We start from the raw sequence: 54724 nt of genomic DNA on the forward strand, positions 1-54724 counted from the left end.
CAAGGACCAGGTGGACATGATCGAGATGCCCACGGGCAACCGGATCATCCTTCTGTCGGAGGGCCGCCTGCTGAACCTCGGCAACGCCACGGGCCACCCCAGCTTCGTGATGTCGGCGAGCTTCACCAACCAGATGCTGGCGCAGATCGAACTGTGGACGAAGGGCGAGCAATACGGCAACGAGGTCTACATCCTGCCCAAGCACCTCGACGAGAAGGTCGCCAAGCTCCACCTCGAGAAGATCGGCGTGCGCCTCACCGAGATGAGCCCCGAGCAGGCCGACTACATCGGCGTCAAGCCAGAAGGCCCCTACAAACCCGAACACTACAGGTATTGAGGCGGACGACAGCCACTCCGCCGGACGCTCCCGGAGGCCATCGGCACAAGTCGGTGCGCCAGGCGAAGACGGCAGGGGCGCGACGCCGATACGCGCGTTTTGAACCGAATCCAGCGTATTCCGCGCTTTGACCAAGCGGGCGCTTGCGGTAGGGTGAATGCAACTGGCCAGGACGGCCGGAACCGAGTTGGAACACGTGTGGTGAGTTGGGAGCACGTGGGGTAACGGAGGGTTTCGGCCGGGTGCCGGCCCTCCGTTCATCGGTTGCAGCTGTGTCCGTGCCCGAGCGGTGATGCCGTGGGCACGCAGTATCTGTGTCGCACCAGGTCATGGGCCGTCGTCGCCACAGGGGGTGTCTCCGATTGGCGATCGGGGCGCTTCAGGGCGTGACGCCGCCCAGTTCGCAGATGATGCGCCATTCCTCTTCGGTGACCGGCTGGACGGACAGGCGCGGGTTCCTGACCAGCACCATGTCGTCAAGCCGTCCGTCCGCCTTGATCGCTTCGAGCGAAACCGGTTCCCGCAGCGAGTCAAGCGCCTTGACGTCCACGCATTCCCATCGTGCGTCGTCGGTGGTGGAATCGGGGTGTGCCTCGGCGATGACCTCGACGCGCCCCACGACGGCCTTCTCGGACTGGCTGTGATAAAAAAATCCGCGGTCACCCACCGCCATCTCGCGCATGAAGTTGCGGGCCTGGTAATTGCGCACGCCGTCCCATTCCTCCCCGACCTCACCCTTTGCCACCTGGTCTTGCCAGCTCCAGGTGGACGGTTCGGACTTGAACAGCCAATATCTCATCACGCAGCGGCCCCGCCGGACATCCCTTCCCCCATTCCTAGCACGCGCCGCCTGCGCTTGCCTAGGCAAGGCTTGCAGGACAAGTGGCGGGGCGCTTGTCATTCCTCCCGCAGCGGGCGCGACAGAAGCATTTCCATGGCCTCGCCGACGCCGAGGCGGCGGTCGATCAGCCCGGAGACCGCCTGGGTGATGGGCATCTCGAGCCCGAGGGCGGCCGCGCGGGTTTCCACGGCGCGCGCCGTTGCCGACCCTTCCACGGTGATGCCCGCATCGAAGGCCTCCTCTCGGCCCAATGCCATGCCGAACCGGGTGTTGCGCGATTGTTCCGACGTGCAGGTCAGGACAAGATCACCGAACCCCGACAGGCCGGCGAGCGTGTCGGCCCGGGCGCCGAGAGCGACCGCCATCCGGTTCATCTCGGCAAAGCCGCGCGTCATCAGGGCCGCGCGTGCGCTTTCGCCCAGCCCGGCCCCCATTGCCGCGCCGCAGGCGATGGCGATGACGTTCTTCAACGCGCCGCCGAGCTCCGCTCCGATCGTATCCGTCGTGCGGTAGACGCGGATATTGGGTGTCGTCAGTTCCTGTTGAAGCTCCCGTCCGAGTTCCGGCTCGGCGCAGGCCAGAGTCAGCGCCGTCGGAAGTCCCCGCGCGATGTCGCCGGCGAAGCTCGGCCCGGTCAGGATCGCGGGCTGCGCGCCGGGCACGAGTTCCTCGATGATGCGGCAGGGGCCAAGGCCGGTCTCGAGTTCCATGCCCTTGCAACAGGCCACCGGCCTGCTGTTTCCCAGCGCCGCGCCGAATTCCTTGAGAAGTCCGCGCAACTGCTGCATCGGCACCGCGAGCAAGACGGGCGATCCCGGCGCGAGTGACCCGAGATCCGGTGTCACGGTGATGGTTTCCGGCAGCGTGACGCCGGGCAAACGCCGCGCGTTGTCCCGCGTCAAGGCCATTTCGGAAGCGTGATCCCCGTCCCTGGCCCATAGCGTGACCGGACCGCTGCGGGAAAGCGAGATGGCAAGCGCCGTCCCGAAGGCGCCGGCGCCGAGCACCGTGATCATGCCTTGGCCCCTTTCTTTCCGTGTCCCAGCATGGCCGCCTGCGCCGTGTCGAGTGGCCACCGCGGGCGGGCGGCGAGGCTCATGTCGTCGCGGTGGCCCGCGCGGAACAACTCGATCCCAGCATAGGCGATCATGGCCGCGTTGTCCGTGCACAGCGGCAATGGTGGCGCGACGAAACGGGTATCCAGGCCCTCGGTCAATGTCTTGAGCGCCTCGCGAAGGGGTGTGTTGGCGGCCACGCCACCGGCGACCGCCAGAGCCGGCTGCGGGGGATGTTCCGCGAAATAGGCATCGAGCGCCCGTCGCGTCTTTTCCCTCATAACCTCGCGGACCGCCGCCTGGAAGCCGGCGCACAGATCGGCACGGTCGCGCGTGCCTAGGCCGCCCCGCCGCCGCATCACCTCGTCGCGCGCACGCAGGAGCGCGGTCTTCAGTCCGGAGAACGACATGTCGCAACCCGGCCGGTCCAACAGGGGCCGCGGAAAGCTGAAACGCTCCGGGTCGCCGCGCGCTGCCTCGGCCTCCACCGCCGGGCCGCCCGGCTGCGGCAGGCCGAGCAGGCGCGCGACCTTGTCGAAGGCCTCGCCGGGGGCATCGTCGATGGTGCCGCCGAGGCGCTTGAACTCATTGCAGCCCCGCACGATCAGGAACTGGCAATGCCCGCCGGACACCAGAAGCATGAGATAGGGATAGTCGAGCCCGTCTGTCAGCCGCGGCGTCAGGGCGTGCCCGGCAAGGTGGTTGACGCCAACGAGCGGCAGGCCTGCCCCGGCGGCAAGGCCCTTGGCACACATGACACCGGAGATCACGCCACCGATCAGGCCCGGCCCGGCCGTGACGGCGATGGCATCGGCGGCGCCCAACCGCATGTCGGCCCGTTTCAGGGCCTCGGCAGCACAGACATCAAGCTTTTCGGCATGGGCACGGGCCGCGATCTCGGGGACGACACCGCCGAATGCATCGTGCAACTCCGCCTGACCGAAAACGACCGAGGACAGGATTTCGGGGGATTGTCCTTCTGCGTGATGCACCACGGCCGCCGCCGTGTCGTCACAACTGCTCTCCAATCCCAGGACGGTAAGACCTTCGCCCATCCGCGTGTCCATTGCATGAAACCCTGATGGCAGGTAACACCGGCCGGGCATGCAAACAACGCCTCATCCCACATGGTGCCCACCGTCCTGATCACCCGGCCGGCGCCGGCGGCGACGGACTTCGCCGAGCGGGTCCGGGCGCGGGTCGGGCAGGGCGCCGTCGTGCTGACCTCGCCCGTCATGGAAATAGTGGTCCGTGGGCCGTTGCCGGAGATCCCGGGGGATTGCCGCCTTGTCTTCACCTCGCGCAACGGGGTTGCGGCCTATGCCGAGTTGGGCGGTCGCGCCGGGTTGGCATGCTATACCGTTGGCGATGCGACGGCACGCGCGGCACAGGCGATCGGGTTGAGGCCCGTGTCGGCCGGGGCGGATGCCCGGGCCCTTGCCGACCGGATAATCGAGGACGGCGTGCGCGCGTCCTGCCTGCACATGCGCGGCGAACACGTGGCCGGAAATCTCGCCGAGTGGCTGCGCAATGGCGGCGTTTCGGTGCGTGAACACGTCGTCTACCAGCAGACGGCCTGCCGCCTTGCGCCCGAAGCAAGGGCGGTCTTGAACGCCATGACACCGGTGGTTCTGCCCCTTTTCTCGCCGCGAACGGGAACCATCCTTTGCGACCAGGGACCGTTTCGGGCGCCTTTGTTGGTCGCAGCGATCAGCCGGAACGCGGCCGCCGCAGTGGCCGCGTGTCAGCCGCATCGCGTGGATGTGGCACGGCGCCCGGACGCCGAGGCCGTGCTGGACCTGACCGAGGAACTCGTGCGAAGGGCCAAGCGGCTTGAGGGCGATACCGGGGCCAAGTAAGGTCGATCGCGAAGGTGATCGGTGCAGGATTCGAAAGGGCAGCGACGTGGCGCAAAAACGGAAATCTTCGAAAACGTCCGACCGCGACGAACGGAACGGCCCCACCGAGGATACCGCGCCCGAGTCCCCGGCCGAGGAGACAGACCCGGCGACCGGGGAAAAAAAGACGGAAAAGACCGACACGGAAGAAATGAGGTCGGGGGCGGCAGGGCAAGGCGAAGCTTCTTCCGCAGCCGAGGAGACCCCGGAAACGTCGGCGGATGCGGTGGACCGTTCGGCGCAACCGAGTGGCGAAACGGACGACGCTGCCGCGCTTCATGAAACCCCGGAAGAGACGCCGGCGAATGGCGGTGAGGCTGAAACGGGTACCCCGCCGGACGCGGGAGATACTGGGGAAGCTCCGGGCGAGCATGCCGCCGGGGAACCGTCAGCGACGCCAACGATGGCTTCAGTGGGCGCGGGGGACCGCGAGGCCGCTGCGCCCGCGTCAGACGCAGCCGGTACAGGCCACAGTCGCCCCGGGGTTTTGCCGCTTCTGGCTGGCGGCGTTGTCGCGGCCGCCCTCGGTTTCGCGGCGGCACGGCTCGCTGAGCCGGGCGGGTGGCTTTTCCCCGACGAGGGTGTCGCAGATTTGCGCACCGAGGTATCCGAACGGCTTGATCAACAGGCGGAATCCCTGAACGACGTGCAAGACAGGCTCGACACAGTGGAATCCGCGGCCGACGCCGGTGACGCGAACGAGGCGGTGCAGGCCCTTCGGGAGTCGTTGAACGAGGCAGCGCAACGGCTGGACTCGCTCGGGCAAACCCAGGAAGAGCTGACGGACCGCGTGGCGTCGCTGGAAAGCGCGAACGGCACCTCGCCCTCACCCGGTGTGCCGCGGGAATTGCGTGACAGGATCGCCGCGTTGGAGGACAAGCTTGCGCAACATGGGGAAACGCTCGACAGGCTGACATCGGAGGCCGCCGAGCAAGAGGAATCGGCAAGACAGTCGGCCCGGGCCGCGTTGCGCCGGGCCGCGCTGACCCGCGTGCAAACGGCGCTGGAGTCCGGTGCGCCCTTCGCCTCTGCCCTGAAAGACCTCGAGGACACGGGGGTCGAGATCCCCGAGGCGCTATCACGGGCGGCCCGGGAAGGTGTCGTGCCGCAGAACGTCCTTCAGGAGCGCTTTCCCTCCGCCGCGCGCGAGGCGCTCTCGGCCTCGCGGCGCGCGATGGCAGAAGCGGGCGAGACCGGCGGGCTGATCGGCCTTCTGCGGGCACAGCTGGGGATGCGGAGCCTTGAGCCGCGCGAAGGGGATGACCCGGATGCAATCCTGTCGCGTGCCGAAGCGGCCGTGCGCGACGGCCGGCTCAACGATGCGCTGGCCGAGATCGAGGCCCTGCCGGAACCCGGGCGCGCGGCCCTTTCCGAGTGGGCCGGACAGGCCACGCGCCGGCTGGAGGCCGTCAACGCGGCCGAGAAGCTCGGTGGCAGGATAAACGGATAACGCGGGGGCGCATCGGATGCTGTGGTCATTGCTCAAGATACTGGTTTTCATCGTCCTCGTCGCCGGCGCGACCGTGGGTGCATGGTATCTGATGGAACTGGAAGGCGGGGTGCGCATCGCCGCGGCCGGCCAGGAGCTGAACCTGACCCCGCTGACCGCCGTGATCCTCCTGGTCCTTCTCGTTCTGGCGGTCTGGCTGTTCATAAAGCTGGCCGGCCTCGTTGTTGCGCTGCTACGGTTCATCAACGGGGATGAAACGGCGCTGTCGCGCTATTTCGACCGCAGCCGGCAGGACAAGGGCTACCGCGCGCTGTCGGAAGGCATGATGGCGCTGGCGTCGGGCGAGGGCGAGACGGCGATCGCCAAGGCCAACCGCGCCGAGCGGTACCTGAAGAAACCCGAGCTGACGAACCTGATCACGGCGCAGGCCGCCGAGATGTCGGGGGACCGCCGCAAGGCCGAGGCCGTCTACAAGCGCCTGCTGCGCGACGAGCGCACGCGGTTCGTGGGCGTGCGCGGCATCCTGAAGCAGAAACTCTCGGACGGCGACACGGACACGGCCCTGAAACTGGCCAAGACGGCCTTCGGGCTGAAGCCCGGCCACGAGGAGACACAGGACACCCTGCTGCGCCTTCAGGCCGAGCACGAGGACTGGTCCGGTGCCCGCGAGACCCTTGATGCCAAGCTGCGCCACGGCACGCTGCCGCGTGACGTGCACCGGCGCCGGGACGCCGTGCTTGCCCTGTCGCAGGCCCGCGAGGTGGCCGAGGAGGGCCAGGACATCGAGGCGCGCGAGGCCGCGATCGAGGCCAACCGCCTGTCGCCCGACCTCGTCCCGGCCGCGTGCATGGCCGCGCGAGGATATATCGACCAGAACAAGAAACGCTATGCCACCCGCGTGATCCTGAAGGCATGGGAGGTCCAGCCGCACCCCGATCTGGCGGCGGCCTTCGCCGAGATCGAACCCGACGAGACGCCCGAGAAGCGGCTGAAGCGGTTCGAGAAACTGCTGAAGGTGCATCCCGATCACAGGGAATCGCGGATGCTGCGCGCCGAACTCCACATCGCCAACGAGGATTTCCCGGCCGCGCGCCGCGCGCTGGGCGACTTGGCCGAGGTGGATCCGGACGCCCGCGCGCTGACCCTGATGGCGGCCATCGAACGCGGCGAGGGCTCCCCGGATTCGGTGGTCAAGGGCTGGCTGGCGCGGGCGCTGTCGGCGCCGCGCGGGCCGCAGTGGGTCTGCACCAAGTGTCACCACATCCATGCGGATTGGGCGCCGACCTGCGAGAACTGCGGTGCCTTCGACACGCTGGCGTGGCAGACGCCCCCGGCCTCCGGGGTGACCATGCCGACGGGGGTGGAGATGCTGCCGCTGATCGTCGGCTCGCTCGAGGACAAGAGCGCCGAGGAAACCGCGCCCGGCGGCGGCGAGGCGACCGCGCCCGACAAGGACGAGTCCGAGATCGTCGAGGCCGAGATCGTCGACGACACCGCCGAGCCGTCGGACAGGTCCGGCACCTGAAAATAGGGCTTTCGCCGGGCATGGGCCGGTGCTATACGCCCGCTCCACGAGGCCGCAATAGCTCAGCAGGTAGAGCACGACATTCGTAATGTTGGGGTCGGGGGTTCGAATCCCTCTTGCGGCACCACAGCCCCTTGATCGGATCCGATGCCGTTGCACCGTGGCCTTGTGGGGGTGTTTCGTCACAGCTTCCCTTGTCGCCACCCGATCCGGCTGCTATCTGTCGCCTATCCGTTGGGGTGCCCCGCAGGGCTGAGATGCGCAAGCGAACCCATCGAACCTGATCCGGCCAGAACCGGCGTAGGGAACGGAGACAGATCGCGCGCCACGGTTGGCCCGTCTTTTCCTCCGCAGTACTGATGCCGGCGAGGGGAAGCGCGATGAGATACCTCACCTGTCGCTCGTTCACAGGCACCGCGCCGGTGCCGCGTGGTCGGCTCATCGCCGGCGGCGCAACGACGTCCTCAGCCCGGATCCCGTTGACAATGCCGGGGCGGCACGCCGTCCCGAATCGACCCGCCAAGGAGGCATCGAGATGAGAGTATTCGCATTTCTGGCCGGGCTGCTGTGCGCGGCGCCGGCCCTTGCCCAGGACGAGCTGACCCTGATGCTCGACTGGTTCGTGAACCCTGACCACGGCCCGATCGTCATCGCGCAGGAAAACGGGTATTTCGCCGACGAGGGGCTTGATGTTGAGGTGGTTGCGCCGGCCGACCCGGCCGATCCGCCCAAGATGGTCGCCGCCGGCAAGGCCGATCTCGCGATTTCCTACCAGCCGCAACTGCATCTTCAGGTGGCAGAGGAGATGCCGCTGATACGCGTGGGCACGCTGATTGCCACGCCCCTCAACTGTCTTCTGGTGCTGGATGACGGTCCGGTCCAGGAGATATCGGACCTGGAGGGGCGCAAGATCGGCTTCTCGGTTGCCGGCGTGGAGGAAGCGCTGCTGTCGGCCATCCTCGAACGCGGCGGGCTGACCCTGGACGACGTCGAGCTGGTCAACGTCAACTGGTCGCTGGCCCCGTCGCTGATGTCCGAACAGGTCGACGCGGTTATTGGCGCCTACCGCAACTTCGAACTGAACCAGATGGAGATAGACGGCGTGCCCGGCCGCTGCTTCTACCTCGAGGAAGAGGGATTGCCGCCTTATGACGAGTTGATTTACGTGGCGAACCCCGAGCGCATGAACGAAGACACGCTGCGCCGGTTCATGGCAGCGACCGAGAAGGCCACCCAGTTCATCGTCAACCACCCGCAGGAAAGCTGGGAGATCTTCTCGGCCACTTCGAAGGAACTGCAGGACGAACTGAACGAAAAGGCCTGGGCCGACACGATTCCGCGCTTCGCCCTGCGGCCCGAGGCGCTGGACGAAGGCCGTTATGCCCGGTTTGATACGTTCCTGAAAAACGCCGGGCTGCTTGAAAAGACCCGTCCGGTTTCGGAACTGGCCGTGGACCTGGGCGCGCATGACTGACTACGGCCATACTTTCCCGCTTTGGCGCGCCGCGGCCGGGGACAGCTGGACGGCTTACACCCGGCACGCCTTCGTGGCGGGGCTGGCGGACGGCACCCTGCCGCGCGAGGCTTTCCTGGGGTATCTGGTGCAGGATTACATCTTCCTGCTGCATTTCTCGCGCGCCTGGGCACTGGCCGTGACCAAGACCGAGCACCCTGACGAGATGCGCTGGTGCAGCGGTGTCCTGCGCGGGCTGCTGGAGGACGAGATCGCGCTGCATATCGAGACCTGCGCGCGCGAGGGTCTGGATGAGGCGACGCTTCGGGAGGCGCCAGAGAGGCCGGAAAACATCGCCTACACCCGCTACGTGCTCGATGCCGGGCATTCCGGCGATTTTCTTGACCTTCTGGCGGCGCTGGCGCCCTGCGTCCTGGGGTATGGCGAGATCGGTGCGCGCCTTGCGGCCGCGGGCGGCGGTGGTCCCTACGCCGATTGGATCGGCGTCTACGGTGGCGACAACTACCAGGCACTTTGCGGGGAGACCGGCGCACTGCTGGACCGCGCGGTGGCCCGCCGGCTTGGCGACGCCCCCGCGCAGAGCCCGCGTTGGCCGGCCCTGTGCCACAGGTTCGAGACGGCAACCCGCCTCGAGATCGGCTTCTGGGACATGGGATTGCACTCGTGAGCATCCCGCCCGCCCTGCGGTTTTCCGGGATTGTCTGCGTCGATGGTGGGCACTTGTTCGGTCCCGTGGAAGTCGAGGCCCAAGCCGGCCGCTGGACCTGTCTTCTGGGGCCGTCCGGTGTCGGGAAATCGACGATCCTGCGTCTCATCGCGGGGCTTGGCGCCGAGTTCGAATTCGACGGCGAGATCACGGCCTCGGACGGGCACCCGCTGCCGCCGCGGGTCATGATGATGGCCCAGGACGATCTGGTCATGCCGTGGCTGGATGTCATCGGCAACGTGACATTGGGCGCGCGGCTGCGCGGCGAAAGACCGGACCACGCCCGCGCGCGCGAGGTTTTGCGGCGCGTGGGCCTCAAGGACTTCGAGCGGCGCCGGCCCGAGACACTGTCGGGCGGGCAGCGGCAGCGCGTGGCGCTGGCGCGCACGCTGATGGAAGACAGGCCGGTGGTACTGCTGGACGAGCCGTTTTCGGCGCTCGATGCCCGGACACGGGCGCGCATGCAGGACATGACGTTCGACGTGCTCGAAGGCCGCACGGTGCTTCTGGTAACGCATGACGTCGCAGAGGCCGCGCGCCTGGGGCACAAGATCCTCCTGATGACGCAGGCAGGCATGACGGCCGTCTCGCCGCCCGAAGCGGACCCTCCGAGGCCCTTGGACGCCCCCGAGACACTTTCCACGCAAGGTGCCCTGTTGCGGCAACTCATGGAGGCGGCATGAGGCGTATCGTCCGTATCGCCGCTGTCACGCTGCTGGCCGTGGGGCTGTGGCAACTCCTGGTCACGGCAACCGGGCTGCCGAAGTTCATACTGCCGGGGCCGATGCTTGTTGCCCGGACCCTTTGGGAAAGCCGCGCCGTTCTCGCCGAACACACGATCGTCACGGCCGCGGAGGTTCTTATCGGTCTCGGCCTCGGTGCGGTTCTGGGTGGCGTATCGGCGGTGGGGCTGGCTGCGTCGCCCGTCGCGCGGGCATTGGTGCGCCCGATGCTGGTCTTCAGCCAGGCGATCCCGGTCTTCGCGCTTGCGCCCGTGCTCACGCTCTGGTTGGGCTACGGGCTTTGGTCCAAGATCGCGATGGCCTTGCTGATCATATATTTCCCCGTCACATCCGCCTTCTTCGACGCACTGATGCGCACGCCGCAGGCGTGGCTGGACATGGCGCAGGTCATGCGCGCGCGTCCGGCGCGGGTGATGTGGCACATCCGCATTCCCGCGGCCCTGCCGGGCTTTGCATCGGGTCTGCGGCTCGCGGCGGTTTACGCGCCGATCGGCGCGATCATCGGCGAATGGGTCGGGGCATCCAGGGGACTGGGCTATCTTATGCTGCTGGCCAACGGGCGCGCGAAGATCGACCTGATGTTCGCGGCGCTGATCGTTCTGGCGGTCTTCACGCTGGCCCTGCACGCCGCGGTGGATCGTGGCTGCCGCACGGCACTGGACAGATACGGCGCGCCTCGCGCGCCGGCCTGACCGGTTGCGAGGGCCGTGCACATCGCGCGACCGACGTTAAGCCACCGGTAATGCCCGTCTGCTAGCGCTGTATGCGGGTGAGTGAACAGGTGGTGAGATGGGTGCGCACGGAAATGTTGCGCCGGTCATCATCAAGAAGAAGAAGGTTGTCGCCGCAGACGGGCATCACGGTGGCGCCTGGAAAGTCGCATACGCCGATTTCGTCACGGCGATGATGGCATTCTTTCTCTTGATGTGGCTGCTCAACGCGACGACGGAAAAGCAACGCAAGGGGATCGCGGACTATTTCAGCCCGACGATTCCCATACACCGTGTATCTGGCGGCGGCGACGGCGACTTCTCGGGCGAGAGCGTGTTTTCGGAGGACGTTCTTGCGCGAAACGGCACCGGTGCGACCAGCCATCAGCCCACGGAAGACGAAAAGGCGCGCGGCCCCAGCGGAACCCGCGACCACGCCGAGAAGGGACCGGACGGACGGGCGCTTGCCGACAAGATTCGCCGCGTCGAGGAACGGTTGATGGCGCAATCGGGCGAAAGCCTTGTTTCCCGGGAGTTGCAAAGGCACATCCTCACGCGCGTCACCGACGAGGGGCTGGTGATCGAACTCTTCGATCTGGCCGACGCGCGCCTGTTCAATGAAGGCACGGAGCGACCGACGAAGCTTCTGCGACAACTCTCCGCGATCGTCGTCGACGCCGCCGGGCTGGTGACCAATCGCGTATCGGTCGAGGCCCATACACGGGCACGGCCTATCGTCATCGCGAACAACCCTGTCTGGCCTTTGTCGATGAAGCGCGCCGGCACGATGCGCGATCTTCTGCGCGCAGGCGGACTGGAGCCGGAAAGAATCCGGCGCGTTACCGGCCACGCCGACCGGGAGCCCGCGGCAAAGAACCGGATGGCCATCCGCAACAACCGCCTGGAGATCGTGCTCTTGCGAAGTGACGCCCGGTGAAAAAGGCGGATGTTTGCGGTTAGGTCCGCGTTAAAGGAACGCCTGTAAACCTGTGTCCCGAACCGCGGAGATACAGCAGAAAGGCGTGCCCAATGTCGATTTCCTCTTCCCTGAATGCCGGCGTGGCCGGGTTGAACGCCAATTCGTCCCGCCTTGCGGCGATTTCAGACAACATCGCGAATTCTGGTACATACGGCTACAAACGGGTCAAGACGGATTTCCAGTCGATGGTCCTTTCAGGTAGCGGCGGCAGCTACTCGGCCGGCGGGGTCCGCTCGACGTCCGAGCGTCTGGTCGATGAGCGCGGCTCGCTCGTCACGTCCTCCAGCCCCACCGATCTGGCCGTGCGTGGCCGCGGCATGCTGCCCGTCACGCAAAGCAGCCAGGTCGAGGCCGGCAATGGCGCCAGCCAGATGTATCTGACGACAACCGGGTCGTTCCGGACCGATGCCGACGGCTTCCTGAAAACCGAATCCGGGCTCGTCTTGATGGGGTGGCCCGCCAACCCCGACGGCGCGATCCCGGAATTTCCGCGCGACACCGCGGCGGGGCTGGAGCCGGTGCAGATCAATGTCAACCAGCTGACCGGCGAACCCACGACCGAGGTCAATCTCGGCGTGAACCTCCCGGCGACGGAGACAAGTGCCGGATCCGCCGCGGCGACCCAGCCGCTTTCCGTGGAATATTTCGACAACCTTGGCAAGTCCGAGACCCTGAGTATCGAGTTCACGCCGACAGTGCCGGCAAGTGGTTCGTCGAACGAATGGACCATGGTCATCCGGGATTCCGCGCAAGGCGGGGCCGTCATTGGTGAATACACCTTGACGTTCAATGACTCCCGAAGCGACGGTGGCACCCTGGCATCCGTCACGCCTGTGAGCGGCGGGGCCTATGATGCCGCCACCGGCGAGATCGTCGTGAATGTCGCAGGCGGGCCGATGGAGCTGAAGATCGGCCAACTGGGGACGTCCGAGGGGTTGACCCAGCTATCGGACAGCTTCGCGCCACTCTCGATTTCGAAGGACGGATCGCCGGTGGGCAACATGACGTCGGTGGAGGTGGACGAGAATGGTTTCGTTCATGCCACCTTCGACACGGGGATCACGCGCGTGATCTACCAGGTTCCGCTTGTCGACCTGCCCAATCCGAACGGCATGGTCGCACTGGACCAGCAGACCTATCAACCGTCGCCCGAAAGCGGCTCGTTTTTCCTGTGGGACGCGGGTGACGGACCCACCGGCGACGTCGTTTCCTTCGCGCGCGAGGAATCCGCGACCGATGTGGCGCGTGAACTGACCGACATGATCCAGACCCAGCGGGCCTATTCCTCGAACGCCAAGGTGATCCAGACCGTGGACGAGATGTTGCAGGAAACCACGAACATCAAGCGATGACGCGCGCTTGAGGAGCCCGAAGATGCGGCCAACATTCATGAAGGTGAACCCATGTCCCTGACAGGTGCAATGCAAAACGCCCTGAGCGGGCTGAAAAGCAACGGCCGCGCGGCTGACGTTGTCTCGGCCAACCTCGCGAACATGCGAACGGAAGGATACGGGCGCAGGCAACTGGAACTCACGACGATGCGTGAGGGAACAAGTGGCGGCGTGCGGGTTCTGGGCGTGCGGCGTCACGTGGACGCGGCCCTTATCGGTGACCGGCGGCTCGCCGACAGTACCTTGGCCGCGGCCGAGACACGGTCAGGCCTGTTCAGGGACCTGGACAGGGTCATTGGTTCGCCCGACGAACCGGCATCGCTGAGTGCACGGGTCGCCGCCCTGGAAGACAGCCTTGTATCCGCCGGCAGCCGGCCGGACCTCGCGGAAAGGCTGGACAGGGTGCGCCTTCGCGCGGTCGAACTGGCGGGAAAGATTCGCGAGATCTCGGACAAGGTCCAGGCGGCACGCATGGACGCCGACAGGGCGATCGGTACGGCCGTCGAATCGATCAACCGGGACCTGCAGCAGGTCGAGGACCTCAACGCGACGATCATGTCGGCCAAGCGCAACGGACGGGAAGCCGCCTCCCTGATGGATCAGCGGCAAAAGGTAATCGACCGAATCGCCGTCCATGTGCCGGTACACACGATCCAGCGCGACGCGGGCGCCGTCGCGCTCATGACGCCGGGCGGCACGCAGTTGGTCGATGGCCCGGCGGCGAGGCTCGGGTTCTCGCCGACCGGGGTCATCACGGCGCACATGACCCAGGCTGGCGGACATCTATCCCGGCTGACGGTCAACGGTGTCGCGGCCGGGACAGAGGGTGAGCGCAGCGCGATGGGCGGTGGCAAGCTTGGCGCGCTCTTCGAACGCCGGGACGTGTCGGCCGTCCAGGCCCAGGAACACGTCGATGCCGTTGCCCGCGATCTGATCGAGCGTTTCCAGTCGGCCGGCCTTGACCCGTCGCGCGCAGCTGGTGCACCGGGGCTGTTCACGGACCGGGGGGCGGCATTCGACCCTGCGGATGAAACCGGGATCGCGGGGCGGATCGAAGTCAATTCGGCGATCGACCCGGCACGGGGCGGAGCGCTGTGGAAGATTCGCGACGGGCTCGGGGCCGCCGCGCCCGGTTCGCCGGGTGATGCCGCCCTGTTGCACGGTTACAGCGATGCCCTTTCGGCGGACCGGCCACTCGGTATCGCCGGCCTCGGCGCCGAGCCGCGCACCGCCTCCGGACATGCCGGCGCGCTGGCGTCATGGGCCGGACAACGGGTGGTGCATTCCGAGCAGGCGTTGAGCCATGCGCGGGGCACGCAATCCGGACTGGCCGAGGCCGAACTTCAAGACGGGGTCGATACCGACGCCGAGATGCAGCGCCTCATGCTCATCGAACGTGCCTACGGCGCGAACGCGCGCATGGTGCAGACGATCGACGAAATGATGCAAACTCTTCTTAGGATTTGACCCGTGACAATGGTTTCGCTCGGCGATCTCGCCCAGGTTTTCGCGTTGCGCCGCCAGAACGCGCAGCTTTCCGACCAGCTTGCGGTGCTTTCAAAGGAAATGGCAAGTGGGCGTGTCTCGGATGTGGCGGTGTCCCTCGGCGGTGACTACAGCCACCTCGCGGCCGTCGAGCACGACATCAAGTTGGCCACGGCGCGCGAAACGGCGGCTTCGGAGGCCCGCGTCCTTGCCGGTGCGATGCAATTGGCCGTGGGCAACGTCCAGTCGGGGCTTGGCGCACTTGCCACCGCCGCCGTGACGGCGGGCAATCCCGCCGGCGGCGCGGCGTTGGAGGCAGCCTCTGCCGAAGCGCGCGGGAAACTGGACGCGTTTGTTGCGGCCCTGAACGGCGACATCGCGGGCCGTTCGCTCTTCGCGGGCGACGATGTTGCAACGACCCCGCTGCCACAGCCGGAAGACATAATGAACGCCGCGCGTGGCGCCGTGGCTGGGCTGACCTCCGTTCCGGCCATCCAGTCGGCACTGTCGGATTTCTTCCACGCGCCTGGCGGCGGGTTCGAGACCCAGGTTTACCAAGGGGCCAGCGACCCTGTATCGCCCATCCGGCTGGGACACGGAGAGTCGGTCACGCTTGACGTCCGCGCCGACGACCCGGCCATACGATCTGCGCTCGAAGCCTCCGTCACCGCCGCGCTGGCCAGCGACAGCAGCCTGACCCTGACGACGGCCCAGCGTCAGACACTGATGCAGGGCGCCGGCGAAGCGCTCATCGGCGCCGAAGGCGCAATGACCGGTCTGCGTGCCGATATCGGCGTCACCGAAAGCCGCATAGAGCAATCGCTCAGCCGCATCGCATCCGAGAAATCAAGTCTTGTCCTGGCGCGCAACGAGTTGTTGGCGGTCGATCCCTTCCAAACGGCGACGGAGCTTGAATCGGTGCGCCTGCAGCTGGAAACGCTCTATTCGGTCACCGCGCGGACATCGCACCTCAACCTGGCGAGTTTCCTGACATGATGGTGGTGCGGATTGTCGCTTGCCTTGGGGCTCTGGCCGGTCTGTTCCTGCAGCCCGCCGAGGCCAGCCGGATCCGGATCAAGGATCTCGTGGAATTCGAAGGTGTCCGCGGCAACGACCTGGTCGGCTACGGGCTTGTTGTCGGCCTCAACGGAACGGGCGACGGTATCCGGAACGCGCCGTTCACCGAGGAGATCCTGTCAAACATCCTCGAACGGCTGGGCGTCAACGTCACCGGCGAGGAATTCCGCCCCAAGAACGTGGCAGCGGTTGTCGTCACCGGGAGTTTGCCCGCCTTCGCCCGCGCCGGCAGCCGCGTGGATGTCACCGTTTCCGCGATCGGCGATGCCGAGAGCCTGCTTGGCGGTACCCTCGTGATGACCCCGCTGAATGCGGCCGATGGCGACATCTACGCGGTGGCCCAGGGGACGATCATCGCCGGTGGAGCGTCCGCTGAAGGTGACGCCGAGTCGGTCGTGCAGGGCGTTCCGACTTCCGGCGTCATTCCCGCGGGCGCGAGGGTCGAGCGCGAGATCGATTTCGACTTCGGTTCGCTCAAGACGCTCCGGATGGCGTTGCGCGAGCCCGATTTCACCACCGCTCAGCGCATCGAGACGGCGATCAATCGGGATTTCGGCGCGCCGGTCGCGCGGATGCTGGATGCCGGAACGGTTAGGCTGGACATTCCCGCGACGAAGGCGGCCTCACCCGCACATGCCCTGGGCCGGGTTGAGAACATCCGTGTGACACCGGAACGGAAGGCCCGGGTCGTCGTCGACCAGAGATCCGGCACCATTGTCATGGGGGCGGACGTGCGGATATCGCGTGTCGCGGTATCGCAGGGTAACCTGACCTTGCGGGTTCGCGAGGCGCCCGTGGTGGTGCAGCCAAACCCGTTTTCGGAGGGGGAAACGGTGATCGTGCCACGCACCGAGGCAGAGATCGAGGAAGATGAAGGCATTGGTCTGGCCGAGGTTCCGGCGGGCACGTCACTCTCGGAGGTCATCGCCGGGCTGAACGCGCTGGGCGTCGCGCCACGCGACATGATCGACATCCTCAAGAGCATCAAGGCCGCAGGCGCACTCCACGCCGAATTCGTGGTGCGCTGACCGGGAAATCCGTTCCCCCACTTCCCGCGGGAAGTTCGCGCCATTGCTTTGCCGTGTCATTCGGAGTTCCGGCGTCCATTTTTCAACAGGCGAGAACCGGGGCGTGGCCATTGCACTTCGCCCGTGGCATCCGAGACAAGGGTGTCATGCTGCGTCCGCCGTTCCGGGTTCGGGCGGAAGCGGGCTTCGCGCACTGACCCGGGCGCGTTCAGAAATACCCGCGCACGAGGCTGTCGGCGATGAGACGCCACCCGTCGGCGACCACGAAGAAGGCCAGCTTGAAGGGAAGCGACACGATGGCCGGGGGCACCATCATCATGCCCATGGACATGAGGATCGCAGCGACGACGAGGTCTATGATCAGGAAGGGAAGGAATACGAGGAATCCGATCTGGAATGCCCGTGCGATCTCGGAGAGCAGGAAGCTGGGAAGAAGAAGCGACAAGGGAGCGTCGGGTGACAGCGCGACGTCCTCCTGCCCCGGGCGCAGCGCAGCCATCGACACGAAGGTTTCGGTATCGATGCGCGTGGCCATGAATGCGCGGAACGGTGCCAGCGACCGTTGGACGGCCGTCTCGACATCGATCGTTTCGTTGATCAACGGATCGATTCCGTCGCGCCACGCCGCGCTGAAGGCGGGCTCCATGACGAAATAGGTAAGGAACAGTGCAAGGCTGATGATCAGCATATTTGGCGGTGATTGCTGCAGCCCGATGCCCTGCCGCAGGATTGCCAGCACGGTCACGATGAAGGGGAAGCACGTGATCATGATGGCAAGCCCGGGTGCGAGGCTCAGCACGGTGATCAGCAGGATCAACTGGATGCTGCGCGCGGTAAGGGACTCACCCTCGCCCAGCGACAGCGATATCTCCTGTGCGGCGGCGGGATCGGCTGAAACGACCAGGACGATCGCGGCGACCCATGCAGCAGCGGGGCAACGCAACCTCATTCCAGGCCGTTTCTCAGATCCGCGACCTCGGTCAGGCGCACGGCGAGCTGGCCTTTCTGCTCTTCGCCGAGTTCCTCGAGTTCACCGCGTGCGATGAGCCGCTCGCCGACATAGAGTTCAACCGGGTCTTCGACGCCGCTGTCGAGCGGCAGGACAGTGTCCTTGCCCATCTGGATAAGGTCCCGGATGAGGGGCCGGGCCTTTCCGACCGAGATGGTGATCTCGATCGGCACGTTGGAGAAGGCGTTGCCGGTTCCGGTGCCAGACTGAACCGTGCTGCCGTTTGCATCGTCGGTCATGCTGTTTGCTCCTGCTGCTCCGAGAAAAAGTCGGAGACGGCGTGCTGGATTCCGGCCAGCACCGCGTCAAGGTCGATCTCGAGTTCGGAATTTCCAAGATTCAGGCCGACTTGGCCGGACGGTAGATCCGGGTCCTCCCGGATCGAAACCGGGAACCCGGGATCATCGGGCAAGGCCTTTTCGAGCGCGGCCCGATCGGTGTCGGATATGACGATCACGACCGGCGCGCCCGGCGTCTCGCGTATCGCCGACTGGGCGATTTCGACGATCCGCGCCCCGAGCGTTTCATGCGCGAGACGTGGCAGGACCGTTTCTGCCATTTCCGTCATCAAGGGGCCGATCGATTCCAGGATGTGTGCGTGCGCCTCATGATAGGTGAAGGAAAGCCGTTGCAGGTTTGCTGCAAGGTCGGCCGCCACGTGGTCTTCCCTTTGTGCCTGGGCGGCCGCGGAGTCATCCCAGCCGGCGCGGTACCCTTCCTCGAAGGCCTCGAGCCGGTATTCCTCCAAATCGGTTTCGTTCCCGGACGCGGCCGTGCTCGCCGGCACGGCTCCGAAATCCTCGAGTAGCCGGGCCAGGGTCATCGGGCGCCCTCCTCTCCGCCTTCCAGCCAGGTGCGCAGGATCTCGACGGTTTCCTCCTGGCGTTCACCGATCAGTTCGCGAAGGCGCGCGACCGCATCGTCGGCCCCGGAAGCAACCTCGGCCGGCGTTCCTTGGCCGGCGGGGGTTGCGTCATCATCGGGGCCCGCGATGACCTGCATGGGTGTTTCCGGGAATTCGCCGGATTCGACCTCGCCCGTCAGGGCCTCCGGCGTGTTGAATTCACCGGTTTCGGCCGTGTCAGAGCCCTGGCGCGTCACCGATCCCGGCGGAGCGAGCCGGGAGACATCCTGCGCTGGCCGTGAAAGCAACGGGCGGAGCACGAAGACACCGAGCAGCAGGGCCACAAGTGCGAGGACGGCCGTCTGGACGAGGGACATGACGTCGACTCCGGCACGTTGCACGAGAGAGGGTTCAGCCGCGGTGCCGGCGGGTTCCGCGGGTTCGAATGCCATGGTCTTCAACGTGATGACATCGCCACGCGACTCGTCGTATCCAACCGCCGAGGCGACGAGCTCGCGCAAAGCCGCGAGTTCCTCTTCGGTGCGCGGCTCGAAAACCTCATCCCCCGCATCCGTCACCCGGGTGGTTCCGTTGACAAGAACGGCGACGGTCAGCCTTTTCAACGCACCCGGCTGTCGTGTCACTTCGCGCTCGACCTCGGACACCTCGTAATTCACCCGTTCACGGGTTTCGCTGCCTTCGGTCGTGGATGTCTCGCCTGCCTCGGCGTCGCCATCCGGCAGGTTGGAGGCCACAGTCACCTGGCCACCGCCCTGATCGGACGCGGAATTGGTCCGCTCCTCGGTATCGGTGCTGATGGCGACCCGGCTGTCCGGGTCGATACGCCGCTCGCGAATCGTCTCGGCCTGCTTGACGACATCGAGGCTGACCTCGACCACGGCGTTGCCGCGCCCGACCCGGGCCTCGAGCAGCCGCAGCACCCTTTCGCGAATCGCGTCGGAGCGGTCCGTCCCGGAGTTCGCGGGCACGTCCTGGCCGGTGCCGACGAGACCACCGACACCGTCGATCACGGAGACATCCACGGGCGCAAGACCGGCGACCGCGGAAGCGACCAGGTATTTCAGGGCGCGCGCCTGGGCATGGGAAATGCCGCCGGGCGCGGTCGTGATGGCCACCGAGGCGCTTGGTTCCACGTCGCGCTGGAAGGGGTTGGACCCGGTCGTCGCGATGTGCACCCGCGCCGATTCAACCGACGGGGTCGACAGGATCGTGCGGGCGAGCTCGCCCTCCTTGGCACGCCAGTACGCGGCATCGAACATCTGCGACGTGGTTCCGAAGCCTGACAGCCCATCGAGCAATTCGTAGCCCTTGGTGGAATTCCGGGGCAGCCCCTCTCCCGCAAGCGTCATGCGCAGCTTGTCGCGCCGTGCGGCATCCACGAAGATCGAGTTGCCCCTGATCTCGTAGGCGACGCCACGCTTTTCGAGGGCAGCCACGACTTCACCGGCCGCGCCCCCTTGCAGACCGGAATACAGCAAGTTCATGCTCGGCGATGCCGCCATGCGAGCCAGCAAGAGAACCGCCACGAAAGCGGCCACCGTTGCGGCGATGACGATGCCGCGGCGACGCATGTCCAGCGTCCTCCACACGGTCGTGATCTGCTGCACCTTCTGCCCTCCTGCGCTGCGGTTTTCTACCGGGCGGTGCGGTGATGTTTCGGCGATTCCGCTTAACAATCGGTTAGCCAATGCCGGCCTATAGTGTCCCGGTACGCAACGGAGGGGCCAAAGCATGGCGGATGCTGCCGATGCCGAAGATGCAGGGGCGACCAAGGGCTCGAAACGGCTTTTGTTCGTGTCGCTTTTCCTTGCTCTGTCGGGTGCGATTTCTGGATTCTACATAGCCTTTTCCGGCATGCTTCCCTTCGACGCCGCGGTGAAGGATGCAACGGGCAGCGACAAGGCCGAGAAGCCGGAAAAGGCAGTGGTCGAACTGGGGGACGTGGCCTTCGTTCCCCTCCGGCCGCTGGTGATTTCCCCAAGCGGCTCCGACGCGGGCCAGCACCTGCGGTTTCAGGCACAACTCGAAGTGCCGAGCGCGTACAAGGCCGAGGTCACACGCCTGATGCCGCGCGTCGTCGATGTGCTCAACAGTTACCTGCGCGCCCTCGAGGTGCAGGATCTGGAGGACAACTCGGCCCTGGTGCGCCTGCGCGCCCAGATGTTGCGGCGCGTCCAGATCGTGACGGGGCCGGAGCGTGTTCGCGACCTCCTGATCATGGAATTCGTTCTGAACTGAGGACAGAAAATGGAACTGATTGCCGACATCCTTCTTGTTGCCGGGGCGCTCGGCGCCGGTGTGTACTGCTATGTGCTGGCGCGACGGTTGAGCCGGTTCAACGATCTCGAGAACGGCGTTGGCGGTGCGGTCGCCGTGCTATCGGCCCAGGTCGATGATCTGACGAAGACACTCGAGGCCGCGCAGACCACAGCAAATGAATCCACGCGGTCGCTGGACGGTCTGACGGACCGCGCCGAGAACGTCGCCAAGCGGCTGGAGCTGCTGGTGGCCTCCATGCATGACCTGCCGGAAGAGCCCGGTCAAACCGCGGCGGATGATGCCGGGGATCAAGGGGGCGCTGTGTTCCAGCACGCGCGCGGTGCTGACCGGGCGGCTGTTCGATGATACGGCGGCGGGCAACATCGGGGCGGCCGGGTCCACCCGGTCGTGGCACGCTCGTCACGGTGGGCCTGTTGCTGGTCGGCTCGGCCGTGCTGCGGATCGGGCACGATGCCGGGCAGGCATTTGCGCAGGAGACCGCGACAGGCCCGCAGACTGGCGAGACCCGCGCGAACGGCCCCGAAGCCTGTGAGACGCCCGACGACATGCGAGCCTTGCTCGAGGCGTTCGAGGCACGGGAAACCCGTCTCGAAACGCGCGAGGCGGAGCTGCGCGACCGGATGCAGGCCCTGCGTGTCGCTGACAGGGAGGTTTCCCGAAAACTCGCGGCCCTCGAGGCGGCCGAGGCGGAGCTGCGCGACACCATTGCGCTCGCCGAATCGGCATCGGCCGACGATCTCGACCGCCTCACGAAAGTCTACGAGAACATGAAGCCCAAGCAGGCCGCCGCGCTCTTCGAGGAAATGGACCCGGCCTTCGCCGCCGGATTCCTCGGGCGCATGCGCCCGGATGCCGCGGCCGAGATCATGGCCGGCCTGAGCCCTGCGGCCGCGCACAGCTTCAGCGTGGTTCTCGCCGGACGCAACGCCAACGTGCCCAGGGAATGAAGCACGAAGGCTCAGCGTTTCTTAACGCACCGGTGCCAGACTTCCGCTCGAAAAAGGGGATGAAACGCAGATGCTCGGATTTATCGGTATCCTGGTTATCTTCGCCATGGTCTTCGGCGGCTATCTCGCGGCCGGCGGCAAGTTCGGAATCATACTGCAGGCCCTCCCCTTCGAGATGATGATCATCGGCGGCGCGGCTGTCGGGGCGTTTCTCATCAGCAATGACATTCCCGCCGTCAAGCAGACGGCGAAGGACATCGGAAAGGTCTTCAGGGGGCCGAAGTGGAAGCCCGGGGATTACCGCGACCTGCTGTGCCTTCTTTTCGCACTCATCCGGCTCGCACGTCAGAACCCGGTGGCGATCGAGGAACATGTCGAGGCGCCGCATCAGTCCCCGATCTTCGGTCGCTATCCCAAGATACAAGCCGACGACGAGGCCGTGTCGCTGATCTGCGACACGCTGCGGTCCGCATCCATGAATTATGACGATCCGATGCAGGTGGAGGAAGTGCTTGAAAAGCGCATGGAGGGAAACCTCGCGCACGCGCTGCATTCCAGTCACGCCTTGCAGACCATGGCGGACGGATTGCCCGCCCTCGGAATCGTGGCGGCGGTCCTCGGGGTCATCAAGACGATGGCGTCCATCGACCAGCCGCCCGAGATCCTCGGCAAGATGATCGGCGGCGCGCTCGTCGGAACCTTTCTCGGGGTGTTCCTGGCCTACGGCCTGGTCGGACCTTTCGCCGGTAAGCTCAAGGCCGTGGTCGAGGAGGACGGGCATTTCTACCAGCTGATCCGCGAGGTCCTGGTTGCGAACCTGCACAATCACTCGACCAACCTGTGTATCGAGGTCGGCCGCCAGAACACGCCGTCGCACTACCGTCCCGCGTTCTCCGAACTCGAGGATGCGTTGAAAAGCGTCAAGCAGGAGGCTGCATGACCTCTTGGGTTTTCCGGCTGCTGGCGCTGTCCATCCTCGCCTGCGGGTCTCCTGCCCTGGCTCAGACCGTGACCGTGCGCTCCGGAGAGCACGAGCGGTTCTCGCGTCTGGTGTTCGATCTGCCCTCTCGGATGGACTGGCAGCTTTCTCCCACAGGCGATGGCAGGGAACTCAGCCTTGCCCGGCAGGATCTTGTTTTCGACACCAGCGAGGTGTTTTCCCGCATCCCCAGAACCCGCCTTTCGGGGTTGTCGGTGGATGCCGAAACCGGGACCATCCAGCTGTCCCTTGCCTGTGATTGCACCGTGAACGGGTTCTGGTACGGGGAGTCGTTTCTGGTCATAGACATCGAGTCACCCGAGGAGGGCGAGGCGGAGCGGGCGGAACGCCCGGCGCGGCCTTCCCGGGACGCTTTCGAGAGCCCGTCACCCGTTGATCAAGGCAGCGAGCGTGCAGATGGCAAGGGGAATGATCCGACCGGAGCGCAATCGACCAGTTCCGGTGGGCCGACCGAACTGGCGCTCGAACGCCTGGTCCCGCCAGGGGAGCCTGACGCGACCGGCAATGCGCCTGCAACCGCTGGTCGCCTTTCGGTGGCGCGCGACCGCCTGTTGCGCAATCTGGCGCGCGCGGCGTCTCAGGGGCTGCTGACGCCGCTCGACCGGACGCAGGCGAAAGAAAAGCCCGCAGTCGATGACCAGGTGCCGGAGCGGTCACCCCAGGGCCGCGCTCCCGACGCGTCGGCAAAGGAGATGAAGCCCTCCGTTCCCGAGCCGCCGGATCGGCGCACGCCGGCGGGGCTTGCGAATCTCAAGGCCCAAAGCACCGTGGACCGGGATTTCCGCGCACGCTACCCGGAAACGGAACAGACCCGTGACGGCGAGTTCTGTCTCGACGCGGAAGAACTTGCCATCGGGGAATGGGCCGATGACGGCGGGTTCGGCAATCAGCTGGGCCGCCTGCGCGCGCAGTTGACCGGGGAACTCGGGGAGACCTCGCCGGACACCGCGCTCGCGCTCGCGCGATTCTACCTGCATTTCGGTTTCGGGGCGGAGGCCGGGCAGGCCTTGCGTTTCGTGGAGTTGCCTGCGCGAACGCATTCCGTGCTGACCGCCCTCGCGCGGATCATGGAGGACGGGCACGCCGGGGCGGAAAACATCCTGGCCGACCAGCTGTCGTGCGACTCGCCGGCCGCGTTCTGGTCGGTTCTGTCACACGAACGTCTGCCGCGTGGCCGGGCGATCGATACGGACGCGGTGTTGCGCACCCTCAGCGGGCTGCCGCAGCACCTTCGCCCGTATCTTGGCGGCATGCTGGCGGACCGCTTCATGAACGCCGATCGCAAGGCCAGTGCGCGCGACGTGTTGCGAATACTGGATCGCGCGCCCGCCGAAGCGCATGCACGAGCGAGACTGGTTCACGCCGAGATCGCCCTGGCGGACAACGAGCACGAAGTCGCCGAGTCGCAACTTGACGATGTTGCAAGGGCGGGCAAGCCAGCGTCGGCGCGTGCCGTTCTGCGCAGGATCGAGAGCCGACTTGCGCGAGATGCAGCCATCTCATACGAAACCGCGCAACTCGCCGCCGCGCTCGCCACAGAGCATCGGGGCACGCCGCTTGGACGAGACCTCGAACGCGCCCAGATCCTTGCCGCTGCGGCGTCGGGGGCTTTCGAAGAAGCCTACGCGCATCTGGACCGGATCGAAACGCGTCGGGGTGCGCTTGCTTCCGACGGCGTGCCGTCGGAGTTGCTGGCACTTATGGCCGAAACCGCTGACGACGTGACTTTCCTGCGGTTTGCAGCAGCTCGTCATCCCGAAGGCGGTGAGATGCCGGCGCCGCAAGCGGCCAATGCCGCGGCCCGTCGTCTGCTGGAACTCGGCTTCACGAAACCCGCGGCGCGCTACCTGGAAACAGAGGCGGAGGGGGCCGCGCGACGTGAGCAACGGCTTTTGCGCGCGGAGCGGTTCCTGCAGTTGCGGTTGCCGCGCCAGGCGGAGGCGGCTTTGTTGGGTCTCTCCGGAGATGCCGCAAACAAGCTGCGGGCCCGGGCCAGAAGCATGGCGGGGGAGCATGGCGCCGCGCATGCCTATTACCAAGCGCTGGGAGAACCACGGAAAGCCGAGCGCGAAGCGTGGCTCGGCGGCGATTGGTCCGCCCTGCGCGATAGCGAGAACGAAGTGCTCGCTCGCATTGCACGGTTGGCAACAGGGGATCCCGGCGCCGACGACGTTTCTGCCGGAGCAACACAGAACGGCGCTCTGGCGCGGAAACGTCACCTGATCGAGGATGCGGGTGCCACGCGGGCCAGCATGGAGGCGCTGTTGCGCACGCGCATTTCGCCCGAAGCCTCCACCGAATGACGCGTCAGGCTCCGACCCGGCCGACACTTACCGAATCGCAAGAAATACGGCCTATCGATTGGGCCAGCGACAGAATGCGCTTTCGCGAGTAAGACCCAATGCAGGCCCTGCAGAATGCAAAACAGGCTCTTTTCGCGGGCACACGTGTCCCGCTCGCTCGTGCAATCGACAAGGCAACGGGCGCGCGGCCGGGGATGCTTTCCCTGTTGCTCCTGACGGGACTGCTTGCCGCGCCGGTGGCGCACGCGAAACAGCCGGCCCTTTGCGACCGCGCCGCGGAAAACGCATCCGCGGAGTCCGGTGTTCCGATCGACGTCATGCACGCAATCACGCGCACCGAGACCGGGCGCAGGCGCGGCGATGAACTCATGCCCTGGCCGTGGGCCGTGAATATGCGCGGTCAGGGCCGGTGGTTCGAGACGCGCGACGCCGCGAGTGCCTACCTCCGCGCGCACCGCAAGAACGGCGCACGGAACTTCGACGTGGGATGTTTCCAGATCAACTACCGCTGGCACGGCCACGCCTTCACGTCGGTCGATCAGATGCTCGAACCGGCAGCCAACGCGCGGTACGCGGCGGCGTTTCTGGCGCGTCTCTACCGGGAAACCGGAAGCTGGCCTGCCGCGGCGGGGGCCTATCACTCCAGAACCCCCGAACACGCCCGCCGCTACAAGGCGCGTTTCCAGTCGATCAGGCGGGCGCTGGCGGAAAGACCGGCCGCGCCGGAAGTCGGTTCTCCTGCGGTGACACCCTCTTCCGGGCTCTCAGCGTCGGCGAACCGGTTCCCCCTGTTACAAGACGGCAACGGCGCATCGGCCCCGGGCTCGCTGGTTTCCCTGACCGATACCCCGGCCCGGGCGCTGATCAAGCTGGACCAACGCGGCGAGGGATTCTGAAACATGCTCAAGCTCTCCGCGCGCGCCGTGTTCCAGCCGACCGTCCTGCTGGCTCTGGCCCTGATGGCCGTGATCGTGATGATGATCCTGCCGATGCCGCCATGGGTGCTCGATGTCGGGCTTGCCGGGTCGTTCGCACTTGCGATCCTCATCTTCACGGTGACGCTTTTCATCGAGCGGCCCCTGGACTTCTCGGCTTTCCCCACGGTGCTCCTGGCCTCGTTGATGTTGCGGCTGTCGCTCAACGTGTCGTCAACCAAGCTGATCATCGGCGAAGGGCACACGGGAACGAATGCGGCGGGCGATGTCATCCAGGGATTCGCGCAGTTCGTGATGGGCGGCAGCGTCTTCCTCGGCCTCGTTGTCTTCGGGGTCCTTTTGATCGTGAATTTCATGGTCATCACCAAGGGCGCGGCGCGTATGGCCGAAGTCGGTGCGCGTTTCGCGCTCGACGGCATGCCGGGCAAGCAGCTGGCGATCGACAGCGACATGTCCGCCGGCGCCATTGACCATGCCGAGGCCAAGGCCCGGCGCGAGACAGAGCAACAGGAGACCACCTTTTTCGGCTCGCTCGACGGGGCCTCCAAATTCGTGAAGGGCGATGCGATCGCGGGCCTGCTGATCACGCTTCTGAACCTCGTCATGGGGCTCATCATGGGCACGGTCGTGCACGGCATGGCACTGTCGACCGCCTTTGAGACATACGCGATCCTGACCGTCGGAGACGGGTTGGTGACGCAGATCCCGGCGGTGGTCATCTCCATCGCCTCGGCACTGCTCCTGGCGCGCGGTGGCACGACGGGGGCCACCGACCTGGCGATCGCCGGGCAGCTGGGCCGGCACCCGGCCGCGATGGCGACGGTCGCCGTGCTGATGGTGCTTTTCGGCCTTGTGCCGGGGCTTCCGTTCCTTCCCTTCACGCTCGGAGGGGTGGGGCTCGGTGCCGCGGCACTGATGATCTACCGGCGTGATCACACCGGTGCGGAGAACCAAGCGGGAGACACCCCCGAGCAACCTTCGGATGCGGCGCGGCCGTCCATGGGCGACATTCTGGAGTTGGACGACATCCACGTCGAGTTCGCGCCGGACCTGGTCAACATGGTGCTCGATCCGGGTACGGGGCTCGATGCACGGATTTCGAACATGCGCAATCACGTGGCCACCACCTTCGGGCTGGTCCTGCCGGAAATCAGGTTGACGGACGATCCGTCGCTGGCCTCGGGCACCTACGTGATCCGCATCCAGGGCGTGGAGCAGGCCCGCGCCGTCCTGCGCCCTGAACAGGTTCTGATGCTCGAGTCGGAGGCAAATGACGATCCGCCGCCCGGTGAGGCCGTCGAGGAGCCCGTCTACGGTGCACCGGCGCGCTGGATCGCCGAAAACTCGCGGGACGCGGCGGCGCTCTCGGGGGCGACGACGATCAGCCCGGGAGAGGTGCTGGCCACGCATCTGCTGGAAACGATCAAGAAGAACCTCGGCCGGTTGCTGACAATGAAGGTGATGCGGCGGTTGCTCGACGAGTTGGTCAACCTGTCCGACCCCACGCGCGCCGAGGCGAACCGCAAGCTGCTCGATGAAATGATCCCGGACCGGCTCCCGCCGGACCTGTTGCATGCCGTTCTGCGGATGCTGCTCGACGAACAGGTCTCGATCCGCAACCTGCCGCTCATCATGGAGGCCGCCGCGGAGGCAAGGCAAAGCCATTCCCAGCCCGAAGCGATCTGCGAACACGTTCGCCAACGCCTGGGGTTCCAGCTGGTCGCGCAGTTGCAGCGCGAGGACGGAACCCTGCCGCTGATCCAGCTCGCGCCCGAATGGGAGGATACCTTTTCCACCTACCAGGTCGGCGGTGACCGGGCAAACCCCGACGTGGCGCTTCCGCCCGAGGTCTTCGGCACGCTGACGTCCGGGGTTTCCGAACAGATCGAGAAGGCCGCCGAACAGGGGATATATCCTGCGCTCGTGACCTCCACGCCGCGGCGCCGCTTCCTGCGGACGGTCCTGTTCGCGCGCCGGATTTCGAACCCGGTGCTTTCTTTCGAGGAGATCGGCCTCGATGCGAAACCGGCGCTTGTCGGGACCGTGGCAGCATGACCGGGTCTGCCGCCCTGCTCGCGCCGGTGCAAGAGGTCCTGTGGCTGTATTTCGTCGTCTTCCTGCGGGTGGGGCCCGTCATGTCACTCTTCCCCGGTTTCGGCGGACGTTCGGTGCCCGTGCGCATCAAGCTGGCGTTGGCACTGGCTTTCACGGCGCGGTCGCGGCGGATGCCGGCTGGGCCTGGCTCGTCCTGACCGAGACCGCGGCGGGCCTGATCCTCGGGATCGGGCTTCGGCTGTTTCTTCTCGCGCTTCAGACGGCAGGGTCGATCGCGGCGCAGGCCACGTCGCTTGCGCAGATCCTCGGCGCGGCCGGGGCCGCGCCCCTGCCGGCGATCGGGCATCTCCTGACGGTTGCGGGGCTGTCGCTGGCGATGATCCTGGGCCTGCACGTTCATGTCGCCGAGACCCTGATCCGAACCTATGACGCGCTGCCCGTGGGCGCGATGCCAGATCCGGCGGACGTGGCCGACTGGGGCGTGCAGCAGGTCGCGGCGGCCTTCGCCCTGGCCTTCACGCTGGCGGCTCCCTTCGTCATCGTCTCGGTTCTCTACAATCTGGCGCTGGGCATCATTAACCGTGCCATGCCCCAGTTGATGGTTGTCTTCGTGGGTGCCCCGGCCATAACCGCCGCAGGTCTTGTCCTGCTGCTCCTTCTGGCGCCGGCGATGCTGACCCTGTGGTTCGAGGCGATGCGCGGCTTTCTGGCGGATCCGTTCGGCGGCGGACCATGACCGGTGGCGAGGACGAAACCGACAAGTCGCATGAGCCCACGCGCCACAAGCTGGAAGAGGCGCGCAGGAAGGGCGAGGTCGCGCGCTCGGCCGATCTGAACACGGCGGCCGCCTACGCCGGGTTCCTGCTGGCGGCACTGGCGATCGGACCCGCCTCGGTGGAACACCTGGGCATCCGGCTCATGGCCCTGATCGACCGATCCGATGCGCTGTCCGACAGGTTGTTCCATGACCCGGGCACCGCGTTGCTCGGTGGCTTGGTCGGCGCAGTATCGGTGGCGCTGGCCGGCTGGTTCCTGATCCCTGCCGGTCTCGCCCTGGCGTCCGTTCTGGCGCAACGGAGTTTCGTGGTGGCGCCCACGAAGCTTGCACCCAAGCTGTCACGCATCAGCCCGGTCAGCAACGCGAAGAACAAGTACGGGCCGTCGGGTCTTTTCGAATTCGCCAAGAGTGCCGCGAAACTGATGCTGTACTCGGTGCTGCTCTTCGCGTTCCTCGTCTACCGGTTCTCGGACATGGCCGGCGCGTTGCACGCCGGGCCGGCGCCGGCCGCGGCACTGATGGGGCGCATGATGATCGAGTTCATGGGGGTCGTCGTCGTGATCGCCATCGGCATCGGGGCGATCGACTATATCTGGCAATACCACGACCACATGCGGCGCAACCGGATGTCGCACCGCGAAGTGAAGGAAGAGCACAAGCAGCACGAGGGTGATCCGCACATGAAGCAGGAGCGGCGACAGCGCGGGCAGGAGGTCGCGGCGTCGCGCATGATGGCCGAGGTGCCCGAAGCCGATGTGGTCATCGTCAACCCGACCCACTATGCCGTCGCCCTGCGCTGGAGCCGTGAGCCGGGCACCGCGCCTGTCTGCGTGGCCAAGGGCGTCGATCACATTGCCCGCGCGATTCGCGAACTTGCCGAGGAAAGTGGCGTGCCGCTGCGCCGCGACCCGCCGACAGCGCGCGCGCTGCATGACACCACGCGGATCGGTGAGGAAATCGACCCCGCTCACTACCGCGCGGTGGCCGCGGCGATCCGCTTCGCCGAGGCCATGCGCCGCGGGAGCACCGCAGGCCGGAGACGCGCGCCGTGAGCGATATCGTCCGTCTCGCTGGCGCGCTGTACGAGATGGAGCAGGCGCGGATGCATGAAACCCTGCGCGAGGAGGCCGCGCTGAGGGAGGACCTCGGCCAGCTTGATGCTCACTGGCACGATACCACGGCCACCGCCGCGCGCGCGATCGGTGCCGATGTGCTCTGGCAAGGATGGGTGGCGCGCCGGCGCGCCGAACTCAACTCCAGGCTGGCCGCGGTGCTCGCGCAAAAGGAGAAGCACATTGCCGCGCTGCGCGCCGCGAACGGCCGCAAGGTCGCGGCGGAGCGACTCGCGGAGCAAATGGAACGTGACGCCGCCCGTGACATCCGGCGGCGCCGGGCGGAGGAACAGCAACGTCTTGCCGTGATACGAAGTTGGTCCGACCGGTGAACGCCTGCGCGTGCAGTCAGACGTCCTGTCTCGCGATATCGAGAATCAGCACATCCGTGACCGACTCGCCGATCACCGCGAGCGCAGCGTCGTTGAGCGCGCCGCGCAGGATGTCGAGCTTGTTGTTGTCGGTGAAGGCGCCGCGGAAACCGCCCATGTTGGCATGGTCGAACAGCACGCGCAGGAAGGCATCGCGCAGCTTGGGTTCGCGTTTGTAGACGGTCTCGGTGAGCCCGGCGGCAACCTCGACGCTCAGCGACAGGACGACAAGCCCCGTCACCATGTCGTCTTCCATGAGGGGGACGACGAACTGGTTGTTCAACTTGACGTATTCGCGGTCGGCCTTGCGGCCAGAGGTCTCGGGCGCGGCCTTTCGGCCTGTGTCTGCCCGGGTATCGACCTGCCCGGCACAAGCACAGGCGTCTGCGTTCGTTGCCGTCTCGGGCGCCGGGCGCAGCGCGAAGCCAGCGGATACGCCGCCGCCGATGCCGGCCAGCACGAGAAGAACTGGAAGTAGTCTTCGGATCATGGGCGCCTCTCAGAATGGCAGGATCATGTCGAGCACCTGCTGGCCGGGGCGGGGCTGCTGCACGTCGCTGATATGGCCGCGCCCGCCGTAGGAGATCCGGGCCGAGGCGATCTTGTCGTAGGTGATCTCGTTCTGGCGCGAGATATCCTCGGGCCGAACGTACCCGGACACGAGGAGTTCGCGGATCTCGAAGTTCACCCGCACCTCCTGCAATCCCTCTATGGCCAGCACCCCGTTTGGCAGAACCCGCGTGATCGTGGCGGCGATCCGCAGGGTCAGCTTTTCGTTGCGCTTCACCGACCCGTCGCCGTCCGAGGCGCTGGAGGATTCCACCGAAACTGCGTTGCCGAGTGTCGCACCGTCGGGCAGGTCAGGGTCGATGCGCTGCGGCAGACCGAATAGCTGCGGGATGCCGAGGCTTTCCGAGCCGGAGCGCGAACGCGATGTCGAATTCGAGATCTCGGCTTGCTCGTCGATTTCTATGACGACTGTAAGGATATCGCCGCGGCGCCTCGCGCGCCGATCGCCGAGAAGCGAATCGCGCCCGCGCCGCCAAAGAGACGCGTGATCGGCAGCCTCACGGCGGTCGACCGTTCTGGGCATCCCCGGATGGAACATTGCCGTCTGCTCGGCCGAGCCTGTCGTGGGCGTGAAGCCGGGGGGGCGGCCCAGGTGATCCACGCGCGCACAGGCGGCCAGCACGAAGGCAAGCGTGATAAAGAGCACAAGCTTATGCAATGTCATCTCCCCAGGCCCTGTCGAGACACCCGTACCGTGCCATCCGGCTCGACGGTGCCGAACAGTGTGGTGCGGGAGGAAAGGTTCATCACGCGCACCCTTTCGCCCGGACCGGCCCGCGACAGCGACCGGCCCTCTGCCGAGATGTGCAGACCCTCGCTCTCGAAGACGATGGGGACGATCTGGTTACGCTCGATGATGGCGGGCGGCCCGATGTCACGCGGGCGAACCGGACGCCCGGCGTAAAGCGCGACGCGGGCTTCCTTGCCGACGACCTGGTCGACCGACGTGGCCGCGCCCGCGATTTCGATGTTCTTGACCACGACATCGGCGGGCGAGATCACCGCCTGCGCGCGGATCGTGCGGGCCGCGAGCACGGTGTCGGCCGCGGCGGTACACGCCACCAGCAGGCAAAGCGCCGTCAAGCCGAGCAAACGCGATGTCATCAACGGACCTGCGTCGTCGCGCCGAGCATCTGGTCGGCCGCCGAGATGACCTTGGAGTTGAGCTCGTAGCCGCGCTGCGCCTCGACCAGTTCGGTGACCTCGCGGACGGGGTCGACCGAGCTGTCCTCGAGGTACCCCTGGCGCAACGTGCCGAGACCGTCCTCGCCCGCCGTGCCGACAAGTGGGGGGCCGGAGGCTTCGGTTTCGGCGAACAGGTTGCTGCCCAATGCTTCGAGGCCCTTGGGGTTGGTGAAACCGGTCAGGCCGATCTGGCCGATCAGCTGGGCCTCGGCCGCGTCCCGGAAATAGACATAGACCTCGCCGTCGGCATTGATCGACAGGCGCCGCGCGTCGTCGGGTATGACGATCTCGTCGGAGAGCGCGTGGCCGTCGGAGGTCACGATCACGCCCTCGGCGGAACGCTTGAGTGACCCGTCGCGGGTATAGGCGAGCTGACCGGAGGGCAGTTCGACCTCGAGATAACCCGCACCGTCGATCGCGACGTCGAGGTCCCCGTTGGTCTGGGTGAGCGAGCCCTGCGAGAGCTGAACCGAGACGGCGGCAGGCCGCACGCCCAGGCCAAGCTGAACGCCGGTCGGCAGGACGGCCCCGTTCGAGGCGCTTACGGTCCCGGCCCGGGCATATTGCTGGTAGTGCAGGTCCGAAAACTCGGCCCGGCGCGCGTTGTAGCCCGTTGTCGACATGTTGGCGAGGTTGTTGGAAATCGTTTCGACCCGCATCTGTTGCGCGGCCATTCCTGTGGCGGCGATTTTCAGGGCGCGCATCGGCTGCTCCTTTCGTTAACGGAAGAATGTCTTGAGGGCACCGCGCAGCCGTTCGTTCTCGGCGTCGAGGAAGCTCTGCCCCATCTCGTAGGCGCGCTGCACCTCGATCATCCGGGCCATCTGCCCGACCGGATCGACGTTGGAGGCCTCCAGGAACCCCTGGACAACCCGGGCGTCGTCGGCCGGGGCGATACCTGCCTCGGAGCGGAACATGACGCCGTCTTCGCGCACCAGCCCAACCGGGTCGACCGGCCGGACGAGCGCGATCTGTGCCAATGGCCGGCCCTGCGCGCTCAGCGTGCCATCCGCTGCCAACCCGAGGTCGGTGGCGCCGGGTGGCACGAAGACCGGCGCGCCGCCGGCGTCCAGCAAGCGGTGCCCGTCATTGTTGACGATATCGCCCGCCGCGGTCAGTGCGAAACTGCCGGCCCGTGTGAGCCGCTCACCCGCCGGGGTTTCGACGAGAAAGAAGGCTTCGCCCTCGATCGCGAAATCGAGGGAGCCGCCGGTCTTGGTGAGGGTCCCCTGCGCCATGGACGTGCTGCGCGCATTGGCCGTCGCCATCGACAGGGAGGGCGCGTTGTCGAGCCGCTGCACGTGTTCGGCGAAAACGAGCCCTTCCTGGCGGTAGCCGGTCGTCGCGGCGTTCGCGATGTTGTTGGCCACCACCTGCATCTCGCGCAGTAGCCCGGCTTGCCGGGTCAGCGTGGCATAGCCTGCGATTTCCATTTCAGCCTCCTGTGATCAAGGGGATCAGCCGGTCCTGGAAGAAGGCGACCAGCGTCTGGGTCATGAAGCCCATGGAGACCCAGAACACGAGCACGATGGCCCCGAGCTTGGGCACGAAGGTCAGCGTGAGTTCCTGGATCGAGGTCAATGCCTGGAACAGCCCGACGAGGAGGCCCGCCAGGAGCGCCACCATCAGGATGGGAAACGAGACCAGAACGGCGGTCCAGAGTCCCTGGCGGAGGGTGTCGAAGAAGACGACCTCGTCCATCATTGCTCACACGGGCATCCGCAGGATGTCCTGGTAGGCCTTCACGACCTTGTCGCGCACGGTCACGGCGGTTTCCACGGCCAGTTCCGTCTGTGCAAGCGCCTGCACCAGTGCGTGGGGGTCGACGCTGCCGGTCATCGCCGCCTGGGCCGTTTCCTCGCCGTTCCGCAGGGTCGCGGCGAAGTCCTTGGCAAGGCCCGACAGACCTTCCTGGCCTTTTCCGGCATCGGGTTCGGTCGTCGGCCGTGCGGCGGCGTAAGCCTTGGCGGCATTGACGGATGCGATGGTCATGTCGTGTCTCCTGTTACCGGCGGAGGAGGTCGAGCAGGCCCGACGACATCTTTCGGGTCTGTTCGAACATCTTCAGGTTGGCCTCGTAGCTGCGCTGGGCTTCGCGGGCGTCGGCGATCTCGATCATCAGGTTGACGTTGGACCCGAGGTAATGGCCGCTTGCGTCGGCCATCGGGTGGCCGGGATCGTAAATCCGGGTGAGTTCGCTCCGGTCGAGGGTGACCGGGCCGGTGCGCACGCGTCCCGGAGTGTCCCCCGTGCCGACCTGGGATTCGAACGAAACGGTCTTGCGGCGATAGCCGGGCGTGTCGGCGTTGGCGATGTTCTCCGACAGGTGACGCAGGCGTTGCGCCTGTGCGCCGAGGCCGCTGGCGGAGACCGAAAGGGCGTTCTTGAATTCGCTCATCGAGAGCCTCCTATCGGTGTCCGACGGCGGTGCGCAGAATATTGAGTGAAGACTTGTAGATCGCGATCGCGCGGTCGTGCTGGCGCTTGACCGCGACGGCCTTGAGCATCTCGTCCTCGAGCGTGACGCCATTGCCGTTCGGGTTCGTCGGCTGATCGTCGCGCCGTATGACGGTCGCAGACAGTGTCCCGGCGCTGTCCGTGAGGTGCCCGGCCCGCGTGGCGCGCAGGGCGAAGGGGCGCGTTGTCCCATCGACCATGTCCTTGAACGCCGGGATGTCGCGGGCGGCATAGCCCGGGGTGTCGGCGTTGGCCATGTTCCGCGCGACGACGGCCTGGCGCGTGCCGGCGTGGACCGCCATCGCATGCGCCGTTCGGAAGACTTGCAGGTTCTCGAACATCGGGGCTTCTCCCTCGATTGGCTTCAATCAAGGCTTAACCGTGATTCCTTTAGAAACCGTTTTCAGGAAATGAGCGGAGCGCACGATGGGCCGGGACGACCTTGCCAACCTGCAGGCTGAGATCGCGACACTGGCGGTGGATCGCCCCTTGGGGCGGGTTTGTGCCGTGGAGGGTGACGCGCTGCGCATCTCCGGCCTCGAGGGGCGCGCACGGCTGGGCGACCGGCTCCGGGTGCGGCGGAGTTCCGGCGGGTGGCTCTCTGGCGAGGCGGTCCAACTGGATCACGGTGCTCTTTTGATGCTGCCCGATTCTCCGCCTGCCGGGGTCGCGCTGGGCGACGGTGCACAGCTTCTCGGCCCGCTCGGGATCGCGCCGTCGGACAACTGGGTCGGGCGCGTGATCGATCCGTTCGGCCGGCCCCTCGACGGGCGGCCGCTGTTGCGCGGCCGCTGCCCGCGACCCCTGCGGGCGGATCCGCCGGAACCGGCGGACCGCCGGGCGCTGGGCGAACGGCTTTCCACGGGGATGGCCGCCTTCAACACCCTCCTGCCGGTGGTCCGAGGCCAGAGGGTCGGTCTTTTCGCGGGCTCGGGCGTGGGCAAATCGAGCCTTCTTTCGACCTTCGCGCGCAACATGGACGCGGACGTGGTGGTGGTTGCGCTTGTCGGGGAACGAGGGCGCGAGTTGCGGGATTTCACGGAAAGGGCGCTGGGCCCCGAGGGCATGCGGCGCGCCGTGGTGGTCGCCGCAACGTCGGACCGGTCACCGCTTGTGCGCAGACGTTGCGCATGGACGGCGATGAGCGTTGCCGAGCACTTTCGCGACCAAGGCCGGCACGTGCTGTTCCTCGTGGATTCGATCACGCGATTCGCCGAGGCGCACCGCGAGATCGCGACAGCGGCGGGCGAGTTGCCGGCGCTTCGCGGTTATCCCGCGTCTACGGCGCATGTGATCACTGCGCTTTGTGAACGCGCCGGGCCGGGCAGCGGGACGGCGGGCGACATCACGGGCCTTTTCAGCGTACTGGTCCCGGCCTCGGACATGGACGAACCCGTGGCCGACATCTTGCGCGGGGTTCTCGACGGGCACGTCGTGCTGGATCGCGGCATTGCCGAGCGTGGGCGATACCCGGCGGTGGACCTGCTGCGCTCTGTTTCGCGCAGCCTTCCCGGGGCCGCGAATGCCGCCGAAAACGAACTCATAAGTAAGGCGAGGCATCTTCTCGGTGTTCATGACCGCGCCGAGACCATGGTCAAGGCAGGGCTTTATGCAGAGGGGCGCGACCCCGAGCTCGACATGGCGGTGCGTGCCTGGCCGGAGCTTGACAGCTATCTGGCGGACACCGAGCGTGTGTCGGTCGAGAACAGTTTCGACCGGCTGGCGATGATCCTCAGGCGGGCCGGTGCCGTCGGCACGGCAAGGCAGGCAGGTCAATCCCGCGCCGGTGGCGGCGCGGCCGCGCAAGAGCGGACAGCGCCCGTTCCGGGGACGTCGTTTCAGGGCGCGCGCGAAGGCGCCTGAAGCAGGGTCAGCGCGATGGCGCCGCTGTCTGCGCCACCGGAAACCCCGTCGAGCTGGTTGCGGACCACGAACCTCTCCAGGATCCCCGAGCGCGTTTCCTCGTCTTCGAGCGCATCCAGGCTCTGCAGCCCGAGATGACGGTCGGCCCGTGCACGGAAGGTTTCGAGCTGCCGGTCGAGATCCAGTTGACCGAAGCTCTCCGGCAGGCCGAGGGCTGTCTCGAACACCTTCCGCAGCGGCGGCGTGCCCAGTATCCGGTACCAACGCGCGGTCTCGGTGGCATCCTCGTTCGCGATCCTCGCGAACTCGCGGTCTGCGTTCATCGCAAGACGCATCGCCTCGTCCTGCGTGCCGACGGCCGTTTCGAAGCCTTGCCGCCGGTAGAGGGCCGTTATTTCCGCGCCGAATCCCTGTTTCGCCGTACGTGGTGCTCCGCCGCCGGCGAATCCGAAGGCATCGGCGAAGCGCCTGTAACGGTCATCGGACAGCCTGTTGGCCAGTGCGTCCCGTGCCTGCGTTCCTTCCTCGAGGATCCGGCGGATGAAGAAACGGTTATCCAGATCGGCCTCCAGCCCGAAGGCGCCGAGCGCCACGCGCAACAGCCTTCGGTCTGCGACAAGGTCCTTGGCATGGCGCACGGTCCCGATGGTGTGCTCGAAATACTCGGTGTCGCGCGTGATCGCGGGCGTATTGGCGTGGGCCTCCATCTGCCGTGCACCGGTTTGTTGGAGAAACCGCCACCCGGCAAGGCCGCTTGCGGGTATGACAGGCTGAAAGCTCACCTTGCGCCGTGGGCCAGGAGCCGGTCTTCACGGGGGATCAGGGCGCGCAGACATTTCAGGACCTGATAGAACTGCCCTTCGAGCAACGCGTCGGTGGCCCGCGCGAGATGTGCGCGGCTGTCCGCATCGGTGAGAACCTGGCTGAGTTCCTCGATCCGCCGCAGGAGCTGCATCCGGGCGTTTTCGGGCGTCGTGTCGCCCGACAGGACGAGCTGCGTGGCGTAGCACACCCGCCGGACAGGCGTGTTGGCCTCCTCGGGGTGGATCGCGTCGCGCAGTCGAAGGATGTTGGCGTCCGGGGTGACGATGGAGAAGCGGGCGCGCCGCTCTCCGTTTTCGACAACGGCGCCGTTTATCAGCACGCGCTCGCGCGGCCCGAGTTTCAGGACCAGCCCGCTCATGCCGTTGCCCCCCGGTCCCGCAGCCCCTGCATCACGGCGGTGTTCACCTCGATGAGGACACTCGCGGAGGCGGTGCCGCCCAGGACTCTCGCGCTGTGGTCGTCGGTGAAGCGCGCCAGCGACAGCAGGCGCGCGCGCAGCTCTTCGGGCAACCCGTTGCCGTGACCGGCCAGATCGGCAGCCAGTATGGACCACAGGCGCCGGTTGTCGTGTACCGCGGCCGCAAGGTCGCCGAACGTTGTCCGGGGCCCGTTTTCGGCTTGCTGCAGGCGGCGGGTGACGCGGGCGAAGGCTTCGTATTCGGTGGCGCGCGGGGTACGGGTGGAGCGCCCGGCCTGGCCGTAGGCCTGTTGCGCGGAATGCATCGCGTTCACGTGGCGACCTTTCTGGTTTGGATTGGGTGAAGGCCCGGCGTGGTTCGGGGGAACGCGCGGTTCCCCCGATCCTCAGGTTACCGGAACAGTGCCAGGATGGACTGCGGCGCCTGGTTGGCGATCGACAGCGACTGGGTGGCCAGCTGCTGCTGGGTCTGCAACGCCTGAAGCCGGGCCGAGGTTTCCTCCATGTTTGCATCGACAAGGCTGCCGATTCCGGACTCCATCGAATCCGTCAGTTTGGAGACGAAGTCCGACTGCGTGGAGATCCGTGCCTGATCCTTGCCGAAGGACGCGGCAGCGTCGATCGAGGTCTGGATCAGGCTTTCGATGTTGGCCAGCGCACTGTTTGCGCCGCCGGACGTCGAGACATCGATGCTGGCCAGCGTGCCCAGGCCACCGGACCCGGCGTTGGTGTACTGGCCGCTCACCGAAAGCGAATTGGTCGCATCCGCGTTGGTCACCACGATCTGGCCCGCGGTTCCCGAGTCGTAGTCGACGGTGACGTTGGCGCCCGATTCCTCGATCGCGGTCTTGAGGCCCACGGAAACCACGTCGGCAGTCGTGGTCGATGCCATGTCCTCGGACGTCACGGTGTATGAGGCCGTATCGTTTCCGAGTTGAACGGTCAGCTTGTCGCCCGCCGACAGGACGGAATCGTCGATCGCGATGGTGCCGTTGTCGCTCGTGCCGCCATTGGCATCCATCGAGAAGCCGAAACTGTCGCCTTGGTCCGCAGAGACGCCGGTTGACCCGGCGAAGGCCGCCGCCGCGGTGTAGCCGCCGGTCGACAGGTCCTGGGCGTTGACCGTGATCGAGGACGAGGTGACGTTGCCCGATGCGTCGCGGTCGAGCGAGGCGAGGACATCGGTGCTGCCGGTGCTGCCGTCGACGAGATTGAGCCCGTTGAACTGTGCCGAACCGACCACCGAATTGATCTGGTCGCGCAGGGCGGCCACGTCGCTTTGCAGCTTGCTGCGGTCGACGTTGTCACCCTGGGCGGCGACGATCTTCTCCTTCATCTGGTTGAGCAGGTCGGTCGTGGTTTCCGCTGCATTCCGGGCCACCGCGACGCTCGATTCCCCAAGCGAGAGGCTTTCGGAGATCGCCTTGAACCCGGAAACGTCGGACTCCATGACCTTGGAGATCGCGAAGAGCGATGCGTTGTCCTTGGCAGTCGAGATTTCCTTGCCCGTTGAGATCATGTCCTGGGTCTTCGCGAGGTCCGTGTTGACCGATTTCAGGGTTTGCAGCGCGACCATCGCGCTGTTGTTGGTCAGAATGCTGGACATAAGCCTTGTTCCTTTAGCCTGCGGCGCTTTTGCGCCTGTGTACGTCCCGCCCCCGTCGGGGACGGCCTCGGGCGCCGTTCTGACGACCGCGGCGCGGGTATCGGCCCTGCCGCGCCACCCGTCACTGGGTGCGAGGCGACGATGGGGCTTCAACTGCTAAGGGAGTGCTAAGTCCTTTCCGGTCTCTATTTCGGATTTGAGTCAAACCTAGGCGCGTTTCTCGACTGTCGTGTCGATGGTTCCGCGGATGGTTCGGCGGCGTCCCGCTTCGTCGTAGGTCTCGAGCGATTCGCGGATGCGACGGAAGGCTGCGATGCGGCGGGCCACCCGCTTGAGACCATCGAGCGCGCCTTCGTAGAGAGCCTGGTTGTGCCTGGCCTTGTCTTGAAGTGCGGGCAGGTCTTGTGCTTCGGTCGGCGCGAGGGCGTTCAGCGCGGCGATCAGGGCTTCCTTTTCCTCGACGTGGCGTTCGAGTGTCTGAATATCCCCGCGCAACAGCGCGGCGCGCTCGGCATCGAGAATTTCATCCAGGCGCGTGATGAGGTGCTGGGCCGTGTCACCGGTCATGTTCCATCTCCTTCAGTGAATCTTGGAATATCGGGGCCAGTCCGAGCCCCCCGTTCTCCGCCATCTTCCGGGCGACGGCCTGTCTGTGGAACGACGCGAACTGCCCGCCAATGGCGCCCCCGCCGAATGCTTCGGCGTCTCCGAAACCTGTTGCCTTGAGCATTTCGGCGATGAAACTGGCCTCGAGCATTCGGGCGGCCTGCTGTGGCCGCGCGCCGCGTTTCGTTGCCCCCGAAGCCGGCATTCCCGGCGTGAGTTGCAAGTCGCCCGTCATCACGTCACCTCTCGTTCCAGCGATTTCATCCGATTTGACCCGAAGCCGGTAAAGAAGCGGTAACCGTCTCCTGTCATCGTTGGCAGTGCCGAAGATCGAAGGCGGAGCCGTCATGATTGACCCAACGCTGCAAGACATGCGGTCGGTGACCGGACCGGAACGTGTCACGCCGACATCGCAAGAACGGGACAAGCCGATCGACCCCGATGCGTTCGGCCGGATGGTGGGCCGTTCCCCGTCCGGTGACACCGGCCAGGACGGGGGGGCGCTCGAGGAACGGCCCCAACCCTCCCGCGCTGGCGGTCGCGAGCCGGAGGGCGAAACCGCGGAGCGTGGAAGCGAAACGGGGGAGAGCAGCCCCGGCGAAAGTCAGAGCAAGAAACGGAACGGGGACGTCGCGACGGGAACCGCCGGGCCACCCGCAACCGGACATGCGCCAACGCACGACCCGCAGAAACCCCGAACATCCGAAGCACCGCATGCCGCTACGGACAATGGACGGGGAGGTATGGCCCGGCCGCCAGATCCGCCGGCTGGCCCGAAGGGATTCCCGGCCGGTCAGCGGCCGAACGTCAATGCAAGCCACGTGCGCCACGGAACGCAGGCCGGACCTGACAGCGGCAAGCCCGACCTTGGCACCACACCGGAAAACACACCTCGGTCAGGAGAGCCTGTTACGGTGCCAAGCGGACGGTCGGCGGCAGAATTGTTGCGCGCCGGATTGCCGCCGCCGTCTTCAAGAGAAGATGCAGTCGGTCCGCATATGGCGCAAGGTGCGCCTGCGTCAGTGCAGCCGGCCGGAATGGAGGCTGTCCACGGCGACGTTGCACGCGTGCGCGAGGGGGCACTGCCGGGGCAGTCGGCGTCGCATGCACCATCTGCAGGGGTGAATCCCCCGACGCAGCACGGATCGGACACCGCTCGCGGTCATGGTGACGGGATGCCCCCTGCGTTCAGGAAATCCGGCGCGCCGACCGACCCGTTGCGCACCGCCCGAGAAGGGAGCATTGCCGGTGATGACGGCCCGCGATCTCCGAACACCATGACTGATTCGGGCCGGGAAACCGTTTCGGCCAACCCGGCCCAACCGGCAAGACAGCTGGTCGCCGGCCTTTCGCAGGTGCAAGGGCCCCTGGCCGGGGCGGAACCCGTGAGCCCGCACGCGGCCGGGACGGATGCTGTGGCGGACGCGCTTTCACCGGCGGACCAACGGATGCCGTCACCGCTTGGCGGCGTGAAAGCTGGGGCACCGATGGTGTTCCAGCGGCCGGAAGTCGCGCAGCAGATCGTCCATCAATTCGCCGAGATCATCCAGCAGTCGGGCGGCAAGGCCGTCGACGTCATGCTTCAGCCGGCCGAACTGGGGCGGGTCACTATTTCCATGACACTCGGGGAAGGGACGGTTTCGGTCAACCTCGCGGCGGAGCGTCCCGAAACGCTTGAATTGATGCGACGCCATGCGGCCCTTCTGGCGCAGGAATTCCGGGACATGGGGTACGAGCACAGCAGTTTCTCGTTCAGCGAGCGGTCTGCGGATCAACGGAATGCCCATGGCCGGGGCGAGGGCAATGAAAGCCACCCGGCGGAGGCGATGAACCCGCTGGAGACCGCGGGTGGCGAGCCGGCCACCCGAACCTTCCTCCATACCGACCGGATGGATATCCGGCTCTAGCCATCGAAAAGGGGCGCACATGGAAACGCAACCGCCAGACTCCGCGACCGCGACGACCCGGCCAGCCGGCCCTTCGGAGGCTGCTGCCCGCAACGGGCTGAGCGCGGATTTCGAGACCTTCCTGAAAATGCTCACCACGCAAATGCAGAACCAGGACCCGCTCAACCCGATGGAATCGCAGGAATTCGCCGCGCAGTTGGCCGCGTTTTCAACGGTCGAGCAGCAGGTGCAGACGAACGATCTTCTCCGTTCGCTCGGCGCGCAGATACAGGCGCAGGGTATCGCAGAGCTTTCCGCGGTGATCGGCATGACCGCACGCAGTCCGGCCCCGGTTCCCTTCGACGGGACACCGGTGCAAGCCCGGATAACCGTGGAGCCAAAGGCGGATCGTGCCGAGCTGGTCGTGCGTGATGCAGATGGCAGGGCGGTGTCGCGACAGGATATCCGGCCAGAGTCCGGCGTCTACACCTGGACCGGCACGGATCAGGCGGGCCAACGTCTTCCGGTGGGGTCGTATCTGCTCGATATCGAATCCTATGCGGGAGAGGAGAAACTGGCCACGCACGCTGTCGAAACCTATCAGCCGGTGGTTGAGGCCCGAAAAGAGAACGGGCAGACGATTCTCGTTTTCGAGAACGGCGCGACGGTCCCGGCCGGCGAGGTCAGCGCCCTTCGATCGCCGGAACAGCAGCGATGAGTGGCCATGTATCCGCCAGCGCAGTCGCGTGCCGGGGCGGGCCGGGCGGTGGCATGGCGAACCCGCTCGTGATGTTGCGCATGGGCCACGCTGCGCGCGGAATCGTGGGGCATCATGGGTGGAAACTGCACGGCACCGCGAGAAAACAAGAAATATCAGTATGTTGCACCCATTGCCGCCTGTGTGTCCGCAGGGCGTGATTCCGCCATGGTCGGGAAAAGACTTCTTTTTTTCGGCAATGATCTATGCAATATTCCACGCGTACCTGTGGTTGCCGCAGGCATCCGAAAACCGGTTTGGAGAAATGAAATGAAGAAGTTTTCGATTGTTGCAGCAGCTGCTGCACTCGGCTTTGCCGCTGCAGCCCCCGTTGCCGCGGAAGACGCCGAAGAAATCGCCACGGATCCGTTCGTCTCGACGCAGGGCAACGGCATGGACCAGGAACAGATGATCGCAGCTGGCGCCGCGGTCGGCCTGATCCTCGTGTCGACGCTGGACGACTCGGACGGCACCGGCACGACGACCACCACGACGACGACCGGCAACTGAAGTCGGTGCGGCATCCCGGGATGCCCTGACTGGTTCGAACCAACAGGAAAGGCGGCCCTCCGGCCGCCTTTTTCTTGTTTGGCCAAACTGTCAGCTTGATTGTTCCGCCGTCAGCGCAGGCGCTTCACGACCGCATGGCCATTGCGCGCGTTGATCCACTGCTTGGATTCGACAATCTGCCCGGCCGTGTTCACGGCATACCTGTTCTCGAACGCCACGTCGTCGCCGCGGCAGGCTTCCCGAACCATTGTCGGGCCGCGCGTTGCAGACCCCTGAACCGAGATCCGGCAGCGGGTTCTGACTTCGTAGATCTTGTTCTCGCCATCCAGAAAGCGCTGAACACGTTCGGCGGTGCCCTCCGACTTCTGCGCCACCAACGACAGGACGCCGTCGATGTCGGACGACATCAGATCGTCGCCGAGACCGCGCGTGGCCGTTATCATGCCGTCGCGCATCGTGATCGAGCTTCTGTCACCGGTGCCCCAGGTCCCGTAGGGGCCGTTCGTTTCGATTCGGACGAGGACGGCCCCGGTGTCGCGGGCGGGCAGAAGAACCGTGCCAACCGGCAAGTCCGTGTTCTCGAGTGCCGTCGCCGCCTCGCGCGAGACGCGCTGGACGTAGGTTTCGGACGTGTCCTTCTTCCCGCCCGGCTGAAGGATCTGCTTGCCGACGGTCAATGCTGTCGCCTTGCGGCTGGGGTTGTTCGTGCAGCCGGCAAGTGCAAGCCCGGCGGTCACCGCTCCGGTGATCAGAAGCGCCCTGACGTTCATCTCCAGAATTTCCCCCAGGTCTTGGCCATCTCCGGGCGGTGGGTGCCGCGCACCGTGTCATACAGACGTCCGTTCACGTGAACGCGCTGGCCCCCGTCCCGCGCGACGGGCCGAAGCGTTGACGAGAATTTCTGCGTTGTCGGTTTCCCGGTTCCCCAGGCGATCGGCAGCGTGACCCTGATTCCCTTGTCGAACGAGCCCTCGCCGAAATCGTCCGACGAGATCTCGGTCTTCGTGGCGAAAACCCCGACGCGCCACCCATTGGCGAATTCGCGGTCGAGGGCCAGCGTCGCGCCCCAGTCCCCGGCGAGGTAGCGTCCCGCGTCGACCCGGGTGTGGAACCCGTTTCCCAGATCGTAATAGGCGGACAGGTGCCCCGAGACATGCGGGATTTGTCCGCCCGGCGTGTTCCGCGTACGCAGATCGAACAGCTGGTCGAAGTCGCGCGGTTCGACGTAGTTGACCTCGGCCCCGATGGCGAGGCTGCTGTCCACGGGCTTCCAAAGCAGTTCGCCCGAAACCCCGGCATACATGGATTCGAGGTACCCGGCGGTCACGCGGCTGTAGGTGTTGCGCGTGGGCTTGGCGTAGTTGGCGATCGTCAGCCGGTCGATCTTCGGGTCTTCCTCGCCCACGTAGAGGCCGATGTTCGAACGCACCTGCGGGGCCTTGGCCTGCCCCGGCCGCGGGCCGGGCGTTTCGTCGAGGTTGCCCAGCAACTTGAGCGACACCGAGCCGGAGGCGACCCACCCCGGCGCGATCTGGTAGTCGCCCTTCACGCGCACCCCGGCGTCCGCGCGCAGCGGCTCGCCCGGGTCGAACAGGCCCGGCTTCACGTATGGGCCGACGGAATAATAGAAGCGCGGGAAAGCGTCCTCTTGAAGCGGAAGGTCCCGCCCGAGCGTGTAGCCGTCGCGGAATTCGGCCGCCGCAAGGATATCGCGCGCCGGTGCGTTTTCCAGCTTCTCGAGATCGGAGCGGGCGAAAGTGATCGTGCTGCTGGGGATACCGTTCACGACCTGCACGATCGTAAGGGTTTCCACCGAGGCCGGCAGCGTGCGGGTGAGGACACGCGCGGTGCGTCCCACCGCCTGCGGCGCCATGCCATAGGTGGGATTGCGGATCGCGACCCGGGCGCTGCGGGCCCTGAGATCGAAGGCGTGGAGTTCGATTTCTTCCTTGGCCAGGGTCTTGGCCACGCGGCCGCGGATCGTGTCCCGGGTTCCATCTTCGAGGGTCCAGCCGAGATCGGCGATCGCCGCCTCTTCGCGCACCGCCACCGGAAGGGGCGCGCGTTCGTAGCCGCCGCGCACCGACGGCTCCTTGGTGTTCATGGTCCACGACAGGCTAACGCCCAGCTCGTCGCCGTAAAGCGAATAGGCGCTCAGGCGGAACGCCTCGCCGATCTTGTAGTCGACGCCGACATTCAGCGACGATTCGCGGTCCAGCAGCCCGTCGCGCACTTCCCGGTCGTAGCCGTCCGAGGAATATTCCAGTTGGAAGCTCAGCCGGTCGGTCAGGTCGTAACTTGCGCCCGCGAAGGCCGAAACGTCCCCGCGGAACCATTGGTCGTAGGTCGGCACGCCGCCCAACCCCAGGATCGTGTTCGGCCGGCTGCCGGTGCTGCCGAAGGCGCCGTGACTGCCCAACCGCCCCCAGCCTATACCGCCGGTCAGGCGCAGGTCCTCGCCGATCGATTTCGTGGCGACGATGTATTCGCTCCCGTAGAGCGCGGTGCCGACGAAATCGCGGAATCCCACGGCCACCGCCGGGCGGTTCGCCGTCTCGTCGAGAAACCGGAACCGCAGGTCGAAGCTGCGGTCATAGTATGTCGTGAAAAGCCGCAGCAGGCCCTTGTTGGTCCGCTGCCGCAGCCCGGTCAGCCCCGAGTAGCGAAACGAGGCGCTCAGCCGGGGCGTGGCCTGGAAGGTGACGGTCGTCCGTGTCGCATCGGCGCCGTGCGAAACGGTTGTCGTGATTTCGCCCTCGGGGGCCATTTCCGCCGTCGGCATGTCGATCAGGCCACCGTGCGTGCCGTACGCATTGGTGTTGAGCGTCCGCAGATCCTGAGCCTGCGCAGGCGCCACCATGCCTGCAGCCAGCGCCGCAACCGCAAAAACGTTCGTTCTCGAAATCACCTTGCCCCCGAGCCCCTTGGAGAACCTGCACAGACCCTATCCGATTGCGCCGCGCAACAACAACCCAATTGTCGGGGCCACCGGCCGCTCGGTGCCTTTCCGCAATATCTGCGTCAGGCCAGCAGGAACCACAGCGTGGTCAGGCCGGATCCGGCCGCGGCGCCCGCGACGATCCAGCCCGCGGTTGCCGTGGCATTGCTTCGGCGTGGCGAGCTCTGCGTCTCCGACTGCCGGATCAGCGCCGCCTCGACCAGGCCGGGCAAACGCGGACCGTACCGCGACAAGACCGCGGCCGTATTGGCAAGGTCGCGCACGGCGGCGCGCGGGCCGACGTTCTTGCGGATGTAGTCCTCGACCACCGGCCGTGCGACCTGCCAGATGTTGATCTGCGGGCTCAGCGAGCGCGCCACGCCTTCCACCACCACCATGGTGCGCTGTAGCAGGATCAGCTCGGTACGCGTTTCCATCCCGAAGCGTTCGGTGACCTCGAAGAGATAGCTCAGCAGATTGCCCATCGAGATGTGGCTGGCATCCATGCCGAAGATCGGCTCGCCGACGGCGCGCAGGGCGCGGGCGAATTCGGTCACGTCCTGGTCGGCGGGGACGTAGCCGGCTTCGAAATGGACCTCGGCCACCCGGCGGTAGTCGCGCTTGATGAACCCGTAGAGGATCTCGGCGTAGACCCGGCGCGTGTATTCGTCGATATGGCCCATGATGCCGAAATCATAGGCGATGATGTCGCCGCGCGCCGACACCTTCAGGTTGCCCTGGTGCATGTCGGCGTGAAAGTAGCCGTCGCGCAGCGCGTGGCTCAGGAACAGCTGCAGCACGCGTTCGGCCAGCCGGGCACGGTCATGACCCGCGGCATCGAGCGCATCGTTGTCGCCCAGCGGCACGCCGTCGGCCCAGCCAAGCGTCATGACCCGCCGCGCCGACAGGTTCCATTTCACGCGCGGCAGTTCAAAGCCCTCGTCCTCTTCGGTGTTCGCCGCGAATTCCGATGCCGACGACGACTCGAGCCGCAGGTCGAGTTCGCCCATGACCACGCCCTCGAAATGCGCGATCACGTCGGTGGGTCGCAAACGGCGTGACGCGGGCGACAGCAACTCGATCATCCGCGCGGCAAGGTAAAAGGCGTCGATATCCTTGCGGAAGGCGCGTTCGATCCCCGGCCGCAGAACCTTCACGGCCAGCGGTTCGCCCGTCCCGATGTCCCGGGCCTTGTGAACCTGCGCGATGGAGGCCGCCGCGATCGGCGGGCTGAACTCGGAAAACAGCGCGTCGACCGGCTGGCCCAGCTCGTGGTGGATGCTTTCCTTGGCCTGCTCGATCGGAAAGGGGGCCAGCTTGTCCTGCAGCACGCGCAACTGTTGCGCCAGTTGCTCGCCCACGACGTCGGGTCGCGTCGACAGGATCTGGCCGAACTTGATGTAGGCCGGGCCCAGCGCGGTCAACGCGCGGGTGGCCGGCGGCATGTCCGGGTCGCCCTTCACGCCGAGCCACTTGAACGGCCAGGCCAGGGCGCGCATCGTCACACGCACTGGCGCAGGGGCCTCGAAGGCATCCATGATTACCCGCATCGCGCCGGTGCGTTCCAGCGTGGCGCCGGTGCGTATCAGCCGCCAGATATTGTGGGGGCCGCGCATTCAGATCTTCCAGCCGGAATGCAGACAGGCCACGCCCATCGTCAGGTTGCGGTATTTCACCTGATCGAAGCCCGCGTCGCGGATCATCGCGGCAAATCCGTCCTGATCGGGAAACTGGCGGATCGATTCGACAAGGTACTGGTAACTCTCGCGGTCGCGCGCGATGACCTGACCCATCCGCGGGATGATGTGGAAACTGTACAGGTCGTAGGCCCAGCGCAGCAGGTCATTGGGCACCTGGCTGAACTCGAGGACCATCAAGCGACCGCCGGGCCGAAGCACGCGGAACGCTTCGGCCAGAGCCTGCTCCGGGCGGGTAACGTTCCGGATTCCGAAGCTGATCGTGTAGACTTCGAAGCTGGAGTCGGCGAAGGGCAGCGCCATCGCGTCGCCCACCACCCAGTCGATGCTGCCACCGAGCTGTTCGGCTTCCGCCCTTTGCCGCCCGGCGTCCAGCATTGCCTCGGTCAGGTCCAGGACAGTGGCGTGGCCCCGGCCCGCGCGCTTGAGGAAGCGAAAGGCGATGTCGCCCGTGCCGCCGGCCACATCGAGAAGGTGCTGGCCGGGCCGGGGCGCAAGCCAGTCCATCATCGCGTCCTTCCACAGCCGGTGGATGCCGAAGCTCATGGCGTCGTTCATGAGGTCGTATTTCGTCGCCACGCTGCCGAACACGCCGCGGACGCGCCCGGCCTTTTCCGACTCGGGCACCGTCTGGAAACCGAAATGGGTGGACTTGTCGTGCATCGGGGTTGCCGTTCCTTGTTCTGGACCTTCTTATAGGGCGCCCGGGGCCGGACACAATGCGCGCGAACCCACAAGAGAGGACGCAATGCCCGAATTGCCAGAGGTCGAGACAGTCCGCCGCGCCCTCGCCCCGGTCGCGGAGGGGGCGGTGATCGTGCGGGCTTGCGTCAACCGGCCCGACCTGCGCTGGCCCCTGCCGGTGGGGATGGCAGTCCGCCTGGCCGGCGTGCGGGTGCTGGCGCTGCGGCGGCGGTCGAAATACCTGCTGGCCGATTTGTCGTCGGGCGAAACGCTGCTGGTGCATCTGGGCATGTCCGGCCGTATCCTCGTTTCCGGCGATCCGCTCGGCCGGTTCGTTCACGAGCATCCAGCCCCGGAACGTCACGATCACGTCGTTCTGGACATGGACAGCGGCGCGCGGATCACCTTCAACGACCCGCGCCGTTTCGGGGCGATGGACCTGATCCCCACCGGCGCCACCGACGCGCATTGGCTGCTGGCCCGGCTCGGGCCGGAGCCGCTGGGCAATGCCTTCAGCGAGGCGGGGCTGATCGCGGCGCTGCGCGGGCGGCGGACGACCGTCAAGGCGGCGTTGCTGGATCAGCGCACCGTTGCGGGGCTGGGCAACATCTATGTCTGCGAGGCGCTGTTCCGCGCCGGCGTCTCGCCGAAACGCCGGTGTGACCGCGTTTCGGCACGGCGCATTGCCGGGCTGGTACCGGCGATCCGCGCGGTGCTGCACGATGCCATCGATGCCGGCGGATCGTCGTTGCGCGATTACCGGCAGGCCGACGGAGAACTCGGCTACTTCCAGCACAGCTTCGACGTCTACGGTCGCGAGGGCGCGCCGTGCCGCAGGGAAGGGTGCGCCGGGACGGTGGCGCGGATCGTTCAGTCGGCCCGGTCAAGCTTCTACTGTCCGCGCTGCCAAAGATAGGTTGATCCGCCTCGCCACAATGGTAAGGAATCGGCTTTGAGCGAAACCAGCGAAAGCAGAATTCATGGCCTATGAGACGATCATCGTCGAAGTAGAAGACCACGTCGCCCTCATCAAGCTGAACCGGCCCGACGCGATGAACGCGCTGAACGACCAGCTCCTGACGGAACTGGCGCAGGCGCTGGGCGAGGCCCAGAAGAACGAGAAGGTGCGCTGCATCATCATTACGGGGTCCGACAAGGCCTTTGCCGGCGGTGCCGACATCAAGATGATGAGCGAAAAGTCTTTCGTCGATGCCTTCGCCGGGGACCTCTTCACCCCCGAAAGCGAAGCGATCATGCGCGTGCGCAAACCGATCATCGCCGCCGTGTCGGGCTATGCGCTGGGCGGCGGCTGCGAGCTGGCGATGATGTGCGATTTCATCATCTGCTCGGACACGGCGAAGTTCGGCCAGCCGGAGATCAACCTCGGCGTCATGGCGGGGCTCGGGGGCACCCAGCGGCTGACGCGGGCGATCGGAAAGTCCAAGGCGATGGACATGAACCTCACGGGCCGCTTCATGGATGCGCAAGAGGCCGAGCGCGCCGGCCTGGTCAGCCGGGTGGTGCCTGCCAAGAAACTGATGGAAGAGACCCGTTCCGCCGCCGACAAGATCGCCGAGAAGTCGATGATCACGGTCATGGCCGTCAAGGAGGCCGTCAACCGTGCCGAGGAAACGAGCCTGCGTGAGGGCCTTCTGTTCGAGCGCCGCGTGTTCCATTCCCTCTTCGCCACGGAAGACCAGAAGGAAGGCATGTCGGCCTTCATGGAGAAGCGCGAGGCGCAGTTCCGCGACAAGTGACGCGACACGCTGACGCAACCTTGGCGCGAATCACTTTGCCGGTGTGCGCGGAATACGTGCGCCCCTCAGATTCCTGTTTGCAAATCCCGCGACATCACGTATAGGCGGGCGCCAGACATGCGCGTGATGCCCGCCCAGGCAAGAACCGGCCGTGAAAGCGGCGCCCGTTCGGGCATCGAGGACGTGCAGAATACCGATGGACCGAACGAAGCAAGGGTTTGAAGAACATGGCAAATTCGCCTCAGGCAAGGAAGCGCGCCCGGCAGAACCAGAACCGTCTGGCGATCAACAAGGCGCGGCGCTCGCGTATCCGCACGCACATCCGCAAGGTCGAAGAAGCGATCAAGGCCGGCGACAAGGAGGCGGCGATGAACGCCCTGCGCGCGGCCCAGCCGGAACTGATGCGCGGCGTCTCCAAGGGCGTGTTCCACAAGAACACGGCCGCCCGCAAGATGTCGCGCCTCGCCGCCAGGGTGAAGGCGCTCGGCTGAGCGGATCCGCGTAAGCCATTGAATGCCAAGTGAATGCCAAGGGCGCCCTTCGCGGGGCGCCTTTTTTCGTGGCGTGACCTGAAAACGACGCCCGGGATTCTTTTCCCCGCTTTCCAGAGTCAAGCCAGAAGTTGAGTTGCCGCCCCGCGCGGCCTGTTGCTAGCTTAAGCCCTGCGATTCACGCTTGGGGGGACAGGCGGCTGTTGCGCGAGACGGGTTCGGGGCTGATCCGCGACCCATCCTGTGACGCCCACGTCCGACAAGTATGCACGGGACGGCGCTCTCGGTGATGCCCGGCAAGGGGACGGCCGGCATCATGCCGAACCTGGTCGAAGGTCAAGAACGGCGATTTGCCGTTGGGTTCCGTTGCTGCCTGCAGCAATGGAGGCAGCTGGCCTTTGTCCGCATGCCGGTTGCGTGGATCCGGGAATGGGTGACGCATGATGCGTCCGGAACGCGGGACAGGATGTAGGCGAGCGTGGAACAGGGAAGGATGAAAAAAGAGCAATGGGGCCGTCTGAAACAGGAGCTTCTGAAAAGTGTGGGGCAGAACAACTACAGCACGTGGATCGAGCCCCTTGAACTGGCCGACGTCTCCGAGGGCATCGCGACGTTCTTCGTGCCGACCAGTTTCGTGGGGAACTACGTTTCGCAGAACTTCGGTGACCTGATCCGGTATCACGTCAACACGATCGCGCCCGACGTGCGCCGCATCGGGTTCCGCGTGAAGGAACGTGTGCCCGAGACGGCGGACGAACCCCGGGCCGGGCGGGCGGAGAAGCCGCAGCAGGCGACGGTGGGCGAGACGCAGGTTCCCACCGCGCCGCTCGACGATCGTTTCACGTTCGAGACCTTCGTGGTCGGCAAGCCCAACGAGCTGGCCCACGCCGCGGCCAAGCGGGTGTCGGAAGGCGGCCCGGTGACGTTCAACCCGCTTTTCCTTTACGGCGGCGTCGGCCTGGGCAAGACGCATCTGATGCACGCGATCGCCTGGGACCTGCGCACGCGCCGGTCCGAATTGAACGTGGTCTACCTGTCGGCCGAACAGTTCATGTACCGGTTCGTCCAGGCCCTGCGCGACAAGAAGATGATGGACTTCAAGGAAATGTTCCGCTCGGTCGACGTGCTGATGGTGGACGACGTGCAGTTCATCGCGGGCAAGGACAGCACGCAGGAGGAGTTCTTTCATACCTTCAACGCGCTGGTGGACCAGAACAAGCAGATCGTCATCTCGGGTGACCGCGCGCCGGGCGAGATCGCCAATCTCGAGGATCGCATCAAGTCGCGCCTGCAATGCGGCCTCGTCGTGGACCTGCATCCGACCGACTACGAATTGCGGCTGGGCATCCTGCAATCGAAGGTCGACCAGTACCAGCAGACCTATCCCGGCCTGAAGATCGACTCGGGCGTTCTGGAATTCCTCGCCCACCGCATCAGCACGAATGTGCGCGTCCTCGAAGGGGCGCTGACACGGCTCTTCGCCTTTGCGTCGCTGGTGGGCCACGAGATCACGCTCGAGCTGACGCAGGACTGTCTGGCCGACGTGCTGCGCGCCTCGGAGCGCAAGATCAATATCGAGGAGATCCAGCGCCAGGTCGCCGAGCATTACAACATCCGCCTGTCCGACATGATCGGGCCCAAGCGCCTGCGCAGCTTCGCGCGGCCGCGGCAGGTGGCGATGTACCTGTGCAAGCAGCTGACCAGCCGCTCGCTTCCCGAGATCGGGCGGCGGTTCGGCGGACGCGACCACACGACGGTGATGCACGGCGTCAAGCGTATCGACGACCTGCGCCAGCAGGACGGCCAGATCGCCGAGGACCTTGAGCTGCTGCGGCGCGCGCTGGAGGCCTGAGCGGGCCAAGCCGGGGCCGCGACCTTCGAGGGCCGGGCAACGCCGTTGACAGTTCAAGAAAGGTCTTGAGCCGCAAGGGGAAGTTGCTACCTTGCCGATCCCGGCGCCAGACCGGCCGCGGAGAAGGAGCGAGGGCATGAAATTCAGCATCGAACGCGGCACGCTGCTCAAGGCCGTGTCCCAGGCGCAATCGGTGGTCGAGCGGCGCAACACGATCCCGATCCTTGCCAACGTGCTGATCGAGGCCGAGGGCGACGGGGTGCATTTCCGGGCGACGGACCTCGATGTCGAGGTGGTGGACAAGGCCGCGGCACAGGTCGAGCGTGCCGGCGCCACCACGGTGCCGGCGGTGACCTTGCACGAAATCGTGCGCAAGCTGCCCGATGGCGCGCTCGTCACACTGGCCGACGACGGGGCGTCGGGGCGGCTGACGGTTTCCGCCGGGCGTTCGAACTTCCAGCTCGCCACGTTGCCGAAGGAGGACTTCCCGGTGATGGCCTCCTCGGAATACGCCAGCAACTTCAGCGCGCCGGCGCCCGTGCTGCGGCGGCTGTTCGACAAGTCGAAGTTCGCGATCTCGACCGAGGAGACGCGCTATTACCTCAACGGTGTCTACATGCACGTCGCCGAGGCCGAGGGCGGCAAGGTCCTGCGCTGCGTGGCCACCGACGGCCACCGCTTGGCGCGGATCGACGCCGACCTGCCCGAGGGCGCGGGCGAGATGCCCGGCGTGATCGTGCCCCGCAAGACGGTGGGCGAGTTGCGCAAGCTGCTGGAAGACGACGAGATGCAGATCGCCGTTTCGGTAAGCGATACGAAGGTGCGCTTCGCCACGCCCGACATCACGCTGACCTCGAAGGTGATCGACGGCACGTTCCCCGATTACAGCCGCGTGATCCCGCAGGGCAACACGAAGCGCATGGAGGTGGACGCCAGCGAATTCGCATCCGCCGTCGACCGGGTCGCCACGGTCAGCTCGGAACGGTCGCGCGCGGTTAAGCTGTCCCTTGACGAGGACCGGCTGGTCCTGTCGGTCAACGCGCCCGACAGCGGCGCCGCCGAAGAGGAGCTGGCCGTCGCCTATGGCGACGAGAAGCTCGAGATCGGGTTCAATGCCAAGTACCTTCTGGAGATCGCCAGCCAGGTGGACCGCGAGAACGCGGTGTTCCTGTTCAACTCCTCGGGGGATCCCACGCTGATGCGCGAAGGCAACGACACGACGGCCGTTTACGTCGTGATGCCCATGCGGGTGTGAAGACCCGCGAAACCGGTTTCGCCGGCCGTCTTAGGCGAGAGTATTTCCGGCAAGATGAAGGGTGGTGAATGTCCGGCCTCCACCTGTCCGCGCTGAGCCTGTCGCATTTCCGCTCGCACCGGGCGGCACGGCTTGAGCCGGATGCGCGGCCCGTGGCGATCTTCGGGCCGAACGGCGCGGGAAAGACGAATATCCTCGAGGCCGTTTCGCTGTTCTCGCCGGGCCGGGGCCTGCGGCGCGCCGCGGCCGGGGACATGGCGCGACGCCCGGATGCGCCGGGCTGGAAGGTCGGGGGCATACTGCACGCGCCCGACCGCAGCCACGAGTTGGAAATCCGGTCCGAGGGTGGGGCGCCGCGGCAGGTGGCCATCGACGGCAAGCCGGCCGCGCAGGTGGCGCTGGGCCGTATCGCGCGGGTGTTGTGGCTGATCCCGTCGATGGACAGGCTCTGGATCGAGGGCGCCGAGGGGCGACGCAGGTTCCTCGACCGGATGACGCTGAGTTTCCACCCCGGACATGCCGAGGCGACGCTGACCTACGAAAAGGCGATGCGCGAACGCAACCGTCTGTTGCGCGAAGAGGTGCGCGACGCGCACTGGTACACGGCGCTGGAGGCGCAGATGGGCCGTGCCGGCGCGGAAATCCAGGCCAACCGGCGGTCCGCGCTGGCCCGCCTCGCGGCCGCCGCACGGGACGCGGAAACCGCCTTTCCGGCGGCCGAGCTTGACCTCGCGGCGGCCGACGGGCCGGCCCCGCACTCCGAGCCGGAGTTGGCAGGGGCCCTTTCCGAAAGCCGGTTCCGCGACATGGCCGCCGGCCGCACTCTGGTCGGGCCGCACCGGGCGGACCTGCACGCCGCCTATGCCGCCAAGGGCCTGCCGGCGCGCGACTGTTCCACCGGGGAGCAGAAGGCGCTGCTGGTGTCGCTGATCCTGGCCAACGCGCGCGCGCTGGCGCAGGATTTCGGCGCCCCGCCGATCGTGCTGCTGGACGAGGTGGCGGCGCATCTCGAC

60 protein-coding genes, 1 tRNA gene and 1 riboswitch (1 of these 62 cut by a window edge) are annotated in these 54724 nt (G+C 66.2%); of the genes, 35 read left to right on the plus strand and 26 right to left on the minus strand.

Annotated elements, in window-relative coordinates; translation table 11 throughout:
• On the plus strand, positions 1–337 hold a 337-nt coding region (locus CEF10_RS05385; protein ID WP_198586152.1), incomplete at its 5' end, for an adenosylhomocysteinase.
• Between the two features lie 379 nt (positions 338–716).
• Here CEF10_RS05385 and CEF10_RS05390 read toward each other — a convergent pair.
• The 3 genes from CEF10_RS05390 to tsaD all read right to left on the minus strand — a co-directional run bounded on the left by CEF10_RS05390 (position 717) and on the right by tsaD (position 3288).
• The gene (locus tag CEF10_RS05390) at positions 717–1136 is read right to left on the minus strand and encodes an EVE domain-containing protein (protein ID WP_101067112.1); all 420 of its coding nucleotides are present in this window, start codon (positions 1134–1136) and stop codon (positions 717–719) included.
• 98 nt (positions 1137–1234) lie between these two features.
• Positions 1235–2194: an NAD(P)H-dependent glycerol-3-phosphate dehydrogenase gene (locus CEF10_RS05395; protein WP_101067113.1), complete on the minus strand. Its 960-nt coding sequence runs from the start codon at positions 2192–2194 to the stop codon at positions 1235–1237.
• The gene (gene tsaD / locus CEF10_RS05400) at positions 2191–3288 is read right to left on the minus strand and encodes a tRNA (adenosine(37)-N6)-threonylcarbamoyltransferase complex transferase subunit TsaD (protein WP_101067114.1); all 1098 of its coding nucleotides are present in this window, start codon (positions 3286–3288) and stop codon (positions 2191–2193) included. Before tsaD ends, CEF10_RS05395 begins: the two co-directional genes overlap by 4 nt.
• Positions 3289–3360: 72 nt before the next feature.
• Here tsaD and CEF10_RS05405 point away from each other — a divergent pair, with 72 nt between their 5' ends.
• From CEF10_RS05405 to CEF10_RS05465, 13 genes are all read left to right on the plus strand, one after another.
• Positions 3361–4092, plus strand: a complete 732-nt coding sequence (locus CEF10_RS05405; RefSeq protein ID WP_101067115.1) for a uroporphyrinogen-III synthase — start codon at positions 3361–3363, stop codon at positions 4090–4092.
• Positions 4093–4138: 46 nt separating this feature from the next.
• The gene (locus CEF10_RS17155; RefSeq protein WP_232796410.1) at positions 4139–5581 is read left to right on the plus strand and encodes a COG4223 family protein; all 1443 of its coding nucleotides are present in this window, start codon (positions 4139–4141) and stop codon (positions 5579–5581) included.
• A 16-nt stretch (positions 5582–5597) separates the two neighbouring features.
• Positions 5598–7106, plus strand: coding sequence for a heme biosynthesis protein HemY (locus tag CEF10_RS05415; protein ID WP_101067117.1), 1509 nt, complete (start codon positions 5598–5600; stop codon positions 7104–7106).
• A 51-nt stretch (positions 7107–7157) separates the two neighbouring features.
• Positions 7158–7233, plus strand: a tRNA-Thr gene (locus CEF10_RS05420).
• A 98-nt stretch (positions 7234–7331) separates the two neighbouring features.
• A riboswitch (TPP riboswitch) is annotated at positions 7332–7430 on the plus strand.
• A gap of 211 nt (positions 7431–7641) precedes the next feature.
• A complete protein-coding gene (locus CEF10_RS05425; RefSeq protein WP_101067118.1) occupies positions 7642–8580 on the plus strand; it encodes an ABC transporter substrate-binding protein in 939 nt (312 codons plus the stop codon).
• Positions 8573–9247 (plus strand): TenA family protein, encoded by a 675-nt coding sequence (locus CEF10_RS05430; RefSeq protein ID WP_101067119.1) that lies wholly within the window; start codon positions 8573–8575, stop codon positions 9245–9247. The genes CEF10_RS05425 and CEF10_RS05430 overlap by 8 nt, the downstream gene beginning before the upstream one ends.
• On the plus strand, positions 9244–9969 hold the full coding sequence (locus CEF10_RS05435) for an ABC transporter ATP-binding protein (RefSeq protein ID WP_101067120.1): 726 nt from the start codon (positions 9244–9246) through the stop codon (positions 9967–9969). Before CEF10_RS05430 ends, CEF10_RS05435 begins: the two co-directional genes overlap by 4 nt.
• Entirely contained in the window at positions 9966–10721 is a 756-nt protein-coding gene (locus tag CEF10_RS05440; RefSeq protein WP_101067121.1) for an ABC transporter permease, read from the plus strand. Before CEF10_RS05435 ends, CEF10_RS05440 begins: the two co-directional genes overlap by 4 nt.
• A gap of 97 nt (positions 10722–10818) precedes the next feature.
• Positions 10819–11676 (plus strand): flagellar motor protein MotB, encoded by an 858-nt coding sequence (locus tag CEF10_RS05445; RefSeq protein WP_101067122.1) that lies wholly within the window; start codon positions 10819–10821, stop codon positions 11674–11676.
• Between the two features lie 92 nt (positions 11677–11768).
• Complete coding sequence (locus tag CEF10_RS05450) at positions 11769–13070, plus strand: flagellar hook protein FlgE (protein ID WP_101067123.1); 1302 nt, start codon at positions 11769–11771, stop codon at positions 13068–13070.
• 69 nt (positions 13071–13139) lie between these two features.
• A complete protein-coding gene (flgK, locus tag CEF10_RS05455; RefSeq protein WP_157932964.1) occupies positions 13140–14576 on the plus strand; it encodes a flagellar hook-associated protein FlgK in 1437 nt (478 codons plus the stop codon).
• Between the two features lie 9 nt (positions 14577–14585).
• Entirely contained in the window at positions 14586–15590 is a 1005-nt protein-coding gene (locus CEF10_RS05460) for a flagellin (RefSeq protein ID WP_101067125.1), read from the plus strand.
• Positions 15587–16699, plus strand: a complete 1113-nt coding sequence (locus CEF10_RS05465) for a flagellar basal body P-ring protein FlgI (protein ID WP_408638420.1) — start codon at positions 15587–15589, stop codon at positions 16697–16699. Before CEF10_RS05460 ends, CEF10_RS05465 begins: the two co-directional genes overlap by 4 nt.
• A 208-nt stretch (positions 16700–16907) precedes the next feature.
• Here CEF10_RS05465 and fliP read toward each other — a convergent pair whose 3' ends face one another.
• From fliP to fliF, 4 genes are read right to left on the minus strand one after another with little or no spacing between them, the layout of a single operon-like run.
• The gene (fliP, locus tag CEF10_RS05470; protein WP_101067126.1) at positions 16908–17648 is read right to left on the minus strand and encodes a flagellar type III secretion system pore protein FliP; all 741 of its coding nucleotides are present in this window, start codon (positions 17646–17648) and stop codon (positions 16908–16910) included.
• Positions 17645–17947 (minus strand): FliM/FliN family flagellar motor switch protein, encoded by a 303-nt coding sequence (locus CEF10_RS05475; protein WP_101067127.1) that lies wholly within the window; start codon positions 17945–17947, stop codon positions 17645–17647. Before CEF10_RS05475 ends, fliP begins: the two co-directional genes overlap by 4 nt.
• Positions 17944–18531: a FliH/SctL family protein gene (locus CEF10_RS05480; protein WP_101067128.1), complete on the minus strand. Its 588-nt coding sequence runs from the start codon at positions 18529–18531 to the stop codon at positions 17944–17946. The genes CEF10_RS05475 and CEF10_RS05480 overlap by 4 nt, the downstream gene beginning before the upstream one ends.
• A complete protein-coding gene (gene fliF, locus CEF10_RS05485) occupies positions 18528–20180 on the minus strand; it encodes a flagellar basal-body MS-ring/collar protein FliF (RefSeq protein WP_101067129.1) in 1653 nt (550 codons plus the stop codon). Before fliF ends, CEF10_RS05480 begins: the two co-directional genes overlap by 4 nt.
• A 124-nt stretch (positions 20181–20304) precedes the next feature.
• Between fliF and CEF10_RS05490 the strand changes: the two genes are divergently transcribed.
• The 11 genes from CEF10_RS05490 (at position 20305) to CEF10_RS05535 (ending at position 30315) form a co-directional block, all read left to right on the plus strand.
• Positions 20305–20811: a flagellar basal body-associated FliL family protein gene (locus CEF10_RS05490; protein ID WP_101067130.1), complete on the plus strand. Its 507-nt coding sequence runs from the start codon at positions 20305–20307 to the stop codon at positions 20809–20811.
• A gap of 9 nt (positions 20812–20820) precedes the next feature.
• Complete coding sequence (locus tag CEF10_RS05495; RefSeq protein WP_101067131.1) at positions 20821–21198, plus strand: hypothetical protein; 378 nt, start codon at positions 20821–20823, stop codon at positions 21196–21198.
• Positions 21195–21800 (plus strand): MotE family protein, encoded by a 606-nt coding sequence (locus CEF10_RS05500; protein ID WP_101067132.1) that lies wholly within the window; start codon positions 21195–21197, stop codon positions 21798–21800. The genes CEF10_RS05495 and CEF10_RS05500 overlap by 4 nt, the downstream gene beginning before the upstream one ends.
• A gap of 70 nt (positions 21801–21870) precedes the next feature.
• Positions 21871–22740, plus strand: a complete 870-nt coding sequence (gene motA / locus CEF10_RS05505) for a flagellar motor stator protein MotA (protein WP_101067133.1) — start codon at positions 21871–21873, stop codon at positions 22738–22740.
• Positions 22737–25103: a coiled-coil domain-containing protein gene (locus tag CEF10_RS05510; RefSeq protein ID WP_101067134.1), complete on the plus strand. Its 2367-nt coding sequence runs from the start codon at positions 22737–22739 to the stop codon at positions 25101–25103. Before motA ends, CEF10_RS05510 begins: the two co-directional genes overlap by 4 nt.
• Before the next feature lie 98 nt (positions 25104–25201).
• Positions 25202–25999, plus strand: coding sequence for a transglycosylase SLT domain-containing protein (locus tag CEF10_RS05515; RefSeq protein WP_232796412.1), 798 nt, complete (start codon positions 25202–25204; stop codon positions 25997–25999).
• Positions 26000–26002: 3 nt separating this feature from the next.
• A complete protein-coding gene (flhA, locus tag CEF10_RS05520) occupies positions 26003–28093 on the plus strand; it encodes a flagellar biosynthesis protein FlhA (protein ID WP_101067136.1) in 2091 nt (696 codons plus the stop codon).
• 80 nt (positions 28094–28173) lie between these two features.
• Positions 28174–28290, plus strand: a complete 117-nt coding sequence (locus CEF10_RS17420) for a hypothetical protein (RefSeq protein ID WP_332870137.1) — start codon at positions 28174–28176, stop codon at positions 28288–28290.
• A 29-nt stretch (positions 28291–28319) separates the two neighbouring features.
• Positions 28320–28829 (plus strand): flagellar biosynthetic protein FliR, encoded by a 510-nt coding sequence (locus CEF10_RS05525; protein WP_332870138.1) that lies wholly within the window; start codon positions 28320–28322, stop codon positions 28827–28829.
• The gene (locus tag CEF10_RS05530; RefSeq protein WP_101067137.1) at positions 28826–29923 is read left to right on the plus strand and encodes an EscU/YscU/HrcU family type III secretion system export apparatus switch protein; all 1098 of its coding nucleotides are present in this window, start codon (positions 28826–28828) and stop codon (positions 29921–29923) included. The genes CEF10_RS05525 and CEF10_RS05530 overlap by 4 nt, the downstream gene beginning before the upstream one ends.
• Positions 29920–30315 carry a hypothetical protein gene (locus CEF10_RS05535; protein ID WP_101067138.1) on the plus strand — a complete coding sequence of 132 codons (396 nt, stop codon included), beginning with the start codon at positions 29920–29922 and terminating at the stop codon, positions 30313–30315. The genes CEF10_RS05530 and CEF10_RS05535 overlap by 4 nt, the downstream gene beginning before the upstream one ends.
• Positions 30316–30331: 16 nt before the next feature.
• Here the strand turns inward: CEF10_RS05535 and CEF10_RS05540 are convergent, their stop codons facing one another.
• The 9 genes from CEF10_RS05540 to CEF10_RS05580 are packed head-to-tail and all read right to left on the minus strand — an operon-like array spanning position 30332 to position 34907.
• Positions 30332–30844 carry a flagellar basal body-associated FliL family protein gene (locus tag CEF10_RS05540; RefSeq protein ID WP_101067139.1) on the minus strand — a complete coding sequence of 171 codons (513 nt, stop codon included), beginning with the start codon at positions 30842–30844 and terminating at the stop codon, positions 30332–30334.
• Between the two features lie 9 nt (positions 30845–30853).
• Positions 30854–31588: a flagellar basal body L-ring protein FlgH gene (gene flgH, locus CEF10_RS05545; protein ID WP_101067140.1), complete on the minus strand. Its 735-nt coding sequence runs from the start codon at positions 31586–31588 to the stop codon at positions 30854–30856.
• Positions 31585–32028: a flagellar basal body P-ring formation chaperone FlgA gene (flgA, locus tag CEF10_RS05550; protein WP_101067141.1), complete on the minus strand. Its 444-nt coding sequence runs from the start codon at positions 32026–32028 to the stop codon at positions 31585–31587. The genes flgH and flgA overlap by 4 nt, the downstream gene beginning before the upstream one ends.
• Positions 32028–32813 carry a flagellar basal-body rod protein FlgG gene (flgG, locus tag CEF10_RS05555; protein ID WP_101067142.1) on the minus strand — a complete coding sequence of 262 codons (786 nt, stop codon included), beginning with the start codon at positions 32811–32813 and terminating at the stop codon, positions 32028–32030. The genes flgA and flgG overlap by 1 nt, the downstream gene beginning before the upstream one ends.
• A 15-nt stretch (positions 32814–32828) precedes the next feature.
• The gene (locus tag CEF10_RS05560) at positions 32829–33542 is read right to left on the minus strand and encodes a flagellar hook-basal body complex protein (RefSeq protein ID WP_101067143.1); all 714 of its coding nucleotides are present in this window, start codon (positions 33540–33542) and stop codon (positions 32829–32831) included.
• Position 33543: 1 nt separating this feature from the next.
• Positions 33544–33813 (minus strand): flagellar biosynthetic protein FliQ, encoded by a 270-nt coding sequence (locus tag CEF10_RS05565; protein ID WP_101067144.1) that lies wholly within the window; start codon positions 33811–33813, stop codon positions 33544–33546.
• Positions 33814–33816: 3 nt separating this feature from the next.
• On the minus strand, positions 33817–34101 hold the full coding sequence (fliE, locus tag CEF10_RS05570) for a flagellar hook-basal body complex protein FliE (RefSeq protein WP_101067145.1): 285 nt from the start codon (positions 34099–34101) through the stop codon (positions 33817–33819).
• 13 nt (positions 34102–34114) lie between these two features.
• Positions 34115–34507, minus strand: coding sequence for a flagellar basal body rod protein FlgC (flgC, locus tag CEF10_RS05575; RefSeq protein WP_101067146.1), 393 nt, complete (start codon positions 34505–34507; stop codon positions 34115–34117).
• Between the two features lie 10 nt (positions 34508–34517).
• A complete protein-coding gene (locus tag CEF10_RS05580; RefSeq protein WP_101067147.1) occupies positions 34518–34907 on the minus strand; it encodes a FlgB family protein in 390 nt (129 codons plus the stop codon).
• A gap of 85 nt (positions 34908–34992) precedes the next feature.
• Here CEF10_RS05580 and CEF10_RS05585 point away from each other — a divergent pair, with 85 nt between their 5' ends.
• On the plus strand, positions 34993–36429 hold the full coding sequence (locus CEF10_RS05585) for a FliI/YscN family ATPase (RefSeq protein ID WP_101067148.1): 1437 nt from the start codon (positions 34993–34995) through the stop codon (positions 36427–36429).
• Here CEF10_RS05585 and CEF10_RS05590 read toward each other — a convergent pair.
• The 6 genes from CEF10_RS05590 to CEF10_RS05615 all read right to left on the minus strand — a co-directional run bounded on the left by CEF10_RS05590 (position 36405) and on the right by CEF10_RS05615 (position 40119).
• Positions 36405–37136, minus strand: coding sequence for a DUF1217 domain-containing protein (locus CEF10_RS05590; protein ID WP_232796413.1), 732 nt, complete (start codon positions 37134–37136; stop codon positions 36405–36407). The two genes, CEF10_RS05585 and CEF10_RS05590, sit on opposite strands and share 25 nt — an antisense overlap.
• A gap of 71 nt (positions 37137–37207) precedes the next feature.
• Positions 37208–37612: a flagellar biosynthesis repressor FlbT gene (gene flbT, locus CEF10_RS05595; protein ID WP_101067150.1), complete on the minus strand. Its 405-nt coding sequence runs from the start codon at positions 37610–37612 to the stop codon at positions 37208–37210.
• The gene (gene flaF, locus CEF10_RS05600) at positions 37609–37977 is read right to left on the minus strand and encodes a flagellar biosynthesis regulator FlaF (RefSeq protein WP_332870139.1); all 369 of its coding nucleotides are present in this window, start codon (positions 37975–37977) and stop codon (positions 37609–37611) included. The genes flbT and flaF overlap by 4 nt, the downstream gene beginning before the upstream one ends.
• 86 nt (positions 37978–38063) lie before the next feature.
• Positions 38064–39278 carry a flagellin gene (locus CEF10_RS05605; protein ID WP_101067152.1) on the minus strand — a complete coding sequence of 405 codons (1215 nt, stop codon included), beginning with the start codon at positions 39276–39278 and terminating at the stop codon, positions 38064–38066.
• A 207-nt stretch (positions 39279–39485) separates the two neighbouring features.
• Positions 39486–39845, minus strand: a complete 360-nt coding sequence (locus tag CEF10_RS05610; RefSeq protein ID WP_101067153.1) for a flagellar protein FlgN — start codon at positions 39843–39845, stop codon at positions 39486–39488.
• The gene (locus tag CEF10_RS05615; RefSeq protein ID WP_232796414.1) at positions 39835–40119 is read right to left on the minus strand and encodes a rod-binding protein; all 285 of its coding nucleotides are present in this window, start codon (positions 40117–40119) and stop codon (positions 39835–39837) included. The genes CEF10_RS05610 and CEF10_RS05615 overlap by 11 nt, the downstream gene beginning before the upstream one ends.
• A 1180-nt stretch (positions 40120–41299) precedes the next feature.
• Here CEF10_RS05615 and fliK point away from each other — a divergent pair.
• The 3 genes from fliK to CEF10_RS05630 all read left to right on the plus strand — a co-directional run bounded on the left by fliK (position 41300) and on the right by CEF10_RS05630 (position 43037).
• Entirely contained in the window at positions 41300–41791 is a 492-nt protein-coding gene (fliK, locus tag CEF10_RS16835; protein ID WP_232796415.1) for a flagellar hook-length control protein FliK, read from the plus strand.
• Between the two features lie 19 nt (positions 41792–41810).
• Positions 41811–42488, plus strand: coding sequence for a flagellar hook capping FlgD N-terminal domain-containing protein (locus tag CEF10_RS05625; RefSeq protein WP_101067155.1), 678 nt, complete (start codon positions 41811–41813; stop codon positions 42486–42488).
• Positions 42489–42797: 309 nt separating this feature from the next.
• Positions 42798–43037, plus strand: a complete 240-nt coding sequence (locus CEF10_RS05630; protein ID WP_101067156.1) for a hypothetical protein — start codon at positions 42798–42800, stop codon at positions 43035–43037.
• Positions 43038–43147: 110 nt separating this feature from the next.
• On the opposite strand, the gene CEF10_RS05635 is transcribed toward CEF10_RS05630, so the two are convergent.
• The 4 genes from CEF10_RS05635 to ubiE all read right to left on the minus strand — a co-directional run bounded on the left by CEF10_RS05635 (position 43148) and on the right by ubiE (position 48335).
• Positions 43148–43807 carry a YjbF family lipoprotein gene (locus CEF10_RS05635; protein ID WP_101067157.1) on the minus strand — a complete coding sequence of 220 codons (660 nt, stop codon included), beginning with the start codon at positions 43805–43807 and terminating at the stop codon, positions 43148–43150.
• A complete protein-coding gene (locus tag CEF10_RS05640; protein ID WP_101067158.1) occupies positions 43804–45897 on the minus strand; it encodes a YjbH domain-containing protein in 2094 nt (697 codons plus the stop codon). Before CEF10_RS05640 ends, CEF10_RS05635 begins: the two co-directional genes overlap by 4 nt.
• Positions 45898–46058: 161 nt before the next feature.
• Positions 46059–47591, minus strand: coding sequence for a 2-polyprenylphenol 6-hydroxylase (ubiB, locus tag CEF10_RS05645; RefSeq protein WP_101067159.1), 1533 nt, complete (start codon positions 47589–47591; stop codon positions 46059–46061).
• The gene (gene ubiE, locus CEF10_RS05650; protein WP_101067160.1) at positions 47592–48335 is read right to left on the minus strand and encodes a bifunctional demethylmenaquinone methyltransferase/2-methoxy-6-polyprenyl-1,4-benzoquinol methylase UbiE; all 744 of its coding nucleotides are present in this window, start codon (positions 48333–48335) and stop codon (positions 47592–47594) included.
• A gap of 85 nt (positions 48336–48420) precedes the next feature.
• Between ubiE and mutM the strand changes: the two genes are divergently transcribed.
• From mutM to recF, 6 genes are all read left to right on the plus strand, one after another.
• Positions 48421–49272 carry a bifunctional DNA-formamidopyrimidine glycosylase/DNA-(apurinic or apyrimidinic site) lyase gene (gene mutM, locus CEF10_RS05655; RefSeq protein ID WP_101067161.1) on the plus strand — a complete coding sequence of 284 codons (852 nt, stop codon included), beginning with the start codon at positions 48421–48423 and terminating at the stop codon, positions 49270–49272.
• A 64-nt stretch (positions 49273–49336) separates the two neighbouring features.
• Positions 49337–50113, plus strand: a complete 777-nt coding sequence (locus CEF10_RS05660) for an enoyl-CoA hydratase (protein ID WP_101067162.1) — start codon at positions 49337–49339, stop codon at positions 50111–50113.
• A 227-nt stretch (positions 50114–50340) separates the two neighbouring features.
• The gene (gene rpsT, locus CEF10_RS05665; protein WP_101067293.1) at positions 50341–50604 is read left to right on the plus strand and encodes a 30S ribosomal protein S20; all 264 of its coding nucleotides are present in this window, start codon (positions 50341–50343) and stop codon (positions 50602–50604) included.
• Positions 50605–51097: 493 nt separating this feature from the next.
• A complete protein-coding gene (dnaA, locus tag CEF10_RS05675) occupies positions 51098–52456 on the plus strand; it encodes a chromosomal replication initiator protein DnaA (protein WP_101067164.1) in 1359 nt (452 codons plus the stop codon).
• A 136-nt stretch (positions 52457–52592) separates the two neighbouring features.
• Entirely contained in the window at positions 52593–53711 is a 1119-nt protein-coding gene (gene dnaN, locus CEF10_RS05680) for a DNA polymerase III subunit beta (RefSeq protein ID WP_101067165.1), read from the plus strand.
• A gap of 68 nt (positions 53712–53779) precedes the next feature.
• On the plus strand, positions 53780–54724 hold the 5' portion of the coding sequence (gene recF, locus CEF10_RS05685; RefSeq protein ID WP_101067166.1) for a DNA replication/repair protein RecF. It continues 165 nt past the right edge of the window; the window shows 945 of its 1110 coding nt (coding positions 1–945); the start codon lies at positions 53780–53782; the stop codon falls past the right edge of the window.

The sequence above is a fragment of the Roseovarius salinarum genome, assembly GCF_002834145.1.
Lineage (GTDB): Bacteria > Pseudomonadota > Alphaproteobacteria > Rhodobacterales > Rhodobacteraceae > Roseovarius > Roseovarius salinarum.

Bases quoted from the DNA above. Each gene is read 5' to 3' on its own strand.
- CEF10_RS05640 (WP_101067158.1), bottom strand. From the start codon at position 45,897: ATGGTGGCGCCTGCGCAGGCTCAGGATCTGCGGACGCTCAACACCAAT.
- fliP (WP_101067126.1), bottom strand. From the start codon at position 17,648: ATGAGGTTGCGTTGCCCCGCTGCTGCATGGGTCGCCGCGATCGTCCTG.
- CEF10_RS05445 (WP_101067122.1), top strand. From the start codon at position 10,819: ATGGGTGCGCACGGAAATGTTGCGCCGGTCATCATCAAGAAGAAGAAG.
- flaF (WP_332870139.1), bottom strand. From the start codon at position 37,977: ATGCATTCCGCGCAACAGGCCTACGGCCAGGCCGGGCGCTCCACCCGT.
- CEF10_RS05585 (WP_101067148.1), top strand. From the start codon at position 34,993: ATGGGCCGGGACGACCTTGCCAACCTGCAGGCTGAGATCGCGACACTG.
- flhA (WP_101067136.1), top strand. From the start codon at position 26,003: ATGCTCAAGCTCTCCGCGCGCGCCGTGTTCCAGCCGACCGTCCTGCTG.
- CEF10_RS05440 (WP_101067121.1), top strand. From the start codon at position 9,966: ATGAGGCGTATCGTCCGTATCGCCGCTGTCACGCTGCTGGCCGTGGGG.
- CEF10_RS05630 (WP_101067156.1), top strand. From the start codon at position 42,798: ATGAAGAAGTTTTCGATTGTTGCAGCAGCTGCTGCACTCGGCTTTGCC.
- flgA (WP_101067141.1), bottom strand. From the start codon at position 32,028: ATGACATCGCGTTTGCTCGGCTTGACGGCGCTTTGCCTGCTGGTGGCG.
- CEF10_RS05615 (WP_232796414.1), bottom strand. From the start codon at position 40,119: ATGACGGGCGACTTGCAACTCACGCCGGGAATGCCGGCTTCGGGGGCA.
- CEF10_RS05395 (WP_101067113.1), bottom strand. From the start codon at position 2,194: ATGATCACGGTGCTCGGCGCCGGCGCCTTCGGGACGGCGCTTGCCATC.
- CEF10_RS05430 (WP_101067119.1), top strand. From the start codon at position 8,573: ATGACTGACTACGGCCATACTTTCCCGCTTTGGCGCGCCGCGGCCGGG.
- flgH (WP_101067140.1), bottom strand. From the start codon at position 31,588: ATGACATTGCATAAGCTTGTGCTCTTTATCACGCTTGCCTTCGTGCTG.
- CEF10_RS05415 (WP_101067117.1), top strand. From the start codon at position 5,598: ATGCTGTGGTCATTGCTCAAGATACTGGTTTTCATCGTCCTCGTCGCC.
- CEF10_RS05605 (WP_101067152.1), bottom strand. From the start codon at position 39,278: ATGTCCAGCATTCTGACCAACAACAGCGCGATGGTCGCGCTGCAAACC.
- flgG (WP_101067142.1), bottom strand. From the start codon at position 32,813: ATGCGCGCCCTGAAAATCGCCGCCACAGGAATGGCCGCGCAACAGATG.
- CEF10_RS05540 (WP_101067139.1), bottom strand. From the start codon at position 30,844: ATGATCCGAAGACTACTTCCAGTTCTTCTCGTGCTGGCCGGCATCGGC.
- CEF10_RS05530 (WP_101067137.1), top strand. From the start codon at position 28,826: ATGACCGGTGGCGAGGACGAAACCGACAAGTCGCATGAGCCCACGCGC.
- CEF10_RS17420 (WP_332870137.1), top strand. From the start codon at position 28,174: ATGTCACTCTTCCCCGGTTTCGGCGGACGTTCGGTGCCCGTGCGCATC.
- CEF10_RS05490 (WP_101067130.1), top strand. From the start codon at position 20,305: ATGGCGGATGCTGCCGATGCCGAAGATGCAGGGGCGACCAAGGGCTCG.
- CEF10_RS05460 (WP_101067125.1), top strand. From the start codon at position 14,586: ATGGTTTCGCTCGGCGATCTCGCCCAGGTTTTCGCGTTGCGCCGCCAG.
- fliE (WP_101067145.1), bottom strand. From the start codon at position 34,101: ATGACCATCGCATCCGTCAATGCCGCCAAGGCTTACGCCGCCGCACGG.
- CEF10_RS05450 (WP_101067123.1), top strand. From the start codon at position 11,769: ATGTCGATTTCCTCTTCCCTGAATGCCGGCGTGGCCGGGTTGAACGCC.
- CEF10_RS05610 (WP_101067153.1), bottom strand. From the start codon at position 39,845: ATGACCGGTGACACGGCCCAGCACCTCATCACGCGCCTGGATGAAATT.
- CEF10_RS05515 (WP_232796412.1), top strand. From the start codon at position 25,202: ATGCAGGCCCTGCAGAATGCAAAACAGGCTCTTTTCGCGGGCACACGT.
- CEF10_RS05625 (WP_101067155.1), top strand. From the start codon at position 41,811: ATGGAAACGCAACCGCCAGACTCCGCGACCGCGACGACCCGGCCAGCC.
- CEF10_RS05475 (WP_101067127.1), bottom strand. From the start codon at position 17,947: ATGACCGACGATGCAAACGGCAGCACGGTTCAGTCTGGCACCGGAACC.
- flgK (WP_157932964.1), top strand. From the start codon at position 13,140: ATGCAAAACGCCCTGAGCGGGCTGAAAAGCAACGGCCGCGCGGCTGAC.
- CEF10_RS05405 (WP_101067115.1), top strand. From the start codon at position 3,361: ATGGTGCCCACCGTCCTGATCACCCGGCCGGCGCCGGCGGCGACGGAC.
- motA (WP_101067133.1), top strand. From the start codon at position 21,871: ATGCTCGGATTTATCGGTATCCTGGTTATCTTCGCCATGGTCTTCGGC.
- CEF10_RS05635 (WP_101067157.1), bottom strand. From the start codon at position 43,807: ATGAACGTCAGGGCGCTTCTGATCACCGGAGCGGTGACCGCCGGGCTT.
- CEF10_RS05560 (WP_101067143.1), bottom strand. From the start codon at position 33,542: ATGGAAATCGCAGGCTATGCCACGCTGACCCGGCAAGCCGGGCTACTG.
- CEF10_RS05480 (WP_101067128.1), bottom strand. From the start codon at position 18,531: ATGACCCTGGCCCGGCTACTCGAGGATTTCGGAGCCGTGCCGGCGAGC.
- dnaA (WP_101067164.1), top strand. From the start codon at position 51,098: ATGAAAAAAGAGCAATGGGGCCGTCTGAAACAGGAGCTTCTGAAAAGT.
- ubiB (WP_101067159.1), bottom strand. From the start codon at position 47,591: ATGCGCGGCCCCCACAATATCTGGCGGCTGATACGCACCGGCGCCACG.
- flbT (WP_101067150.1), bottom strand. From the start codon at position 37,612: ATGAGCGGGCTGGTCCTGAAACTCGGGCCGCGCGAGCGCGTGCTGATA.
- tsaD (WP_101067114.1), bottom strand. From the start codon at position 3,288: ATGGGCGAAGGTCTTACCGTCCTGGGATTGGAGAGCAGTTGTGACGAC.
- CEF10_RS05500 (WP_101067132.1), top strand. From the start codon at position 21,195: ATGATACGGCGGCGGGCAACATCGGGGCGGCCGGGTCCACCCGGTCGT.
- dnaN (WP_101067165.1), top strand. From the start codon at position 52,593: ATGAAATTCAGCATCGAACGCGGCACGCTGCTCAAGGCCGTGTCCCAG.
- CEF10_RS05465 (WP_408638420.1), top strand. From the start codon at position 15,587: ATGATGGTGGTGCGGATTGTCGCTTGCCTTGGGGCTCTGGCCGGTCTG.
- CEF10_RS05425 (WP_101067118.1), top strand. From the start codon at position 7,642: ATGAGAGTATTCGCATTTCTGGCCGGGCTGCTGTGCGCGGCGCCGGCC.
- CEF10_RS05590 (WP_232796413.1), bottom strand. From the start codon at position 37,136: ATGGAGGCCCACGCCAATACGCCCGCGATCACGCGCGACACCGAGTAT.
- ubiE (WP_101067160.1), bottom strand. From the start codon at position 48,335: ATGCACGACAAGTCCACCCATTTCGGTTTCCAGACGGTGCCCGAGTCG.
- CEF10_RS05565 (WP_101067144.1), bottom strand. From the start codon at position 33,813: ATGATGGACGAGGTCGTCTTCTTCGACACCCTCCGCCAGGGACTCTGG.
- CEF10_RS05580 (WP_101067147.1), bottom strand. From the start codon at position 34,907: ATGTTCGAGAACCTGCAAGTCTTCCGAACGGCGCATGCGATGGCGGTC.
- CEF10_RS05510 (WP_101067134.1), top strand. From the start codon at position 22,737: ATGACCTCTTGGGTTTTCCGGCTGCTGGCGCTGTCCATCCTCGCCTGC.
- mutM (WP_101067161.1), top strand. From the start codon at position 48,421: ATGCCCGAATTGCCAGAGGTCGAGACAGTCCGCCGCGCCCTCGCCCCG.
- rpsT (WP_101067293.1), top strand. From the start codon at position 50,341: ATGGCAAATTCGCCTCAGGCAAGGAAGCGCGCCCGGCAGAACCAGAAC.
- CEF10_RS05660 (WP_101067162.1), top strand. From the start codon at position 49,337: ATGGCCTATGAGACGATCATCGTCGAAGTAGAAGACCACGTCGCCCTC.
- CEF10_RS05495 (WP_101067131.1), top strand. From the start codon at position 20,821: ATGGAACTGATTGCCGACATCCTTCTTGTTGCCGGGGCGCTCGGCGCC.
- flgC (WP_101067146.1), bottom strand. From the start codon at position 34,507: ATGAGCGAATTCAAGAACGCCCTTTCGGTCTCCGCCAGCGGCCTCGGC.
- CEF10_RS05390 (WP_101067112.1), bottom strand. From the start codon at position 1,136: ATGAGATATTGGCTGTTCAAGTCCGAACCGTCCACCTGGAGCTGGCAA.